Source organism: Leclercia sp. 29361 (genome assembly GCF_011290365.1).
GTDB classification, from domain to species: Bacteria; Pseudomonadota; Gammaproteobacteria; order Enterobacterales; family Enterobacteriaceae; genus Enterobacter; species Enterobacter tamurae.
The window spans coordinates 4298779-4354633 of sequence record NZ_CP049786.1 but is presented as its reverse complement, the minus strand read 5'-3'; the positions used below and the strand labels follow the sequence as shown (position 1 = coordinate 4354633).

General features: G+C 55.8%; 57 protein-coding genes, 2 tRNA genes and 1 pseudogene (1 of these 60 cut by a window edge). 36 read left to right on the top strand and 24 right to left on the bottom strand.

Annotation, left to right across the window (positions count from 1 at the left end; all coding sequences use genetic code 11):
* From mlaD to murA, 5 genes are all read left to right on the top strand, one after another.
* On the top strand, positions 1-458 hold the 3' portion of the coding sequence (gene mlaD / locus G7090_RS20795) for an outer membrane lipid asymmetry maintenance protein MlaD (protein ID WP_106994830.1). Its footprint begins 103 nt before the window's first position; 458 of the gene's 561 nt are visible here — the last part of the coding sequence; its start codon lies off the left edge, out of view; the stop codon is at positions 456-458.
* A 3-nt stretch (positions 459-461) separates the two neighbouring features.
* A complete protein-coding gene (mlaC, locus tag G7090_RS20790; RefSeq protein WP_166184231.1) occupies positions 462-1097 on the top strand; it encodes a phospholipid-binding protein MlaC in 636 nt (211 codons plus the stop codon).
* Positions 1097-1390: a lipid asymmetry maintenance protein MlaB gene (mlaB, locus tag G7090_RS20785; RefSeq protein WP_166184228.1), complete on the top strand. Its 294-nt coding sequence runs from the start codon at positions 1097-1099 to the stop codon at positions 1388-1390. Before mlaC ends, mlaB begins: the two co-directional genes overlap by 1 nt.
* Before the next feature lie 125 nt (positions 1391-1515).
* Complete coding sequence (ibaG, locus tag G7090_RS20780) at positions 1516-1770, top strand: BolA family iron metabolism protein IbaG (protein ID WP_032614457.1); 255 nt, start codon at positions 1516-1518, stop codon at positions 1768-1770.
* A gap of 52 nt (positions 1771-1822) precedes the next feature.
* Complete coding sequence (gene murA / locus G7090_RS20775) at positions 1823-3082, top strand: UDP-N-acetylglucosamine 1-carboxyvinyltransferase (protein WP_106994827.1); 1260 nt, start codon at positions 1823-1825, stop codon at positions 3080-3082.
* A gap of 60 nt (positions 3083-3142) precedes the next feature.
* On the opposite strand, the gene sfsB is transcribed toward murA, so the two are convergent.
* On the bottom strand, positions 3143-3430 hold the full coding sequence (sfsB, locus tag G7090_RS20770; RefSeq protein WP_106994826.1) for a DNA-binding transcriptional regulator SfsB: 288 nt from the start codon (positions 3428-3430) through the stop codon (positions 3143-3145).
* A gap of 230 nt (positions 3431-3660) precedes the next feature.
* Positions 3661-4632, bottom strand: coding sequence for an octaprenyl diphosphate synthase (gene ispB, locus G7090_RS20765; RefSeq protein WP_166184226.1), 972 nt, complete (start codon positions 4630-4632; stop codon positions 3661-3663).
* Between the two features lie 256 nt (positions 4633-4888).
* Here ispB and rplU point away from each other — a divergent pair, with 256 nt between their 5' ends.
* From rplU to cgtA, 4 genes are all read left to right on the top strand, one after another.
* Positions 4889-5200 (top strand): 50S ribosomal protein L21, encoded by a 312-nt coding sequence (rplU, locus tag G7090_RS20760; RefSeq protein ID WP_106994824.1) that lies wholly within the window; start codon positions 4889-4891, stop codon positions 5198-5200.
* A gap of 19 nt (positions 5201-5219) precedes the next feature.
* A complete protein-coding gene (gene rpmA, locus G7090_RS20755; RefSeq protein WP_007673187.1) occupies positions 5220-5477 on the top strand; it encodes a 50S ribosomal protein L27 in 258 nt (85 codons plus the stop codon).
* A 96-nt stretch (positions 5478-5573) separates the two neighbouring features.
* Positions 5574-6539, top strand: a complete 966-nt coding sequence (locus G7090_RS20750; RefSeq protein ID WP_106994823.1) for a DMT family transporter — start codon at positions 5574-5576, stop codon at positions 6537-6539.
* Between the two features lie 15 nt (positions 6540-6554).
* The gene (gene cgtA, locus G7090_RS20745; protein ID WP_106994822.1) at positions 6555-7730 is read left to right on the top strand and encodes an Obg family GTPase CgtA; all 1176 of its coding nucleotides are present in this window, start codon (positions 6555-6557) and stop codon (positions 7728-7730) included.
* 37 nt (positions 7731-7767) lie between these two features.
* Here the strand turns inward: cgtA and pmrB are convergent, their stop codons facing one another.
* Genes pmrB through dacB form a run of 3 tightly spaced genes read right to left on the bottom strand, consistent with a single transcriptional unit; the run spans position 7768 to position 10906 of the window.
* Complete coding sequence (gene pmrB, locus G7090_RS20740) at positions 7768-8811, bottom strand: two-component system sensor histidine kinase PmrB (protein ID WP_106994821.1); 1044 nt, start codon at positions 8809-8811, stop codon at positions 7768-7770.
* On the bottom strand, positions 8808-9470 hold the full coding sequence (gene pmrA / locus G7090_RS20735) for a two-component system response regulator PmrA (RefSeq protein WP_106994820.1): 663 nt from the start codon (positions 9468-9470) through the stop codon (positions 8808-8810). Before pmrA ends, pmrB begins: the two co-directional genes overlap by 4 nt.
* A 2-nt stretch (positions 9471-9472) precedes the next feature.
* Positions 9473-10906 (bottom strand): serine-type D-Ala-D-Ala carboxypeptidase, encoded by a 1434-nt coding sequence (gene dacB, locus G7090_RS20730; protein WP_166184223.1) that lies wholly within the window; start codon positions 10904-10906, stop codon positions 9473-9475.
* A 246-nt stretch (positions 10907-11152) separates the two neighbouring features.
* On the opposite strand from dacB, the gene greA reads away from it, so the two are divergent.
* Positions 11153-11629: a transcription elongation factor GreA gene (gene greA, locus G7090_RS20725; protein ID WP_142487242.1), complete on the top strand. Its 477-nt coding sequence runs from the start codon at positions 11153-11155 to the stop codon at positions 11627-11629.
* 152 nt (positions 11630-11781) lie between these two features.
* On the opposite strand, the gene yhbY is transcribed toward greA, so the two are convergent.
* A complete protein-coding gene (gene yhbY / locus G7090_RS20720) occupies positions 11782-12075 on the bottom strand; it encodes a ribosome assembly RNA-binding protein YhbY (protein WP_095099897.1) in 294 nt (97 codons plus the stop codon).
* Between the two features lie 122 nt (positions 12076-12197).
* On the opposite strand from yhbY, the gene rlmE reads away from it, so the two are divergent.
* The 6 genes from rlmE to G7090_RS20690 all read left to right on the top strand — a co-directional run bounded on the left by rlmE (position 12198) and on the right by G7090_RS20690 (position 17787).
* On the top strand, positions 12198-12824 hold the full coding sequence (rlmE, locus tag G7090_RS20715; protein ID WP_106994817.1) for a 23S rRNA (uridine(2552)-2'-O)-methyltransferase RlmE: 627 nt from the start codon (positions 12198-12200) through the stop codon (positions 12822-12824).
* A 102-nt stretch (positions 12825-12926) separates the two neighbouring features.
* Positions 12927-14861: an ATP-dependent zinc metalloprotease FtsH gene (gene ftsH / locus G7090_RS20710; protein WP_106994816.1), complete on the top strand. Its 1935-nt coding sequence runs from the start codon at positions 12927-12929 to the stop codon at positions 14859-14861.
* A gap of 92 nt (positions 14862-14953) precedes the next feature.
* Positions 14954-15802 (top strand): dihydropteroate synthase, encoded by an 849-nt coding sequence (gene folP, locus G7090_RS20705; RefSeq protein WP_166184221.1) that lies wholly within the window; start codon positions 14954-14956, stop codon positions 15800-15802.
* A complete protein-coding gene (gene glmM, locus G7090_RS20700; protein WP_166184219.1) occupies positions 15795-17132 on the top strand; it encodes a phosphoglucosamine mutase in 1338 nt (445 codons plus the stop codon). The genes folP and glmM overlap by 8 nt, the downstream gene beginning before the upstream one ends.
* Positions 17133-17354: 222 nt before the next feature.
* Positions 17355-17687 carry a preprotein translocase subunit SecG gene (gene secG / locus G7090_RS20695; RefSeq protein ID WP_032614427.1) on the top strand — a complete coding sequence of 111 codons (333 nt, stop codon included), beginning with the start codon at positions 17355-17357 and terminating at the stop codon, positions 17685-17687.
* A 13-nt stretch (positions 17688-17700) separates the two neighbouring features.
* Positions 17701-17787: transfer RNA gene (locus G7090_RS20690), tRNA-Leu, on the top strand.
* A 180-nt stretch (positions 17788-17967) separates the two neighbouring features.
* Here the strand turns inward: G7090_RS20690 and argG are convergent.
* Positions 17968-19314, bottom strand: a complete 1347-nt coding sequence (argG, locus tag G7090_RS20685) for an argininosuccinate synthase (protein WP_166184217.1) — start codon at positions 19312-19314, stop codon at positions 17968-17970.
* A gap of 286 nt (positions 19315-19600) precedes the next feature.
* Here argG and G7090_RS20680 point away from each other — a divergent pair.
* From G7090_RS20680 to mtr, 12 genes are all read left to right on the top strand, one after another.
* Positions 19601-19677: transfer RNA gene (locus G7090_RS20680), tRNA-Met, on the top strand.
* Positions 19678-19884: 207 nt separating this feature from the next.
* Entirely contained in the window at positions 19885-20337 is a 453-nt protein-coding gene (rimP, locus tag G7090_RS20675) for a ribosome maturation factor RimP (protein ID WP_142487237.1), read from the top strand.
* Positions 20338-20364: 27 nt separating this feature from the next.
* Positions 20365-21852, top strand: coding sequence for a transcription termination factor NusA (gene nusA / locus G7090_RS20670; protein ID WP_106994811.1), 1488 nt, complete (start codon positions 20365-20367; stop codon positions 21850-21852).
* A gap of 24 nt (positions 21853-21876) precedes the next feature.
* The gene (gene infB / locus G7090_RS20665; protein ID WP_106994810.1) at positions 21877-24567 is read left to right on the top strand and encodes a translation initiation factor IF-2; all 2691 of its coding nucleotides are present in this window, start codon (positions 21877-21879) and stop codon (positions 24565-24567) included.
* A gap of 93 nt (positions 24568-24660) precedes the next feature.
* The gene (rbfA, locus tag G7090_RS20660) at positions 24661-25062 is read left to right on the top strand and encodes a 30S ribosome-binding factor RbfA (RefSeq protein WP_059307112.1); all 402 of its coding nucleotides are present in this window, start codon (positions 24661-24663) and stop codon (positions 25060-25062) included.
* Positions 25062-26006: a tRNA pseudouridine(55) synthase TruB gene (truB, locus tag G7090_RS20655; protein ID WP_166184215.1), complete on the top strand. Its 945-nt coding sequence runs from the start codon at positions 25062-25064 to the stop codon at positions 26004-26006. The genes rbfA and truB overlap by 1 nt, the downstream gene beginning before the upstream one ends.
* 152 nt (positions 26007-26158) lie before the next feature.
* Positions 26159-26428 carry a 30S ribosomal protein S15 gene (rpsO, locus tag G7090_RS20650; RefSeq protein WP_106994808.1) on the top strand — a complete coding sequence of 90 codons (270 nt, stop codon included), beginning with the start codon at positions 26159-26161 and terminating at the stop codon, positions 26426-26428.
* A gap of 241 nt (positions 26429-26669) precedes the next feature.
* Positions 26670-28802, top strand: a complete 2133-nt coding sequence (gene pnp, locus G7090_RS20645; protein WP_166184213.1) for a polyribonucleotide nucleotidyltransferase — start codon at positions 26670-26672, stop codon at positions 28800-28802.
* 110 nt (positions 28803-28912) lie between these two features.
* The gene (nlpI, locus tag G7090_RS20640; RefSeq protein ID WP_059307114.1) at positions 28913-29797 is read left to right on the top strand and encodes a lipoprotein NlpI; all 885 of its coding nucleotides are present in this window, start codon (positions 28913-28915) and stop codon (positions 29795-29797) included.
* A gap of 108 nt (positions 29798-29905) precedes the next feature.
* The gene (gene yrbN, locus G7090_RS20635) at positions 29906-29986 is read left to right on the top strand and encodes a protein YrbN (protein WP_098946273.1); all 81 of its coding nucleotides are present in this window, start codon (positions 29906-29908) and stop codon (positions 29984-29986) included.
* Positions 29979-31904 (top strand): DEAD/DEAH family ATP-dependent RNA helicase, encoded by a 1926-nt coding sequence (locus tag G7090_RS20630; protein ID WP_166184211.1) that lies wholly within the window; start codon positions 29979-29981, stop codon positions 31902-31904. The genes yrbN and G7090_RS20630 overlap by 8 nt, the downstream gene beginning before the upstream one ends.
* Positions 31905-32046: 142 nt before the next feature.
* Entirely contained in the window at positions 32047-33291 is a 1245-nt protein-coding gene (gene mtr / locus G7090_RS20625) for a tryptophan permease (protein WP_166184209.1), read from the top strand.
* Between the two features lie 93 nt (positions 33292-33384).
* On the opposite strand, the gene G7090_RS20620 is transcribed toward mtr, so the two are convergent.
* From G7090_RS20620 to G7090_RS20610, 3 genes are all read right to left on the bottom strand, one after another.
* Positions 33385-34392 (bottom strand): luciferase-like monooxygenase, encoded by a 1008-nt coding sequence (locus tag G7090_RS20620; RefSeq protein WP_106994804.1) that lies wholly within the window; start codon positions 34390-34392, stop codon positions 33385-33387.
* Positions 34393-34470: 78 nt separating this feature from the next.
* Positions 34471-35349: a U32 family peptidase gene (locus G7090_RS20615; RefSeq protein ID WP_166184207.1), complete on the bottom strand. Its 879-nt coding sequence runs from the start codon at positions 35347-35349 to the stop codon at positions 34471-34473.
* Positions 35350-35357: 8 nt separating this feature from the next.
* Positions 35358-36353 (bottom strand): peptidase U32 family protein, encoded by a 996-nt coding sequence (locus G7090_RS20610; RefSeq protein WP_106994802.1) that lies wholly within the window; start codon positions 36351-36353, stop codon positions 35358-35360.
* A gap of 221 nt (positions 36354-36574) precedes the next feature.
* Between G7090_RS20610 and G7090_RS20605 the strand changes: the two genes are divergently transcribed.
* Positions 36575-37099: an SCP2 domain-containing protein gene (locus G7090_RS20605; protein WP_106994801.1), complete on the top strand. Its 525-nt coding sequence runs from the start codon at positions 36575-36577 to the stop codon at positions 37097-37099.
* Entirely contained in the window at positions 37093-37596 is a 504-nt protein-coding gene (locus G7090_RS20600; RefSeq protein WP_106994800.1) for a GNAT family N-acetyltransferase, read from the top strand. The genes G7090_RS20605 and G7090_RS20600 overlap by 7 nt, the downstream gene beginning before the upstream one ends.
* Here the strand turns inward: G7090_RS20600 and G7090_RS20595 are convergent.
* Positions 37583-37923: pseudogene (locus G7090_RS20595) on the bottom strand (GIY-YIG nuclease family protein). The gene G7090_RS20600 and the pseudogene G7090_RS20595 sit on opposite strands and share 14 nt — an antisense overlap.
* Before the next feature lie 14 nt (positions 37924-37937).
* On the opposite strand from G7090_RS20595, the gene G7090_RS20590 reads away from it, so the two are divergent.
* Entirely contained in the window at positions 37938-38366 is a 429-nt protein-coding gene (locus G7090_RS20590; RefSeq protein WP_166184203.1) for a YhbP family protein, read from the top strand.
* Here the strand turns inward: G7090_RS20590 and G7090_RS20585 are convergent.
* A complete protein-coding gene (locus G7090_RS20585) occupies positions 38352-38870 on the bottom strand; it encodes a type 1 glutamine amidotransferase domain-containing protein (protein WP_166184201.1) in 519 nt (172 codons plus the stop codon). The genes G7090_RS20590 and G7090_RS20585 overlap by 15 nt on opposite strands.
* 126 nt (positions 38871-38996) lie before the next feature.
* Between G7090_RS20585 and G7090_RS20580 the strand changes: the two genes are divergently transcribed.
* Positions 38997-39641 (top strand): NAD(P)H-binding protein, encoded by a 645-nt coding sequence (locus G7090_RS20580; RefSeq protein WP_166184199.1) that lies wholly within the window; start codon positions 38997-38999, stop codon positions 39639-39641.
* 33 nt (positions 39642-39674) lie between these two features.
* On the opposite strand, the gene dolP is transcribed toward G7090_RS20580, so the two are convergent.
* Genes dolP through G7090_RS20560 form a run of 4 tightly spaced genes read right to left on the bottom strand, consistent with a single transcriptional unit; the run spans position 39675 to position 43315 of the window.
* A complete protein-coding gene (dolP, locus tag G7090_RS20575) occupies positions 39675-40250 on the bottom strand; it encodes a division/outer membrane stress-associated lipid-binding lipoprotein (protein ID WP_106994795.1) in 576 nt (191 codons plus the stop codon).
* Positions 40251-40259: 9 nt separating this feature from the next.
* Positions 40260-40850, bottom strand: coding sequence for a DnaA initiator-associating protein DiaA (gene diaA, locus G7090_RS20570; protein WP_032614385.1), 591 nt, complete (start codon positions 40848-40850; stop codon positions 40260-40262).
* A 21-nt stretch (positions 40851-40871) separates the two neighbouring features.
* Positions 40872-41267, bottom strand: coding sequence for a YraN family protein (locus tag G7090_RS20565; protein ID WP_166184197.1), 396 nt, complete (start codon positions 41265-41267; stop codon positions 40872-40874).
* Positions 41225-43315, bottom strand: coding sequence for a penicillin-binding protein activator (locus tag G7090_RS20560; RefSeq protein ID WP_166184194.1), 2091 nt, complete (start codon positions 43313-43315; stop codon positions 41225-41227). Before G7090_RS20560 ends, G7090_RS20565 begins: the two co-directional genes overlap by 43 nt.
* A 62-nt stretch (positions 43316-43377) precedes the next feature.
* On the opposite strand from G7090_RS20560, the gene rsmI reads away from it, so the two are divergent.
* Complete coding sequence (gene rsmI / locus G7090_RS20555; protein ID WP_106994792.1) at positions 43378-44241, top strand: 16S rRNA (cytidine(1402)-2'-O)-methyltransferase; 864 nt, start codon at positions 43378-43380, stop codon at positions 44239-44241.
* A 113-nt stretch (positions 44242-44354) separates the two neighbouring features.
* Here the strand turns inward: rsmI and G7090_RS20550 are convergent, their stop codons facing one another.
* From G7090_RS20550 to garD, 8 genes are all read right to left on the bottom strand, one after another.
* Complete coding sequence (locus G7090_RS20550) at positions 44355-45128, bottom strand: DeoR/GlpR family DNA-binding transcription regulator (protein ID WP_166184191.1); 774 nt, start codon at positions 45126-45128, stop codon at positions 44355-44357.
* Positions 45129-45238: 110 nt separating this feature from the next.
* Positions 45239-46282 carry a galactitol-1-phosphate 5-dehydrogenase gene (gatD, locus tag G7090_RS20545; RefSeq protein WP_166184189.1) on the bottom strand — a complete coding sequence of 348 codons (1044 nt, stop codon included), beginning with the start codon at positions 46280-46282 and terminating at the stop codon, positions 45239-45241.
* A gap of 42 nt (positions 46283-46324) precedes the next feature.
* Positions 46325-47698 carry a galactitol-specific PTS transporter subunit IIC gene (locus tag G7090_RS20540; protein WP_166184187.1) on the bottom strand — a complete coding sequence of 458 codons (1374 nt, stop codon included), beginning with the start codon at positions 47696-47698 and terminating at the stop codon, positions 46325-46327.
* Between the two features lie 4 nt (positions 47699-47702).
* A complete protein-coding gene (gatB, locus tag G7090_RS20535; protein ID WP_106994788.1) occupies positions 47703-47987 on the bottom strand; it encodes a PTS galactitol transporter subunit IIB in 285 nt (94 codons plus the stop codon).
* Between the two features lie 27 nt (positions 47988-48014).
* Positions 48015-48482 carry a PTS galactitol transporter subunit IIA gene (gene gatA / locus G7090_RS20530; protein WP_166184185.1) on the bottom strand — a complete coding sequence of 156 codons (468 nt, stop codon included), beginning with the start codon at positions 48480-48482 and terminating at the stop codon, positions 48015-48017.
* Between the two features lie 14 nt (positions 48483-48496).
* Positions 48497-49768 carry a tagatose-bisphosphate aldolase subunit GatZ gene (gene gatZ, locus G7090_RS20525; RefSeq protein WP_166184183.1) on the bottom strand — a complete coding sequence of 424 codons (1272 nt, stop codon included), beginning with the start codon at positions 49766-49768 and terminating at the stop codon, positions 48497-48499.
* A 22-nt stretch (positions 49769-49790) separates the two neighbouring features.
* The gene (locus tag G7090_RS20520) at positions 49791-50645 is read right to left on the bottom strand and encodes a tagatose bisphosphate family class II aldolase (protein WP_166184181.1); all 855 of its coding nucleotides are present in this window, start codon (positions 50643-50645) and stop codon (positions 49791-49793) included.
* A 177-nt stretch (positions 50646-50822) separates the two neighbouring features.
* Positions 50823-52394, bottom strand: coding sequence for a galactarate dehydratase (garD, locus tag G7090_RS20515; RefSeq protein ID WP_166184179.1), 1572 nt, complete (start codon positions 52392-52394; stop codon positions 50823-50825).
* Positions 52395-52809: 415 nt separating this feature from the next.
* On the opposite strand from garD, the gene garP reads away from it, so the two are divergent.
* The 3 genes from garP to garR are packed head-to-tail and all read left to right on the top strand — an operon-like array spanning position 52810 to position 55845.
* Complete coding sequence (garP, locus tag G7090_RS20510) at positions 52810-54144, top strand: galactarate/glucarate/glycerate transporter GarP (RefSeq protein ID WP_166184177.1); 1335 nt, start codon at positions 52810-52812, stop codon at positions 54142-54144.
* A 15-nt stretch (positions 54145-54159) separates the two neighbouring features.
* The gene (gene garL / locus G7090_RS20505; protein ID WP_166184175.1) at positions 54160-54930 is read left to right on the top strand and encodes a 2-dehydro-3-deoxyglucarate aldolase; all 771 of its coding nucleotides are present in this window, start codon (positions 54160-54162) and stop codon (positions 54928-54930) included.
* A 24-nt stretch (positions 54931-54954) separates the two neighbouring features.
* The gene (gene garR / locus G7090_RS20500; RefSeq protein WP_106994781.1) at positions 54955-55845 is read left to right on the top strand and encodes a 2-hydroxy-3-oxopropionate reductase; all 891 of its coding nucleotides are present in this window, start codon (positions 54955-54957) and stop codon (positions 55843-55845) included.
* Positions 55846-55855: the final 10 nt, after the last annotated feature.

The window sequence follows — 55855 nt, the reverse complement described above, 5'->3', positions numbered from 1 at the left end:
GTACCGAGCCGACATACCGCATTTATGCCACCTTCGATAATATCGGTGGCCTGAAAAGCCGTTCTCCGGTGCGTATTGGCGGGGTCGTGGTCGGGCGTGTGGCCGACATCACTCTCGACGAGAAAACCTATCTGCCGCGCGTTGCGCTGGATATTGAAGAGCGCTACAACCACATCCCGGATACCAGCTCCCTGTCTATCCGTACCTCCGGCCTGTTAGGTGAACAATACCTGGCGCTGAACATCGGTTTTGAAGATCCCGAACTGGGAACGACTATCCTTAAAGACGGTGGCGTGATTCAGGATACGAAGTCAGCCATGGTGCTGGAAGATATGATTGGTCAGTTCCTTTACAACAGCAACAGTAAAGGGGGTGACGAGAATCAAGCTGCTCAGACACCTGCGCAGAGTGACATTACGCCGCCTGTTGGCACGACGAATTCATCTCAGGAGAAGTAATTCATGATTAAACGACTGTTAATGGTTGCCATGCTGATGATTGCCCCTTTGACTGCCGCTAACGCAGCCGATCAGAGCAATCCCTATCAACAGATGAATGAGGCGGCCAAGAAAACCTTCGATCGCCTTAAAAATGAGCAACCGAAAATTCGGTCCAATCCCGATTATCTGCGCGATGTGGTTGATCAGGAGCTGCTGCCGTATGTACAGGTAAAATATGCCGGGGCCCTGGTGCTGGGTCGTTACTACAAAGACGCAACGCCAGCCCAGCGTGATGCCTATTTTGCTGCGTTCCGTGAGTACCTGAAGCAGGCTTACGGTCAGGCGCTGGCGATGTACCACGGCCAGACGTATCAGATTGCGCCGGAACAGCCGCTGGGTTCTGCCACCATCCTGCCTATTCGCGTGACCATCGTCGATCCGAACGGTCGTCCGCCAGTGCGTCTGGACTTCCAGTGGCGTAAGAACAGCCAGAACGGTAACTGGCAGGCATACGACATGATTGCCGAAGGCGTCAGCATGATTACCACCAAGCAGAACGAATGGAGTGACCTGCTGCGCACCAAGGGCATTGATGGCCTGACTGCCCAGCTGAACAGCATCTCGCGCCAGAAAATCACCCTGGACCAGAGCAAATAATGATGTCGCAGCTCAGCTGGACCCGTGAGGGTGAGACGCTATTACTCACTGGCGAGCTGGATCAGGATTATCTGAATCCTCTGTGGGATGCGCGTCATGAAGCCATGCAGGGAATCTCCTGTATCGACCTTGGCGGCATTTCTCGCGTGGATACAGCAGGCGTCGCGCTGCTGGTTCATCTGGTGGCAGCAGGCAAAGGGCAGGGCAGGCAGGTGACGCTGGCGGGCGCCAGCGATAACGTCATCACCCTGGCTCAGCTCTATAATTTGCCGGAAGACGTATTGCCTCGCTAATTTTTTCAGTACGTTACTATCAAAAGCCCCGACTGTTTCATCGTCGGGGCTTTTTGCTTGTTTAAGACCGCGCCACTTTGCTCTAAGATGTTGGGCTTGTTTTCACACCAGATGATAGAGATCCCATGGAAAATCATGAAATCCAGACCGTGCTGATGAACGCACTTGCCCTCCAGGAAGCCCACGTCTCCGGCGACGGCAGCCACTTTCAGGTTATTGCTGTGGGAGAGATCTTTGACGGCATGAGCCGCGTGAAAAAACAGCAGGCTGTTTATGCGCCGCTGATGGAATATATCGCGGATAATCGTATCCATGCCCTGTCGATCAAGGCGTTCACCCCGACTGAGTGGGCACGCGATCGCAAACTAAACGGTTTTTGAGCTGAGGGTGAGTTGCCCGCAGCACGGTTGAATTCATACAGAGAGTAATCACATGGACAAATTTCGTGTTCAGGGACCTACGCGTCTCCAGGGCGAAGTCACAATTTCCGGTGCCAAAAACGCCGCGCTGCCGATCCTCTTTGCCGCACTGCTTGCGGAAGAGCCGGTAGAGATCCAGAACGTCCCGAAACTGAAAGACATTGATACCACCATGAAGCTGCTCGGCCAGCTGGGTACCAAGGTAGAACGTAACGGCTCCGTGTGGATCGACGCCAGTAACGTGAACAACTTCTCCGCGCCGTACGACCTAGTGAAAACGATGCGCGCTTCCATCTGGGCGCTGGGTCCGCTGGTGGCCCGTTTTGGTCAGGGCCAGGTCTCGCTGCCGGGCGGCTGTGCCATTGGCGCGCGTCCGGTCGATCTGCATATTTTCGGCCTCGAGAAGCTGGGCGCCGAAATAAAGCTGGAAGAGGGTTACGTCAAAGCCTCCGTCAATGGCCGCCTGCAGGGCGCGCATATCGTGATGGATAAGGTGAGCGTTGGCGCAACCGTCACCATTATGTCTGCAGCAACGCTGGCTGAAGGTACCACCATTATCGAGAACGCCGCGCGTGAGCCAGAGATTGTGGACACCGCGAACTTCCTGAATACGCTGGGGGCGAAGATCACCGGCCAGGGTACCGACCGTATCACCATTGAAGGCGTTGAGCGCCTGGGCGGCGGCGTGTATCGCGTTCTGCCTGACCGTATTGAAACCGGGACCTTCCTGGTCGCAGCGGCCATCTCCGGCGGTAAGATCGTTTGTCGTAACGCACAGCCTGATACGCTGGATGCGGTACTGGCTAAGCTGCGTGATGCCGGTGCGGACATCGAAATCGGTGAAGACTGGATCAGCCTGGATATGCACGGTAAGCGTCCTAAGGCCGTGAACGTGCGTACAGCTCCGCATCCGGCGTTCCCGACCGATATGCAGGCGCAGTTCACTCTGTTGAACCTTGTGGCAGAAGGGACTGGCTTCATTACCGAAACCATCTTCGAAAACCGCTTTATGCACGTACCGGAACTGATCCGTATGGGTGGCCATGCTGAGATCGAAAGCAACACCGTGATCTGTCATGGTGTGGAAAAATTATCCGGGGCGCAGGTGATGGCGACGGATTTGCGTGCGTCTGCAAGCCTGGTGCTGGCGGGCTGTATTGCGGAAGGTACAACGCTGGTGGACCGTATTTATCACATCGATCGCGGCTATGAGCGCATCGAAGATAAACTGCGTGCCCTGGGTGCAAATATTGAGCGTGTGAAAGGCGAGTAATCGTTAAGGCAGCCCCCTGCCATTTCGACCGGGGGGTTGCTGGTCCCGTTTAAAGGAGCGTCATTGTTGGCGCTCTTTTTGTTTTCTGCTCTGGCGCATCATGCGCGTTCTGTCGACAAATTCGTGGGTTAGCGGGTCATGGTAGCGTGATGGCCAAATGACCCAGGGATCGGTATCTAACGCCGTTGCAATGATCAGTTCTCCCTTCGGCCAGGGGCGCGTCAGCGCGTTTGCCAGGGTGGATGAACTGAGGCCATTACGACGGGATTCTGCCGCCAGTGATGTTCCCTTTTTACGCAGCGCGGCAATAATATCGGCCGAGTGCCAGTCGATAAATTTCTTATCCATTCAGCGGTCCCTCTGTTCTGGTACGTTTACGTCATTTCAATTAAATGACGTTTTTACTATACCTTCTTCGAACAGCGGTTCTAAAAAGTTCGCGTTACTGGAAGCAACATTCAGATTTTGCCAGGGCTTTAATCATGCGGCCTGTAAGCGGATTCTTTAACAACGTTATGGATATTATTTGGAACTTATCGGAACTCTCTTTTCATGAAAAAGAGAGTTCCTGGAACTGCTTATCGATCGCGTTGGACAGCAATATGGGCGAGACCGATCAGGGCATCACGCCATGGACTGTCAGGGATCACCTGAAGTGCGATGATGGCTTTATCCGCTTCTTCCTCGGCACGCTGACGCGTCCATTCCAGTGAACCACAGGTTGCCATTGCTTCCAGTACAGGTTCCAGAAGGTGTCGGCCGTTTCCTTGTTCAATGGCTTCGCGGATCAGGTTTGCCTGTTCAGGGGTACCGTTACGCATGGCATGCAGCAGCGGGAGCGTCGGTTTGCCCTCATTGAGGTCGTCCCCGACGTTTTTGCCCAGCGTCTCGCCATCGGCGCTGTAATCGAGCAGATCGTCGATCAGCTGGAAGGCGGTGCCAAGATAGCGCCCGTAATCCTGCAGGCCACGTTCCTGCTCCTCGCTACAGCCAGCAAGAATACCGGAGCACTGGGCCGCCGCCTCAAACAGACGTGCGGTTTTGCTGTAGATCACCCGCATGTAGTTCTCTTCGGTGATGTCCGGGTCGTTGACGTTCATCAGCTGCAGAACTTCGCCTTCCGCGATCACGTTCACCGCTTTGGACATCACTTCCAGCACCTTCAGCGAGCCGAGGCTGGTCATCATCTGGAAGGCGCGCGTATAGATAAAATCACCGACCAGCACGCTGGCAGCATTGCCAAATGCCGCGTTGGCGGTGGCTTTGCCACGACGCATGTCGGACTCATCGACAACGTCATCATGCAGCAACGTAGCGGTATGAATAAATTCGATCAGCGCCGCAATAGTGACGTGCGCATTCCCCTGATAGCCTACCGCGCGAGCGGCCAGCACAGCGATCATTGGACGGATGCGTTTGCCCCCACCGCTGACGATGTAGTAACCCAACTGATTGATTAGGGAAACGTCAGAGTCGAGCTGTTCCAGGATCGCTGCATTTACACCCGCCATATCTTGCGCGGTTAACTCATTGATTTTTTCTAAATTCATCGCAAAAGCCGGGCTTGTAGTCCTGTTTTCCACATTTCAAATGGGTTAACGTAGGGTTCGGTTTATCAATAGTAGCGCTGATTGTACTGAAAAAACGCCTCAGATAAACGTTACCGTACGTGTTGTGTTTTTTTTCTTCATGTATTGACGGTAGCACTTGTCAAAGGCTCGCGTTTTGCGTAATATTCGCGCCCTATTGTGAATATTTATAGCGCACTCTGAATCACACGAGGATGTGCGCGGAAGCGGAGTTTATATGTACGCGGTTTTCCAAAGTGGTGGTAAACAACACCGAGTAAGCGAAGGTCAGACCGTTCGCCTGGAAAAGCTGGACATCGCAACTGGCGAAGCTGTTGAGTTCGCTGAAGTTCTGATGATCGCAAACGGTGAAGAAGTCAAAATCGGCGTTCCTTTCGTTGATGGCGGCGTTATCAAAGCTGAAGTTGTTGCTCATGGTCGTGGCGAGAAAATTAAGATCGTTAAGTTTCGTCGTCGTAAACACTACCGTAAGCAGCAGGGCCACCGTCAGTGGTTCACTGATGTGAAAATTACTGGCATCAGCGCCTAAGACCTGAGGAGAGATTTAAATGGCACATAAAAAGGCTGGCGGCTCCACACGTAACGGTCGCGATTCAGAAGCTAAACGCCTTGGCGTTAAGCGTTTCGGTGGCGAAACTGTTCTGGCGGGTAGCATCATCGTTCGTCAGCGTGGCACTAAGTTCCACGCGGGTAACAACGTAGGTTGCGGTCGTGACCACACTCTGTTTGCTAAAGCAGACGGTAAAGTGAAATTTGAAGTTAAAGGCCCGAACAACCGTAAATACATCAGCATTGTTGCTGAGTAAGGTTTTCTCGGTCCGGTAACGGATTAAAGCCCCGCAACGTGTTGCGGGGCTTTTTACATTGGAAACCCGGTAATTTTTTCTGTAGGGAAAACGGGCATGAAGCAGCAAGCCGGCATTGGTATTCTCCTGGCACTCATCACCGCGATGTGCTGGGGCGCATTGCCCATTGCAATGAAGCAGGTTCTTGAAGTGATGGAACCACCAACGGTGGTGTTTTATCGCTTCCTGATGGCCGGTGTTGGTCTGGGGACTATCCTGGCAATCAAGGGTAAGCTTCCGCCGATGCGCATTTTTCGCAAGCCGCGCTGGATTATTGTACTGGCGATTGCGACAGGTGGTCTGTTCGGCAACTTCATCTTGTTCAGTTCTTCCCTGCAGTATCTTAGCCCTACCGCCTCGCAAGTTATAGGTCAGCTGTCACCGGTTGGCATGATGATCGCCAGTGTCGTTATCCTCAAAGAGAAGATGCGCGGCACGCAGGTGATTGGGGCAATGATGCTGCTTTGTGGTCTGGTGTTGTTCTTCAATACCAGTCTGATAGAGATCTTTACCCGCCTGACGGATTACACCTGGGGTGTGATTTTCGGCGTGAGTGCGGCGGCGGTGTGGGTAAGTTATGGCGTCGCGCAAAAGGTGTTATTGCGTCGTCTGGCGTCACAGCAGATCCTGTTTTTGCTGTACACTTTATGTACTATTGCACTGTTGCCGCTGGCGAAGCCGGGAGTCATTACCCAGTTAAGCGACTGGCAGCTGGCGTGTCTGATCTTTTGTGGTCTGAACACGTTAGTCGGTTATGGCGCGCTGGCGGAAGCGATGGCGCGCTGGCAGGCAGCACAGGTGAGCGCACTGATTACGCTTACCCCGCTGTTTACGCTGTTATTTTCAGATTTATTATCAATGGCCTGGCCCGATTTCTTCGTCAAACCGATGTTAAACCTGTTGGCTTATATCGGTGCGTTTGTCGTGGTTGCGGGCGCGATGTATTCCGCCATTGGTCATCGTCTTTGGGGACGTTGGCGCAAAAGTGAAGCGGTTGTAGTTGTCCCCCGCTCAGGCGAATGATTTACGGAGAGTAAAATGAAGTTTGTTGATGAAGCAACGATCCTGGTCGTGGCAGGTGATGGCGGTAATGGTTGCGTAAGCTTCCGCCGTGAAAAATACATTCCGCGTGGCGGCCCTGACGGCGGCGACGGCGGTGACGGCGGGGACGTATGGCTTGAAGCCGACGAGAACCTTAACACCCTGATCGACTACCGTTTCGAGAAAGCTTTCCGCGCAGAGCGTGGCCAGAATGGCCAGAGCCGTGACTGTACCGGCAAGCGCGGGAAAGATGTCAGCGTGAAAGTGCCGGTCGGGACGCGCGTTATCGATCAGGGCACGGGCGAAACCATGGGTGATATGACCAAACACGGTCAGCGCCTGATGGTAGCGAAAGGCGGCTGGCACGGTCTGGGTAACACCCGTTTCAAATCCTCAGTTAACCGTTCCCCACGTCAAAAAACGATGGGTACGCCGGGTGACAAGCGCGATCTGCAGCTGGAGCTGATGCTGCTGGCAGACGTCGGGATGCTGGGGATGCCGAATGCCGGTAAATCTACCTTCATCCGTGCAGTCTCTGCGGCCAAGCCGAAAGTGGCGGACTATCCGTTTACCACCCTGGTGCCAAGCCTCGGCGTGGTGCGTATGGACACCGAGAAGAGCTTCGTGGTTGCGGATATCCCGGGCCTGATCGAAGGCGCTGCAGAAGGCGCTGGTTTAGGGATCCGCTTCCTGAAACACCTTGAGCGCTGCCGCGTTCTGCTGCACCTCATCGATATCGATCCGATCGACGGTTCCGATCCGGTAGAGAACGCCCGCATCATTATTGGCGAGCTGGAAAAGTACAGCGATAAGCTGGCTGCGAAACCGCGCTGGCTGGTCTTCAACAAGATCGACCTGATGGACAAAGCAGAAGCCGAAGCGAAGGCGAAAGCCATTGCTGAAGCGATGGGCTGGGAAGATAAGTACTATCTTATCTCCGCGGCAAGCCAGATGGGCGTGAAAGATCTGTGCTGGGACGTGATGACCTTTATCATCGAGAACCCGGTAACGCAGGCAGAAGAAGCGAAGCAGCCTGAGAAAGTCGAATTCATGTGGGATGACTACCACCGTCAGCAGCTTGAAGAGCAGACGGAAGAAGAAGACGACGAAGACTGGGATGACGACTGGGACGAAGACGACGAAGAAGGCGTCGAATTCATCTACAAGCGTTAAGACCATCAATGGCCCCCTTACCAAGGGGGCTTTTTTTTTAATTCAATTTTGCCGGTAGCCAGCAGCTGACCGTCAGCCCACCTTCGGGACGGTTTTCCAGCGTCAGCTTGCCGCGATGCAACTGCACGATACGCTGGACGATGCTTAACCCCAGCCCGCTGCCGCCGTAGCGTTGATCGATACGGCGAAACGGCTCGGTAATGGACTGGCGATGTGCCTCATCAATGCCAGGCCCCTGATCGGAAACACTCACCAGCGTACCATCGTCGACATCCTGCATGCTGACTTCAATGGTGGTTCCCGCCGGGCTGTAACGTACCGCGTTTTCCAGCAAATTGCGCAGCATCAGCCGCAACAGGATGGCGTCTCCCTGTACGCTCAGGGAGCCCGTCTGCGGCCAGATCAGAGTGTGATCTTTGGTCTCATTCTCCAGCGCCAGCGGCGCAAAGATGGATTCGCTCCAGTTAACCGTATCGTAATGACCGCTGGCCAGAGCCTGGCCCGCCCGGGCCAGCATCAGAAGTTGCTCCACGGTATGCATCAGTTGATCGATACGGGCAATCAGCGTAGAGGCCTGCGGCGAGCCTGACTGCGCCATCAGCTCCAGATGCAGGCGGATGCCCGCAAGGGGCGTACGCAGCTCGTGTGCGGCGTCAGCAGTGAACAGACGCTCCTGCTGAATGGTTTGATCCAGCCGGGCAAGGAGTTGATTCAGAGAGGTGGTCACGGCGCCAACTTCTTCCATATCGGAATACATCGGTAGCGGGGTGAGATTGTCGGCAGAGCGGTTTGCCAGGCTGGAGCGGAGCTGATTGAGGGGGCGGGTGATCCAGCTGACGGCCCAGAAGGAGAACAGCAGCGTAAAACCGACCATCACCAGGGAAGGCACCAGCAACGAGGCGATCGCCTCCCGGATCTCTTTCTCAACATGCTGGTTGCGCGATTTGGCAGAAAGCGTCTCGCTGACAAGGAAGCCGATTTGCTCCCGGCTTTCATGCCAGAGCCAGATAACGCTGATGAGTTGAAAGAACAGCAGAATGACTGCTAACAGCACCATCAGACGACGGCGCATGCTGTTCATTTTTGGCTCTCCAGACGATAGCCCACGCCGCGCACGGTTTTGATGCGGTCTTTACCCAGCTTGCGCCGCAGGTTATGGATATGAACCTCAAGGGTGTTCGAGCCGGGATCGTCCTGCCAGGAGTAGATATCCTGCTGTAAGGTCTCACGATGGACGGTCTGCCCGGTGCGCATGATCAGCCGCGTTAGCAGGGCGAACTCTTTCGGGGTGACCTCAACCGGCTGGGACTGCTGTAATACCTGCTGCGTTTGCAGGTTTAGCGTCAGATCCCCGTCGCTGAGCAGGTTATCACTGTGCCCCTGATAACGCCGGATTAAGGCCCGTGCCCGCGCCTGTAGTTCCGCCAGGGCAAAAGGTTTCACCAGATAGTCGTCGGCGCCGGAGTCGAGGCCGTTGATCCTGTCTTCCAGCGCATCGCGCGCCGTCAGGATCAGCACCGGATTATCCACCCCACGACGACGCCACTGGCTGAGTAGAGTAGCTCCGTCTTTATCCGGCAGGCCAAGATCGAGGATCACCAGGCTGTACTCGCCGCTCTGGATAAGGCCATCAGCCTCGGCGGCAGTGCCAGCGCAATCGAGCGTATAGCCCTCCGCAGAGAGCGCCAGAGCCAGTCCTTCCTGCAGCAGCAGATCGTCTTCGACAATGAGTAATTTCATCGCTAGTTATTCTGATAAATATCCTTGTAAAGCCGGCTCTCAAAGCGCACCAGCGGGATACGGCGATTGCGTTGGTCTGCAGGTTCAACCGCGTAGCCAGAAAGATACTGCACAAAAGCCATCCGTTGCCCGCTGGCGGTAGTGATAAACCCGGCCAGGTTATAGACGCCCTGGAGCGAGCCCGTCTTCGCGGAGACTTTGCCATCCACGCCCGCGGCGTGCAGGCCAGCCCGATACTGCAGGGAGCCGTCATAACCGGCGAGCGGCAGCATCGAGATAAAGTTTAGTTCAGTGTCGTGCTGAGCAATGTACTGAAGGACCTGCATCATGGTGGCAGGGGAGATCAGGTTATGGCGCGACAGACCTGAGCCATCAACCGCGATGGTATTCCCGAGCTCAATACCGGCCTGCTGACGCAGGATCTGCCGGACCGCATCCGACCCGGCACGCCAGGTGCCAGGAACGCCGAAGCGGGCGTGGCCGATCATGCGAAACACGGTGTCGGCAATCATGTTGTCCGATTTTTTCAGCATGATCTTGAGCAGGTCGTGCAGCGGCGCCGATTGCTTACTGGCAATCACGGTGCCCGGCTCGTTGCTCTGGGTCTGACGTAACAGCGTGCCGCTATAGGTGATGTTGGCCTGCTTCAGTTCGTCTTTGAGGATCGCCCCGGCATAGCCTGCGCCATCCTGAATGGCGAAGGCCAGTGGCAGCGGATCGGCGCGCTGCGTCAGGCATCCGGTCAACGTAAAGCGGTTAAGATCTCCCGGTACCACGTCCAGTTCGCAGTACTGCGCTTCCGGCGACCCTTTCGCCAGGGTACGTACCTGACTGAACATAGTGACCGGATAGTAGGACGCCACCCGGATAAAAGCTAAATCATTGGGTTTTGGTGCACTGTACAGCGAGACGGAGAAGCAGTTGCGATCGACAATCGCGGCCGCAGGCGGCGCGCTAAAGCACTGGGTCATGTCGTTCCACGGCCAGCCCGGGGCTTTATCATGGCTGGCGAAGATAGACGTGTCGATAAGCACATTGCCTTCAATGCGCTGCACGCCCGACTTCTTTAGCACGGCGACCATATTGCGAATATCCTGACGCTTAAAGGTCGGATCCCCGCCAAAACGGGCGATAAGATCGCCTTTCAGCACACCGCCCTCAACGTTGCCTTTGCTCTCCAGCGTGGTGGTGAAGCGAAAGTCGGGCCCCAGCTGCAGCAGGGCGGCCAGGCCCGTGATCACTTTTTGCGTACTGGCGGGCAGGGCCATCTGCTGGCTGTGATAATCAATCTCAGGGGCCTGGGCACCTATCTTTTGCACCATCAGGGCAAGATTGGCACCATCGGGCAGCTGATTAATATACTCGTCAACGTTCGCTGCCTGGACAGTGAACGCAAATGTGGTGGTCAATCCGATGATAAATCTGGAAAATCGCATAATCTCGCGCTAACAACCCGGAAACAAACCGCCATACTACGGCCCAACGCCCTGTAAAGTAAACGATGACCCATACTGAACTTCGCGTTAAAATGCGTATCAAATTGAAAAATTGCTGCTGTCCTGGAACTTTGCTTCCGGGTCAGTTTTCTTTTGCTTCTGACCTGTGCCAGGCTGTGATGCCTGCGGGGCCAGTCGTCGGGTCAGTTACCCGTACCTAACAGGAATGTCAAAGAGGTATAACAAATGCAAGCTATTCCGATGACCTTACGTGGGGCTGAAAAACTTCGCGAAGAGCTGGATTTTCTGAAATCTGTTCGCCGCCCTGAGATCATTGCAGCCATCGCCGATGCGCGTGAGCATGGCGATTTGAAAGAGAACGCCGAGTACCACGCTGCGCGTGAGCAGCAGGGTTTCTGCGAAGGGCGTATTAAAGATATCGAAGCCAAGCTGTCGAATGCGCAGGTGATTGATATCACCAAGATGCCAAACAACGGGCGAGTCATTTTTGGTTGCACCGTTACCGTGATCAATCTGGATAACGATGAAGAAGTTTCTTACCGAATCGTAGGTGATGACGAGGCCGATTTTAAGCAGAATCTGATCTCGGTAAACTCACCGATTGCCCGCGGCCTGATTGGCAAAGAGCAGGACGATGTGGTCACCATCCGTACCCCGGGTGGGGAAGTGGAGTTCGAAATTATCAAGGTTGATTACCTGTAATTCGCATCTCCTGCCAGATGTTGATACATTGTAAAGATAGGAAAAAGGCCGCATAGCGGCCTTTTATCAACTCAAGGAGCATGGCATTTTGCTCACCTGCTTAAGAAAAACCCCTCGTTTTACACAGTAAATGTGTTCAATTCAGGATAATCTTAGCGTGGCAGCGAGATTTTACGCTCTTTAGATGGACGGTAGAGCACCAGCGTTTTACCGATGACCTGTACATTACAGGCGCCGGTTTCGCGCACGATTGCTTCCACGATCAAAGTCTTGGTCTCTCTGTCTTCAGAGGCGATTTTCACTTTGATTAATTCGTGGTGCTCCAGCGCTTGTTCAATCTCGGCCAGTACCCCTTCGGTCAAACCATTGTTGCCAAGCATAACTACAGGCTTGAGCGGATGTGCCAGACCTTTAAGGTGCTGTTTTTGTTTAGTACTCAGATTCATCGTATATTTTTGCTTACGTTGGGATTGAAAACGGTTCATTCTACCGCCATCTCCCTAATATCGCCAAATTGCTGAGTGGAAATTTACACCACAGGCTACGATGAACCAGGACGGAAAGTTAAATGACAGGTAAAAAGCGTTCTGCAAGCTCGAGCCGCTGGCTCCAGGAACACTTTAGCGATAAATATGTTCTACAGGCACAGAAAAAGGGGTTACGTTCCCGTGCCTGGTTTAAACTTGATGAAATACAGCAAAGTGACAAACTCTTTAAGCCGGGGATGACGGTAGTCGACCTCGGTGCAGCGCCCGGCGGATGGTCGCAATATGCGGTGACACAAATCGGCGGAACTGGCCGAATCATCGCCTGCGATCTTTTGCCTATGGATCCCATCGTTGGTGTGGACTTCCTTCAGGGCGATTTTCGTGATGAATTAGTACTGAAAGCGTTACTTGAACGTGTAGGTGACAGTAAAGTTCAGGTTGTCATGTCCGATATGGCGCCAAATATGTGCGGAACACCGGCGGTGGATATCCCTCGCTCCATGTATCTGGTAGAACTGGCGTTAGAGATGTCCCGTGATGTCTTAGCGCCGGGTGGTAGTTTTTTAGTGAAGGTGTTCCAGGGCGAAGGTTTCGAGGAGTATCTGAAGGAAATTCGCTCCCTGTTTGCGAAGGTCAAAGTTCGTAAGCCGGACTCTTCTCGTGCTCGTTCACGTGAAGTGTATATTGTAGCGACCGGGCGAAAATGATAGCCGGTAAGTTTCAGGCGAAAGTTTGAAATGAATCGGATACTGAGTATCCTGACGCTGTTTTTAACACAGTTGTAATAAGAGGTTAATCCCTTGAGTGACATGGCGAAAAACCTAATACTCTGGCTGGTCATTGCCGTTGTGCTGATGTCAGTATTCCAGAGCTTTGGGCCCAGCGAGTCTAATGGCCGTAAGGTGGACTACTCTACCTTCCTGCAAGAGGTCAACCAGGATCAGGTTCGCGAAGCGCGTATCAACGGACGTGAGATCAACGTTACCAAGAAAGATAGTAACCGTTACACGACTTACATTCCGGTGAACGATCCTAAGCTGCTTGATAACCTTCTGACTAAAAACGTCAAGGTGGTAGGTGAGCCGCCGGAAGAGCCAAGCCTGCTGGCTTCTATCTTCATCTCCTGGTTCCCGATGCTGCTGCTTATCGGCGTCTGGATCTTCTTTATGCGTCAAATGCAGGGCGGCGGTGGCAAAGGTGCCATGTCGTTCGGCAAGAGTAAGGCGCGTATGTTGACGGAAGACCAGATCAAAACCACTTTTGCTGACGTAGCAGGTTGCGACGAAGCAAAAGAAGAGGTGGGTGAGCTGGTTGAATACCTACGTGAACCGAGCCGCTTCCAGAAACTGGGCGGTAAGATCCCGAAAGGCGTCCTGATGGTCGGCCCTCCGGGTACCGGTAAAACCCTGCTGGCGAAAGCCATCGCCGGTGAAGCGAAGGTCCCGTTCTTTACCATTTCCGGTTCTGACTTCGTGGAAATGTTCGTTGGTGTCGGTGCATCCCGTGTGCGTGACATGTTCGAACAGGCCAAGAAAGCGGCACCGTGCATCATCTTCATCGATGAAATCGACGCCGTAGGCCGCCAGCGTGGCGCAGGTCTGGGCGGTGGTCACGATGAACGTGAGCAGACGCTGAACCAGATGCTGGTTGAGATGGACGGTTTCGAAGGTAACGAAGGTATCATCGTTATCGCGGCAACTAACCGTCCGGACGTTCTTGACCCTGCGCTGCTGCGTCCAGGCCGTTTTGACCGTCAGGTTGTGGTCGGTCTGCCAGACGTTCGTGGTCGTGAGCAGATCCTGAAAGTGCATATGCGTCGCGTACCGCTGTCTCCGGACATCGATGCGGCAATCATTGCGCGCGGCACCCCAGGCTTCTCCGGTGCGGATCTGGCTAACCTCGTGAACGAAGCTGCACTGTTTGCTGCTCGCGGCAACAAGCGTGTGGTCTCGATGGTGGAGTTCGAGAAAGCGAAAGACAAAATCATGATGGGTGCGGAACGCCGCTCCATGGTGATGACGGAAGCGCAGAAAGAGTCCACGGCTTACCACGAAGCAGGTCATGCGATTATCGGTCGCCTGGTACCGGAACACGATCCGGTGCATAAAGTGACGATTATTCCGCGCGGTCGTGCGCTTGGCGTGACGTTCTTCCTGCCGGAAGGCGATGCCATCAGCGCCAGCCGCCAGAAACTGGAAAGCCAGATTTCAACCCTGTACGGCGGTCGTCTGGCGGAAGAGATTATCTACGGTGTGGAACATGTTTCGACCGGTGCGTCTAACGACATCAAAGTCGCGACCAACCTGGCACGTAACATGGTGACCCAATGGGGCTTCTCCGACAAACTCGGTCCGCTGCTGTATGCGGAAGAAGAGGGCGAAGTGTTCCTGGGCCGTTCTGTGGCGAAAGCGAAGCATATGTCCGATGAGACAGCACGTATCATCGATCAGGAAGTAAAATCTCTGGTTGAGCGTAACTATGCACGTGCTCGCCAGATCCTGAACGACAATATGGACATCCTGCATTCGATGAAAGATGCGCTCATGAAATATGAGACCATCGATGCACCGCAGATCGACGACCTGATGGCGCGCCGCGAAGTGCGTCCGCCAGCAGGCTGGGAAGACCCAGGCGCTTCCAATAATTCTGACAACAATGGCACCCCGCGTGCGCCGCGTCCGGTCGATGAACCGCGTACGCCAAACCCGGGCAACACCATGTCAGAACAGTTGGGCGATAAATAAGTCACCGCTGTAGATGTTCGCTTTACCTGAAACCCTGGGGCTTGCCCCGGGGTTTTTCTTGTTTGCTTAACTAAAAAAATCAGGGAATTGCCATGAAACTCTTCGCCCAGGATTCTTATCTCGATCTGACTCATCCGCATGTGATGGGGATCCTGAACGTTACGCCAGACTCGTTCTCCGATGGCGGGACGCATAACACGCTGATTGAGGCGGTCAGGCATGCGAATCTGATGATCAATGCCGGGGCGACCATCATTGATGTTGGTGGAGAATCGACGCGACCGGGCGCGGCAGATGTCAGCGTTGACGAAGAGTTGTCCCGGGTGATCCCGGTGGTCGAAGCCCTTGCGCAGCGTTTCGAAGTGTGGATTTCGGTGGATACCTCTAAGCCAGAGGTGATTCGCGAGTCAGCGAGAGTGGGCGCTCACATTATTAATGACATTCGCTCCCTCACCGAACCGGGAGCGCTTGAGGCCGCGGCAGAAACCGGGTTGCCGGTCTGTCTGATGCACATGCAGGGCCAGCCGAAAACCATGCAGGATGCCCCGAAGTATGATGACGTGTATGCTGATGTGAACCGCTACTTTGTTGAGCATATTGCGCGTTGTGAGCGTGCCGGTATCGCAAAAGAGAAATTGCTGCTCGACCCGGGATTCGGTTTCGGTAAAAATCTCTCTCATAACTTCGAGCTTCTTGCGCGCTTATCTGAATTTCACCATTTTGGCCTGCCGCTGCTGGTCGGGATGTCACGAAAATCTATGATAGGCCAGTTGCTTAACGTCGGGCCATCAGACCGCCTGAACGGAAGCCTGGCCTGCGCGGTTATTGCAGCGATGCAGGGAGCGCATATTATTCGCGTCCATGACGTAAAAGAGACAGCAGAAGCCATGCGAGTGGTGGAAGCCACACTGGCAGCTAAGGAAAACAACCGCTATGAGTAATCGTAAATATTTTGGTACCGACGGCATTCGTGGACGCGTGGGCGATGCGCCAATCACTCCTGAGTTTGTACTGAAGTTAGGCTGGGCTGCAGGTAAGGTGCTGGCCAGTCACGGCTCGCGCAAAATCATCATTGGTAAAGATACGCGCATCTCTGGCTATATGCTTGAATCGGCGCTGGAAGCCGGTCTTTCTGCCGCCGGGCTCTCTGCCTCCTTTACCGGACCAATGCCAACACCTGCTGTCGCCTATCTCACCCGCGCATTCCGCGCAGAAGCGGGGATTGTGATCTCCGCCTCGCATAACCCGTTCTACGATAACGGCATCAAATTCTTCTCTATCGATGGCACCAAGCTGCCGGATGAAGTTGAAGAAGCCATCGAAGCGGAAATGGAAAAAGAGCTGACCTGCGTGGACTCCGCTGAGCTGGGTAAAGCCAGTCGTATCGTCGATGCGGCTGGGCGCTACATTGAATTCTGTAAAGGTACCTTCCCGAACGAGTTGAGCCTCAGCCATCTTAAAATCGTGGTGGACTGCGCGAACGGGGCAACCTACCACATCGCTCCAAACGTGTTCCGCGAACTGGGTGCGCAGGTGGTGGCTATTGGCTGTGAACCTAACGGGCTGAACATTAATGCTGAAGTGGGGGCAACGGACGTTCGCGCTCTGCAGGCGCGCGTGCTGGCAGAGAAGGCCGATCTGGGTATCGCCTATGACGGCGACGGCGACCGCGTCATCATGGTTGATCATGAAGGCAATAAGGTCGATGGGGATCAGATCCTCTATATCATTGCTCGTGAAGGCCTGCGTCAGGGCCAGCTGCGCGGCGGTGCCGTCGGTACGCTGATGAGCAACATGGGTCTGGAGCTGGCACTTAAGCAGCTGGGGATCCCGTTTGTGCGCGCAAAAGTGGGCGATCGCTACGTTCTGGAAAAACTGCAGGAGAAAGGCTGGCGCATTGGCGCGGAAAACTCCGGCCACGTGATCCTGCTCGACAAAACCACCACCGGTGACGGCATTGTGGCGAGTCTGCAGGTGGTTGCGGCGATGGTGCGTAACCATATGTCCCTGCACGATCTGTGCAGCGGCATGAAAATGTTCCCGCAGATCCTGGTTAACGTCCGCTTTACCGCCGGGAAAGGCGATCCGCTGGAAAACGACAATGTGAAAGCGGTGATGGCTGAGGTTGAAGCGGCGCTGGGCTCCCGTGGCCGCGTTCTGCTGCGTAAGTCAGGCACCGAACCACTGATCCGGGTGATGGTGGAAGGTGAAGACGAAGCGCAGGTCACCGAGTTTGCCCATCGCATCGCGGATGCCGTGAAAGCGGCGTAACATTTTTGGTAAGTGTTTAAAAAGGCGGCGTCTGCCGCCTTTGTTTTGTACAGTTGCGGGTCTTTTGCTGTTTTTTTCCGCACTTGATACAATGCGCTGAAATTGCCCTTGCGAAGGTCATTCGCTTTGGTTAGTATTCACACCCGCTTCAGTGGGAAAGCAAATTCCTGCTTATTGGTCGAAGCATTGGTATGCGGCAAATCCGCAAGGAACAGGTTGATTATGTACGAAGCTCTTTTAGTAGTTTTCCTTATTGTAGCCATCGCTCTGGTAGCGTTGATCATGCTGCAGCAAGGTAAAGGCGCTGATATGGGGGCCTCTTTTGGAGCAGGCGCTTCTGGTACGCTGTTCGGTTCAAGTGGTTCTGGTAACTTCATGACCCGCGCAACGGCGATTCTGGCAACGCTGTTTTTCATCATCAGTCTGGCGCTTGGCAATATCAACAGCAACAAGACCAGTAAAGGAAGCGAGTGGGAAAATCTGAGCGCGCCGGCGAAATCCGAGCAGACTCAGCCAGCTGCACCGGCTAAGCCGACCAGCGATATCCCGCAGTAAGAGAAGTATCTGTGCTGAGGTGGTGGAATTGGTAGACACGCTACCTTGAGGTGGTAGTGCCCTAACGGGCTTGTGGGTTCGAGTCCCATCCTCAGTACCAATATTCCGAAGAAAAGACGTCGCAAGACGTCTTTTTTTTCGTCTGTAGTCTTATCTTTTCGTAGGCCCGGCAAGCGCAGCGCCGCCGGGCGAAAAGACGGCGGGGGCGCTGCGCTTGCCCGCCCTACAAAAGAGGATAAAAAAGGCGCCCTCAGGCGCCTTTTGCATCTCTTATTCGCGATTATTGCTTATCGCTGCTTTCCAGATTCTCTACCTGCGGCAGGCCATTCCCCGTTGATACGGAGAGCAGACCGTTCTCGGTATAGGTGAACAGCTTGGCACGGGTATCGGTGATATCCAGATTGCGCATGGTCAGCTGACCGATACGATCGTCCGGCGAGAAGACCGAGTCACCTTTCTCCATGGTCAGACGCTCTGCCTGATAGGTCAGGTTGTCAGACACGGTGTTCAGAATGGAATAATCATTGCCACGACGCAGTTCCAGGGTCACTTCACCGGTAATTGCGCTTGCCACCCAACGCTGCAGAGCATCACGCAGCATCAGCGCCTGCGGATCGAACCAGCGACCCTGATACAGCAGTTTGCCCAGCTGGCGACCATGAGAGTGATACTGCTCAATGGTATCTTCGTTGTGAATACCGGTCAGCAGACGCTCATAAGCGATGTGCAGCAGCGCCATCCCCGGGGCTTCATAAATGCCACGGCTTTTCGCTTCGATGATACGGTTTTCGATCTGATCGCTCATCCCCAGACCGTGACGGCCGCCGATGCGGTTAGCTTCCAGCATCAGTTCTACATCATCAGAGAAAGTCTGGCCGTTCAGGGCAACCGGGTGACCGCGTTCAAAACGTACGGTCACTTCTTCTGCCTGGATTTTGACGTTTTCGTCCCAGAACTTCACGCCCATGATCGGGTTGACGATCTTCACGCTGGAGTTCAGGAATTCCAGGTCTTTTGCTTCGTGCGTGGCGCCCAGCATGTTGGAGTCGGTAGAGTAGGCTTTCTCGACGGACATTTTGTAGTCAAAACCACAGGCGATCATAAATTCGGACATTTCGTGACGGCCACCGAGTTCGTCGATGAAGTCAGTATCCAGCCACGGCTTGTAGATCTGCAGTTCGGCGTTGGTCAGCAGGCCATAACGGTAGAAACGCTCAATGTCGTTGCCTTTATAGGTGCTGCCATCACCCCAGATGTTGACGCCATCGTCTTTCATCGCGGCAACCAGCATGGTGCCGGTAACGGCACGGCCCAGCGGGGTGGTGTTAAAATAGGTCAGGCCGCCAGTGGTGTTATGGAAAGCGCCACACTGGATGGCAGCGATACCTTCGGCAACCAGCTGCTTACGGCAGTCAATCAGGCGTGCGTTCTCTGCACCGTACTCCATGGCACGACGAGGGATCGCATCATAATCGTCCTCATCTGGCTGACCCAGGTTCGCAGTATATGCATAAGGAACCGCTCCCTTCTGGCGCATCCACAGCAGTGCAGCGCTGGTATCCAGGCCGCCTGAAAAAGCGATGCCAATACGTTGTCCTTGCGGAAGATGCTTGAGAATCGTCGTCATAAAATAAAACCCTGCTTGATTGACTGATGAGTGATCGCTTTCACCCTAAATGCATTTTTATGCAGAATAAGTGAGTTTTCATTTAATCATCTTTTGGCAAGTACCGAAAGCAATTCGTGTATTTTTTGTAAAAATTTCCCGCCGGAATCGCTGCGGTTGGCAGGGTTGACAGAGGGCGTCCACTATCAATATACTGAACGCCGATTTTACGTCCCGTCCTCGGTACCAAATCCCAGCATTATTTGCATTTTTTACCCATAAAGAGTAGAATTTGCCACGTTTCAGGCGCGGGGTGGAGCAGCCTGGTAGCTCGTCGGGCTCATAACCCGAAGGTCGTCGGTTCAAATCCGGCCCCCGCAACCACTTTCCTATAAAGTCCTTTTTCAAATATACTGTGAAGACTTAGCGCCTTCGTAGCTGGATTTGAAAAAATTCTTTTTGAAAGTGCTCCAGGCCACTGTTGTGGCTATAGGGTTCAGTTATCTAAAGCCCCGATTTATCGGGGTTTTTTGTTATCTGACTACAGAATAACTGGGCTTTATGCCCTTTTTTTACGTCTTGGGGGTGGGCTTGTCCACATTAGACCAAAAATTAACAGAGATGATTAAGGCACCAGTCGAAGCACTGGGCTACGAACTGGTCGGCATCGAATTTATTCGCAGCCGTACATCCACGCTGCGCATCTATATTGATAGTGAAGATGGCATCAATGTTGATGATTGTGCTGATGTTAGCCACCAGGTGAGTGCGGTTCTTGATGTTGAAGATCCTATTACCGTCGCCTATAACCTGGAAGTTTCCTCGCCTGGCCTGCATCGCCCGCTGTTTACTGCTGAACACTACACGCACTACATTGGTGAAGAAGCGGCTCTCGTCCTGCGAATGGCTGTACAAAACCGCCGTAAATGGCAGGGCGTTATTAAGGCCGTTGACGGTGAGATGATCACAGTAACAGTCGAAGGCAAAGATGAAGTGTTCGCGCTGAGTAATATCCAGAAGGCGAACCTGGTTCCCCACTTTTAACAGTCTGGATGAGGTGAAAAGCCCGCGATGAACAAAGAAATTTTGGCTGTTGTTGAAGCCGTCTCCAACGAAAAATCACTGCCGCGCGAGAAGATTTTTGAAGCGCTGGAAAGTGCACTGGCTACGGCAACCAAGAAAAAATACGAACAAGAGATCGATGTTCGCGTAGAAATCGATCGTAAGAGCGGCGACTTCGATACCTTCCGTCGTTGGGTTATCGTTGAAGAAGTGACCCAGCCAACGAAAGAGATCACTCTGGAAGCGGCGCGTTATGAAGATGAGAGTCTGAACGTTGACGATTACGTTGAAGATCAGATCGAATCCGTCACCTTCGACCGTATCACCACCCAGACTGCTAAACAGGTTATCGTACAGAAAGTTCGTGAAGCTGAGCGCGCCATGGTCGTTGACCAGTTCCGCGAACACGAAGGTGAGATCATCACCGGCGTAGTGAAGAAAGTTAACCGCGACAATATCTCCCTGGATCTGGGTAGCAACGCTGAAGCTGTCATTCTGCGTGAAGATATGCTGCCACGTGAAAACTTCCGTCCGGGTGACCGTATTCGCGGCGTACTCTATTCCGTGCGTCCAGAAGCGCGTGGCGCACAGCTGTTCGTGACCCGTTCTAAACCTGAAATGCTGATCGAACTGTTCCGCATTGAAGTGCCAGAAATTGGCGAAGAAGTGATCGAGATTAAAGCCGCTGCCCGCGATCCGGGTTCCCGTGCGAAAATCGCGGTGAAAACCAACGACAAGCGTATTGACCCGGTAGGGGCTTGTGTCGGTATGCGTGGCGCACGTGTTCAGGCTGTTTCGACTGAACTGGGTGGCGAGCGTATTGATATCGTCCTGTGGGACGACAACCCGGCGCAGTTCGTGATTAACGCGATGGCACCGGCTGATGTTGCGTCTATCGTGGTAGACGAAGATAAGCACACCATGGATATCGCCGTTGAAGCTGGCAATCTGGCGCAGGCGATCGGCCGTAACGGTCAGAACGTGCGTCTGGCTTCACAGCTGAGCGGCTGGGAACTCAACGTGATGACCGTTGATGACCTGCAGGCTAAGCATCAGGCTGAAGCCCATGCAGCTATTGATACCTTTACCAAGTACCTGGACATTGACGAAGATTTCGCCACCGTTCTGGTTGAAGAAGGTTTCTCCACGCTGGAAGAACTGGCCTATGTGCCAATGAAAGAACTGCTGGAAATTGACGGCCTGGATGAAGCCACCGTTGAAGCCCTGCGTGACCGCGCTAAAAACGCACTGACCACCCTGGCACTGGCTCAGGAAGAAAGCCTTGGTGATAACAAGCCGGCTGATGACCTGCTGAATCTGGAAGGTCTTGATCGTGCGATTGCGTTCAAGCTGGCTGCCCGTGGTGTTTGTACGCTGGAAGATCTCGCTGAACAAGGCGTTGATGACCTGGCTGATATCGAAGGTTTAACCGACGAGAAAGCCGGCGAGCTCATCATGGCCGCACGTAATATTTGCTGGTTCGGCGACGAAGCGTAATAAACTGTAGCAGGAAGGAACAGCATGACTGATGTAACTGTAAAAACGCTGGCTGCTGAGATTCAGACTTCCGTGGACCGCCTGGTACAGCAATTTGCTGATGCAGGGATCCCGAAGTCTGCTGATGACTCAGTGACCGCGCAAGAGAAACAAACCTTATTATCGCACCTGAACCGTGAACACGGCTCGGCGCCTGATAAACTGACGTTACAGCGTAAAACACGCAGTACGTTAAATGTTCCAGGTACCGGTGGAAAAAGCAAATCGGTACAAATCGAAGTCCGCAAGACACGCACCTTTGTAAAACGTGATCCGCAAGAGGCTGAACGCCTTGCCGCGGAAGAGCAGGCGCAGCGTGAAGCGGAAGAACAAGCTCAGCGTGAGGCGGAAGCAACCGCCAAACGTGAGGCAGAATTAAAAGCTGAACGTGAGGCCGCAGAAAAAGCGAAGCGCGATGCCAGTGATAAAGCGAAGCGTGACGCGGCGGAAAAAGACAAAGTGAGCAATCAACAGACTGACGAAATGACCAAAACTGCCCAGACGGAAAAAGCCCGTCGTGAAAATGAAGCTGCCGAGCTGAAGCGTAAAGCGGAAGAAGAAGCTCGCCGTAAGCTGGAAGAAGACGCACGTCGTGTTGCTGAAGAAGCGCGCCGTATGGCAGAAGAGAACGAGAAGAACGGTGTGAATCCTGTTGAGCAGACAGAAGACACCAGTGATTATCACGTGACTACTTCTCAGCATGCGCGCCAGGCAGAAGACGAAAACGACCGTGAAGTTGAAGGTGGTCGTAGCCGTACCCGTACCGCATCAAAAACTGCCCGTCCTCAGAAGAAGGGCAACAAGCACGCTGAATCCAAAGCCGATCGCGAAGAAGCGCGTGCAGCGGGTCGCGGTGGTAAAGGTGGTAAGCGTAAAGGTTCCGCTCTGCAGCAAGGCTTCCAGAAGCCAGCTCAGGCTGTTAACCGTGACGTTATCATCGGCGAAACCATCACCGTTGGCGAGCTGGCGAACAAGATGGCCGTTAAAGGCTCTCAGGTCATCAAAGCGATGATGAAGCTGGGTGCAATGGCGACCATCAATCAGGTTATCGACCAGGAAACCGCACAGCTGGTTGCCGAAGAGATGGGCCACAAAGTTATCCTGCGTCGTGAAAACGAGCTGGAAGAAGCGGTAATGAGCGACCGTGACACTGGCGCAGCGGCTGAACCGCGTGCACCGGTTGTAACCATCATGGGTCACGTTGACCACGGTAAAACCTCTCTGCTGGACTACATTCGTTCTACGAAAGTGGCCTCCGGCGAAGCAGGCGGCATTACCCAGCACATCGGTGCCTACCACGTAGAAACCGATAACGGGATGATCACCTTCCTGGATACCCCGGGTCACGCCGCGTTTACCTCCATGCGTGCTCGTGGTGCTCAGGCGACGGATATCGTTGTTCTGGTGGTTGCAGCAGACGATGGCGTGATGCCGCAGACTATCGAAGCAATCCAGCACGCGAAAGCGGCGCAGGTGCCTCTGGTCGTTGCAGTGAACAAAATCGATAAGCCAGAAGCGGACATGGATCGCGTTAAAAATGAACTGTCCCAGTACGGTGTTATGCCAGAAGAGTGGGGCGGTGAGTCTCAGTTCATCCCGGTTTCTGCAAAAGTGGGTACCGGTATCGATGACCTGCTGAACGCTATCCTGCTGCAGGCTGAAGTTCTGGAGCTGAAAGCGGTTCGCAATGGTATGGCGAGCGGTGCGGTGATCGAATCCTTCCTGGATAAAGGTCGTGGCCCGGTTGCTACCGTTCTGGTACGTGAAGGTACCCTGAACAAAGGCGACATCGTGCTGTGTGGCTTCGAATATGGCCGTGTTCGTGCAATGCGTGACGAACTGGGTCGTGAAGTGCTGGAAGCAGGTCCATCCATTCCGGTGGAAATCCTCGGTCTGTCCGGTGTTCCGGCTGCCGGTGATGAAGTGACCGTTGTTCGTGACGAGAAGAAAGCGCGTGAAGTTGCGCTGTATCGTCAGGGCAAATTCCGTGAAGTTAAACTGGCTCGCCAGCAGAAATCTAAACTCGAGAACATGTTTGCCAACATGACCGAAGGCGAAGTTCACGAAGTGAACGTCGTTCTGAAGGCCGACGTTCAGGGTTCTGTGGAAGCGATCTCCGACTCTTTACTGAAACTGTCTACCGACGAAGTGAAAGTGAAGATCATCGGTTCTGGCGTAGGTGGTATCACCGAAACCGACGCAACCCTGGCTGCAGCGTCCAACGCAATTCTGGTTGGCTTCAACGTCCGTGCCGATGCTTCTGCGCGTCGCGTGATCGAAGCGGAAAGCCTGGATCTGCGTTACTACTCCGTCATCTATCACCTGATCGACGAAGTGAAAGCGGCAATGAGCGGTATGCTGTCTCCGGAACTGAAACAGCAGATCATCGGTCTGGCTGAAGTACGTGACGTGTTCAAATCACCGAAATTTGGTGCGATCGCGGGCTGTATGGTTACCGAAGGCAACATCAAGCGTCACAACCCAATCCGCGTTCTGCGTGACAACGTGGTTATCTATGAAGGCGAGCTGGAATCCCTGCGCCGCTTCAAAGATGACGTTAACGAAGTCCGTAACGGCATGGAATGTGGTATCGGCGTGAAGAACTACAACGACGTTCGCGTTGGCGACATGATCGAAGTGTTCGAGATCATCGAGATCCAGCGTACCATCGCTTAATCTGCGTAGAATGTAGGCCGGGATCGCCTCGCGCCACCCGGCAAGAATTAACAAAAGGGGCTTAGAGCCCCTTTTTTGTCTGGAGAATTTATTATGGCGAAAGAATTTGGTCGCCCGCAGCGCGTTGCTCAAGAGATGCAAAAAGAGATCGCAATCATCCTGCAGCGCGAAATTAAAGACCCACGCCTGGGCATGATGACAACGGTATCCGGGGTTGAAGTATCCCGCGATCTGGCCTATGCCAAAGTATTTGTGACTTTCCTGAATGACCAGGATGAAGCGGCAGTTAAGCTGGGCATCAAAGCCCTGCAGGATGCCTCTGGTTTTATCCGCTCTCTGCTGGGCAAAGCTATGCGCCTGCGTATCGTGCCGGAACTGACCTTCTTCTACGATAACTCACTGGTTGAAGGGATGCGCATGTCCAACCTGGTCACCAGCGTGGTGAAGCAGGATGATGAGCGTCGTGTGAACCCGGACGATAACAAGGAGGACTAATGAGTCGTCCTCGTCGTCGCGGTCGCGACGTGCACGGCGTGCTGCTGCTGGATAAGCACCAGGGTGCCTCCAGCAACGACGTGCTGCAAAAAGTAAAGCGTCTCTATAATGCCAACCGCGCCGGTCATACCGGTGCGCTGGATCCGCTGGCGACCGGCATGCTGCCGGTTTGCCTGGGCGAAGCGACGAAGTTTTCCCAGTATCTGCTGGATTCCGATAAACGTTACCGCGTGATTGCGAAGCTGGGTCAGCGCACGGATACCTCCGATGCGGACGGTCAGGTGGTCGAAGAGCGTCCGGTGACGTTCAGCGGCGATCAGCTTGAGGCGGCGCTGGAAAGTTTCCGCGGCGACACCGAGCAGGTGCCGTCGATGTATTCCGCACTGAAATACCAGGGCAAAAAACTCTATGAGTATGCACGCCAGGGTATCGAGGTGCCGCGTGAAGCCCGTCCGATTACGGTGTATGAACTGCTGTTCATTCGTCATGAAGGCGATGAGCTGGAGCTGGAAGTCCACTGCTCAAAAGGCACGTACATCCGAACCATCATTGACGATCTGGGTGAAAAGCTGGGCTGTGGCGCGCACGTGATCTATCTGCGCCGTCTGGCCGTCAGTAAGTATCCTGCAGAACGGATGGTGACGCTGGAGCAGCTGCAGGCGCTGGTTGAGCAGGCTCAGGAGCAGGGTATTGATGCTGCCGAGTTGCTGGACCCACTGTTGATGCCGATGGACAGTCCAGCTTCGGACTACCCGGTCGTCAATCTGCCGCTGACCTCGTCCGTTTACTTCAAAAACGGTAACCCGGTGCGCACCACCGACGTCCCTTATCAAGGGCTGGTTCGCGTTACGGAAGGCGACGACAACACCTTTATCGGTATGGGTGAAATTGACGACGAAGGTCGTGTTGCACCGCGCCGTCTGGTGGTCGAATATCCGGCATAAGCTGACGCCTTACCTTGCGATAACCAGGGGAGGCGGGTAGAATATTGCCGCTTAACGTCTGTTGAATTGTTTAACAATTGGCAAGCGTTATACATGGGATAGCTGAATTAGAGATCGGCATCCTTTCATTCTTTATACTTTGGAGTTTTAAAATGTCTCTAAGCGTTGAAGCTAAAGCTAAAATCGTTTCTGAGTTTGGTCGTGATGCTAACGACAGCGGTTCTACCGAAGTTCAGGTTGCACTGCTGACTGCACAGATTAACCACCTGCAGGGTCACTTTGCAGAGCACAAAAAAGATCACCACAGCCGTCGTGGTCTGCTGCGTATGGTTTCTCAGCGTCGTAAACTGCTCGACTACCTGAAACGTAAAGATGTTGCACGCTACACCTCGCTGATCGAGCGTCTGGGTCTGCGTCGCTAAGTCTTGCGAGTTTCAGAAAAGGGGGCCTTATGGCCCCTTTTTTCAACCAGACCGCAGCAATTCACTGGAAACTAATGTATTGTTGCTATAAATGATCTTCATTGCAGAGGTTCGCGCGGCTAATGAGAGGCTTCACCCATGGGGGTGTCGGTTGTCATTAGTCGCGAGGATGCGAAGAAGGTCCGGTTAAACGTCAGCACGCCTCTGGTGTGCTGTCATTCATTTAAGAAAGGACAGAATCTTGCTGAATCCGATCGTTCGTAAATTCCAGTATGGTCAACACACCGTCACGCTGGAAACCGGCATGATGGCGCGTCAGGCTACTGCTGCTGTTATGGTAAGCATGGATGACACCGCGGTATTCGTAACCGTGGTTGGCCAGAAAAAAGCAAAACCAGGTCAGGACTTCTTCCCGCTGACCGTTAACTACCAGGAGCGTACCTACGCTGCCGGTAAAATCCCGGGTGGTTTCTTCCGTCGTGAAGGCCGTCCAAGCGAAGGCGAAACCCTGATCGCGCGTCTGATTGACCGCCCGGTTCGCCCGCTGTTCCCGGAAGGCTTCGTAAACGAAGTTCAGGTTATCGCGACCGTTGTTTCCGTTAACCCACAGGTTAACCCGGACATCGTGGCGATGATCGGCGCATCTGCAGCCCTGTCCCTGTCTGGTATTCCATTCAATGGTCCAATCGGTTCTGCACGCGTGGGTTACATCAACGACCAGTACGTTCTGAACCCAACTCAGGACGAGCTGAAAGAGAGCAAGCTGGACCTGGTTGTTGCCGGTACCGAAGCGGCAGTACTGATGGTTGAATCCGAAGCAGAACTGCTTAGCGAAGACCAGATGCTGGGCGCGGTGGTCTTTGGCCACGTGCAGCAGCAGATCGTTATCCAGAACATCAACGACCTGGTGAAAGAAGCCGGTAAACCACGTTGGGACTGGCAGCCAGAAGCAGTGAACGAAGCGCTGAACGCGCGCGTTGCTGCGCAGGCTGAAGCCCGTCTGAGCGATGCTTACCGCATCACCGACAAGCAGGAGCGTTATGCTCAGGTTGACGTCATCAAATCTGAAACCATCGCTACGCTGGTTGCAGAAGATGAGTCCCTGGATGCGAACGAGCTGAGCGAAATTCTGCATGCGATCGAGAAAAACGTTGTTCGTAGCCGCGTTCTGGCTGGCGAGCCGCGTATCGATGGCCGTGAAAAAGACATGATCCGTGGTCTGGATGTGCGTACTGGCGTGCTGCCACGTACTCACGGTTCCGCACTGTTCACCCGTGGTGAAACTCAGGCGCTGGTAACTGCGACCCTGGGTACTGCCCGTGACGCACAGAACATCGACGAACTGATGGGCGAGCGCACTGACAGCTTCCTGTTCCACTACAACTTCCCTCCGTACTCCGTCGGTGAGACCGGTATGGTAGGCTCGCCTAAGCGTCGTGAAATTGGTCACGGTCGTCTGGCGAAGCGCGGCGTGCTGGCAGTGATGCCAGATGCTGACAAATTCCCGTACACCGTTCGCGTGGTTTCTGAAATCACCGAATCTAACGGTTCTTCTTCTATGGCTTCCGTGTGTGGTGCTTCTCTGGCACTGATGGACGCGGGTGTTCCGGTGAAAGCGGCCGTTGCGGGTATCGCAATGGGTCTGGTGAAAGAAGGCGACAACTACGTTGTTCTGTCTGACATCCTGGGCGACGAAGATCACCTGGGTGATATGGACTTCAAAGTTGCGGGTTCCCGCGAAGGTATCTCTGCTCTGCAGATGGATATCAAAATTGAAGGCATCACCAAAGAGATCATGCATGCTGCGCTGAACCAGGCGAAAGGTGCACGTCTGCACATCCTGAGCGTGATGGAACAGGCGATTAACGCGCCACGTGGCGACATTTCTCAGTTCGCACCGCGTATCCACACCATCAAGATCAGCCCGGACAAGATCAAAGACGTTATCGGTAAAGGCGGTTCTGTTATCCGTGCTCTGACCGAAGAGACCGGCACCACCATCGAAATCGAAGATGACGGTACTGTGAAGATCGCAGCGACCGACGGCGAGAAAGCGAAATTCGCTATTCGTCGTATCGAAGAGATCACTGCAGAGATCGAAGTGGGCCGTATCTACAGCGGTAAAGTGACCCGTATCGTTGACTTTGGCGCATTCGTTGCCATCGGTGGCGGTAAAGAAGGTCTGGTTCACATCTCTCAGATCGCTGACAAGCGCGTTGAGAAAGTGACCGATTACCTGCAGATGGGTCAGGAAGTTCCGGTTAAAGTTCTGGAAGTTGACCGTCAGGGCCGTATCCGTCTGAGCATTAAAGAAGCGACTGAGCAGTCATCTGCCGCTGCACCGGAAGCTCCGGCAGCAGAACAGGGCGAGTAAGGTTGCTGTTTGCCCTCCGCGCAAGCGGGGGGCTTGTTATCAGGCAGGACGCCTTGTTGAGCCGCCGGGGGACAGGACGTTCATCCAATAGTTGTCTTCGGGAGTGGGAAATGAAGCCTTTTCTGCGCTGGTGTTTCGTTGCGACAGCTTTGACGCTGGCAGGATGCAGCAACTCTGCCTGGCGTAAAAGTGAAGTCCTCGCAGTGCCACTGCAACCGACTTTGCAGCAGGAAGTGATTCTGGCACGCATGGAACAAATTCTTGCCAGTCGGGCTTTAACCGATGACGAACGCGCACAGCTTTTATATGAGCGCGGAGTGTTGTATGATAGTCTCGGTCTGAGGGCACTAGCGCGAAATGATTTTTCACAAGCGTTGGCGATCCGACCGGATATGCCTGAAGTATTCAATTACTTAGGCATTTATTTAACGCAGGCAGGCAATTTTGATGCTGCCTATGAAGCGTTTGATTCTGTACTTGAGCTTGATCCAACTTACAACTACGCGCACTTGAATCGCGGGATCGCCCTGTATTACGGTGGTCGTGACAAGTTAGCGCAAGATGATCTGCTAGCGTTTTATCAAGACGATCCTAACGACCCTTTCCGTAGCCTGTGGCTTTACATTGTTGAGCAGAAGCTCGATGCAAAGCAGGCCAAAGACGCGTTAAACCAACGCTTCGAAAAATCGGACAAGGAACAGTGGGGATGGAATATTGTCGAGTTCTACCTGGGCAACATCAGCGAAGCAACGCTGATGGAAAAGCTCAAGGCAGACGCAACGGATAACACCTCGCTCGCTGAGCATCTCAGTGAAACCAACTTCTATTTAGGTAAGTACTACCTAAGTCTGGGGGATATGGACAGCGCCACGGCACTGTTCAAATTAGCGGTTGCTAACAACGTACACAACTATGTTGAGCACCGTTATGCATTGTTGGAATTATCGCTCTTGGGCCAGGAGCACGACGACCTGGCAGAATCGGACCAGCAATAGCTGACGTCAACACATCAGCCCATAATCATTTTTTGATTGTCATCATCTTAACGGGTGAGGGCGTTGTTGTTCGTCAATACACCTACTTTGAGCCGGTTCACACTTTCAATGAAAATTACCGAAAATTTTCACGATGAGTTATGTAGACTGGCCGCCATTAATATCGAGGCACTTGTACTACATGGCTGAATTCGAAACCACTTTTGCAGATCTGGGCCTGAAGGCTCCTATCCTTGAATCCCTTAACGATCTGGGTTACGAAAAACCATCTCCGATCCAGGCAGAATGCATCCCGCATTTACTCGCCGGTCGTGACGTGCTGGGCATGGCCCAGACTGGTAGCGGAAAAACCGCAGCGTTCTCGCTGCCGCTGCTGAACAACATCGATCCGGACCTGCGTGCACCGCAGATCCTCGTACTCGCTCCGACCCGTGAACTGGCTGTTCAGGTTGCGGAAGCGATGACTGAATTCTCTAAACATATGCGCGGCGTAAACGTGGTTGCCCTGTACGGCGGCCAGCGTTATGACGTGCAGTTACGCGCCCTGCGTCAGGGTCCACAGATCGTCGTCGGTACCCCGGGTCGTCTGCTGGATCACCTGAAACGCGGTACGCTGGATCTCTCTAAACTGAGCGGTCTGGTACTGGATGAAGCTGACGAAATGCTCCGCATGGGCTTCATCGAAGACGTAGAAACTATCATGGCGCAGATCCCGGAAGGTCATCAGACCGCTCTGTTCTCTGCAACTATGCCGGAAGCGATCCGTCGCATTACCCGTCGCTTCATGAAGGATCCGCAGGAAGTGCGTATCCAGTCCAGCGTCACCACTCGCCCGGACATCAGCCAGAGCTACTGGTCTGTATACGGTATGCGTAAAAACGAAGCGCTGGTGCGTTTCCTGGAAGCAGAAGATTTTGATGCGGCGATCATCTTCGTTCGTACCAAAAATGCAACCCTGGAAGTGGCTGAAGCCCTGGAGCGTAGCGGCTACAACAGCGCCGCGCTGAACGGCGACATGAACCAGGCCCTGCGTGAGCAGACTCTGGAGCGTCTGAAAGACGGTCGTCTGGATATCCTGATTGCAACCGACGTGGCAGCACGTGGTCTGGACGTTGAGCGTATCAGCCTGGTTGTGAACTACGACATCCCGATGGACTCCGAGTCTTACGTTCACCGTATCGGCCGTACCGGTCGTGCAGGTCGTGCGGGCCGTGCGCTGCTGTTCGTTGAGAACCGCGAGCGTCGTCTGCTGCGTAACATCGAACGCACCATGAAGCTGACCATTCCAGAAGCTGACCTGCCTAACGCAGATCTGCTGGGCAAACGCCGTCTGGAAAAATTCGCCGCGAAAGTACAGCAGCAGCTGGAAAGCAGCGATCTGGATCAGTACCGTGCGCTGCTGGCGCAGATCCAGCCAACCGCTGAAGGCGAAGAGCTGGATATGGAAACGCTGGCTGCCGCTCTGCTGAAGATGGCACAGGGTGAACGTTCCCTGATCGTGCCACCAGATGCGCCGATGCGTCCTAAGCGTGAATTCCGTGACCGTGACGATCGTTTCGAACGTCGTGGCGACCGTAATGACCGCAACGATCGTGGCCCACGTGGCGACCGTCCAGAGCGTGGTGGTGAAGACCGTCCACGTCGCGAACGTCGTGACGCTGGCGAGATGGAACTGTACCGCATTGAAGTAGGCCGTGATGACGGTGTTGAAGTTCGTCATATCGTTGGCGCGATCGCTAACGAAGGCGACATCAGCAGCCGTTACATCGGTAACATCAAGCTGTTCGGTACCCACTCCACCATCGAGCTGCCAAAAGGTATGCCGGGCGACGTGCTGCAGCACTTCACTCGTACCCGCATTCTGAACAAGCCGATGAACATGCAGCTGATGGGTGATGCCCAGCCGCGTCCGGACCGTGGTCCGCGTCGTGAAGGCGATCGTCCTGCTGGCCGTGGCTTCGGTGGCGGTGAGCGTCGTGAAGGCGGTCGTGGTCCTCGTCGTGAAGGCGCTGCACCAGGTGCAGGTCGTTTCAGCGGTGAGCGTCGTGAAAACCGCGGCCCACGTCGTGAAGATGGCGGTGCACCTACCCGTCGTCGTGACGCGTAAGCCTTACGCTTCAGTCGTAAAGTAATATATACAGCCCCGATAGCGATATCGGGGCTTTTTTTATTCCCTTTGTACTATTGTACTGGTACAGTGCAGCACATTAAGATGCAGGTCCCAAATTTTTGACTGGAGAATAGGCTGTATGGCGACACTAACCACCACCCAAACGTCACCCTCGCTGCTCGGCGGTGTGGTGATCATCGGCGGTACCATCATTGGCGCAGGGATGTTCTCTCTGCCGGTGGTGATGTCCGGGGCGTGGTTCTTCTGGTCGCTGGCGGCACTGGTCTTCACCTGGTTCTGTATGCTGCACTCCGGCCTGATGATCCTTGAAGCTAACCTGAACTACCGCATTGGGTCGAGCTTCGACACCATCACCCGCGACCTGCTCGGCAAACGCTGGAACATCGTCAACGGTATCTCCATTGCCTTTGTGCTCTATATCCTGACTTACGCCTATATCTCGGCGAGTGGTTCGATTCTGCACCACACCTTCGCTGAGATGTCGCTGGATGTTCCGGCGCGGCTGGCGGGTCTCTGCTTTGCTCTGGCTGTGGCATTTATCGTCTGGATGAGCACCAAAGCGGTAAGTCGGATGACGGCCATTGTGCTGGGCGCGAAGGTCATCACCTTTTTCCTGACCTTCGGCAGCCTGCTGGGGCATGTCACCCCGGCCACGTTGTTTAATGTGGCGGAGAGCAATACCTCCTATTCGCCGTATCTGCTGATGACCCTGCCGTTCTGTCTGGCGTCGTTTGGCTATCACGGCAACGTCCCGAGCCTGATGAAGTACTACGGTAAAGATCCGCGCACCATCACTCGCTGTCTGGTCTACGGCACGCTGCTGGCGCTGGGGTTATATGTCATCTGGCTGCTGGGGACGATGGGTAATATCCCGCGTCCGGAATTCATCGGCATCGCGCAGAAGGGCGGTAACATTGATGTGCTGGTGCAGGCGTTGAGCGGAGTGTTGAACAGCCGCAGTCTGGATCTGCTGCTGGTGATCTTCTCTAACTTTGCCGTGGCAAGTTCGTTCCTCGGCGTGACCCTGGGCCTGTTTGACTATCTGGCCGATCTTTGTGGCTTTGATGATTCGGCGATGGGCCGTCTGAAAACCGCGCTGCTGACCTTCCTGCCGCCGGTGATCGGTGGCCTGCTGTGGCCGAACGGTTTCCTGTATGCCATTGGCTATGCGGGGCTGGCGGCAACTATCTGGGCGGCGATTGTGCCAGCGCTGCTTGCGCGCAAATCACGTAAACGCTTCGGCAGCCCAAAATTCCGCGTCTGGGGCGGCAAACCGATGATTGCGCTGATTCTGGTGTTCGGGATTGGTAACGCGCTGGTGCACCTGCTGTCGAGCTTTAATCTGCTGCCGGTGTATCAGTAAATCGTGCGGCCTGGTCCCCTCACCCCGACCCTCTCCCGAAGGGAGAGGGCGAAAACCGTAGGCCGGGCAAGCGCAGCGCCGCCCGGCAAAAAACTACCCTAGAAGTTCCTCTTTCACCTGCATCGCCAGATCGAACGAATGCAGCCGCGCCTGATGATCGAAAATCTGCCCGTTCACCATGATCTCGTCGGCCTGGGTTTCGCGCAGCACCGCTTCCAGCCCGTGGCGCACTTTCGCTTTATCACCCACCAGCGACATGCTTAACGCCTGCTGCACACCATACTGTTCTGACGCCGACCACAGCTGATGCATATTTTCTACCGGCGGCGGGAGTTGGCCTGTTTCGCCGCGGCGCAGCTTCATAAACGCCTGCTGCATGGAGGTAAACAGGAATTCTGCATCGCGGTTGCTGTCGGCGGCAATGATGTTGATACAGACCATCGCGTACGGTTTTTCCAGTCGCGCCGAGGGTTTAAAGTTCGTGCGATAGAGATGCAGCGCCTGGTGCAGCATATCCGGCGCAAAGTGTGAGGCGAACGCAAACGGCAGGCCCAGCTGGGCAGCCAGTTGGGCGCTGTACAGGCTCGAACCCAGTAGCCAGACCGGGATCTGCTCGCCGTAGCCCGGCACCGGGCGGACATGCGGGTTCGGGTCCTGCGCGTCGAACCAGTCCACCAGCTCCGCCACGTCGCGCGGGAAGTTATCGATATCGCCACTCATATGACGGCGCAGCGCGCGCATGGTTGGCTGATCGCTGCCCGGCGCACGGCCCAGCCCCAGATCGATGCGGCCAGGGTAGAGGGTGTTCAACGTGCCAAACTGTTCGGCAATCACCAGCGGGGCGTGGTTCGGCAGCATCACGCCGCCCGAGCCTAAATGCAGGGTAGTGGTATTGGCCGCCAGATAGCCGAGCAGCACCGAGGTGGCCGCACTGGCGATCCCGACCATATTGTGGTGCTCCGCCAGCCAGTAGCGACGATAACCGCGCTGTTCAGCCAGGCGGGCGAGATCCAGAGAGTGGGTAAAGGCTTCTCTTGCTGAGGAGCCTTCAGGGATCGGCGCCAGGTCCAGCACCGAAAACGGAATGGATTTATCAGTCATAACAGCTCACTTTGTCGACGGTGAATCTTCAATATTGCATTAAAGTTTACTCATCATTGTTAACAAAGTGAGCCTTTTTCAGGCCTGAAGCTCCAGCCCGGCCAGACGTCGCCAGTAGCCGTTGCACTCGCTGTTAGCGGTTAACGGCAGCGGGGCCGCGCCATTCTCGTTGGCGCGGAAAGCGTCAATCATGGCGAAGGTGTCCGGGCCTAATGGCGACAGACGCACCATATCCACCAGGCCGTGCATCGAGGCCAGCTCGTTGCCGAGGTTGTACACGTAGCCGCTCATGGTCTGAATACCGTTCAGGACAAACACCTGCTGATTCTCCTGCGACAGCACGCTGCGCCCGTTCGGGTACTTGATGCAGCAGGTTTCGCATTCGTCTTTCGGCAGGTTCTCTGAGCGCGCGGTAAAGCAGCGGGCGGAATAGGCCAGAGGCAGATGGCCATAGCTCAGTACCTCCACCTCGAACTGATTGCGGATCCCCAGCTCGTCGCACTGGGCCAGCACGTTGACCAGCCAGTCACGGGAAAGCTCCACCGGCATACACCAGCGGGTCATACCCTGTTTAAGCAGCAGACGCAGGGTGACGGCGTTATAGCAGTTCAGCGCATGCCCGGCGACAAACGGCAGCGTGCGCTCGGCGCACAGGTTCACCACGCCGAGATCGCTCGCTTCCAGCAGAAAGTCGCCGTTATCCACGTAGCGTTTCAGTTCGTTCAGTTCCGATGAGGCCTGTACCAGCGCCAGGGTGGAGAGCACCACCTGCTTGCCGCTGTCGGCCAGACTTTTCGCCATCTCCAGCCAGTCACCGACTTTGGTGGCGCGACGCTTGCTGCACACCGCCTCACCGAGATAAATCACATCGGCCTGGCTGGTTGCCGCCTGCTGGTAAAAATCTTCCAGCGTCTCTTTTGACCAGTAGTAGAGCACCGGTCCTAATGAATATTTCATGCGTTATCTCACTGCCATTTACGGTGATACGCGCCCAGCGTGGTCTGGGTACCTTCGGACATGGCGCCGAGGGTCTCCATCCATGCGGGCTGCGGGGCATACTGCTTTGGATCCGCCATGCAGCGATCGATCGCCTGACGCCACACTTTTGCCACCTGGCTGACGTACGCCGGGCTGCGCTGACGGCCTTCGATTTTCACCGATGCAATATTGGCCGCCAGCAGCTCCGGCAGCAGCTCCAGGGTATTGAGGCTGGTGGGCTCTTCCAGGGCATGATAGCGTTCGCCATCCACCAGATAGCGGCCTTTGCACAGCGTTGGATAACCGGCGTTTTCATCGTCCTGATAGCGGTCGATCAGCACCTCGTTCAGACGCGACTCCAGCCCCTGCGGAGTCTGCTGCCAGCGCACAAAGCGGGCCGGCGAGCAGGCGCCCACGGTGTTAGGGGATTCACCGGTCAGGTAGGAGGAGAGATAGCAGCGCCCTTCAGCCATAATGCACAGGCTGCCAAAGGCAAAAACTTCCAGCGGCACTGGCGTGACGCGTGCCAGTTGCTTAACCTGATGAATAGACAGCACTCGCGGCAGCACCACGCGCGCCACGTCGAAGTGACGATGGTAAAAACGAATGGCCTCTTCGTTGGTGGCCGATGCCTGAACCGAGACATGGCGCTCAATATGAGGGTAGCGTTCGGCGGCATACTCCAGCATGGCGAGGTCGGCAAGGATCAGCGCGTCGGCCCCCAGTTGCGCCGCCATATCCACTGCGCGCTGCCAGCGGTTATAGCCGTCGGGGTGGGCAAAGGTATTAATGGCGATATGCAGCTTGCGGCGATGCTGGTGCACGAAGCTCACCGCTTCCTGCAGCTTTTTCTCGGTAAAATTGAGACCAGCGAAGTGACGGGCATTGGTATCGTCCTTCAGCCCGATATAAACCGCATCGGCGCCGTTTTCGATGGCCGCCTTAAGCGCCGGTAGATTTCCAGCAGGGCAGAGCAGCTCCATAATTTATCCTGACGTTCGCAGCCCCAGAGGGATGCAAAATTGTTATCGAACAGCGATTTTAATTAACCATCAGGCGACAAATTTTGATTTAAGGCAGCTAATGGCGTATTGATGGCACCAATAATGGATTACGCCGGACGTCAGTTTGTTGATTTACGCCGCTATACCAACGACTGGATATGGCAAAATATCAGGACTATAGATATCAGGGAGTATTGCTCGTGCTGGATAAACTGCGTTCACGTCTCGTACAATTTGGTCCATCGCTGCTGAGCGTGCCGGTGAAGCTGGCACCCTTTGCGCTAAAGCGCCAGGTGCTGCAACAGGTACTCAGCTGGCAGTTCCGTCAGGCGCTGGCGGAGGGCGAGCTGGAGTTTCTGCAAGGGCGCTGGTTAAGTATCGAAGTGCGGGATATCGGCCTGCGCTGGTACACCTCCGTTGAGAATGAACAGCTGGTGGTCCGCGAATCCGCAGAAGCGGATGTCAGCTTCAGCGCTGATGCCAGCGATCTGCTGATGATCGCGGCGCGTAAGCAGGATCCTGATACGCTCTTTTTCCAGCGCCGTCTGGTGATTGAAGGCGATACCGAGTTAGGTCTGTATGTCAAAAACCTGATGGATGCCATTGAACTGGAACAGATGCCAAAGCCGCTGCGCGTGGCGCTGCTGCAACTGGCCGATTTTGTCGAGGCGGGTTTGAAAACGCCGCCGGAAAGTAAACACACTTCTGTAGGTGAGCCATGTTGATTCGAGTAGAGATTGGTATCGATGCCCCGGGTATCGATGCCTTATTACGCCGGACCTTTGAAGGGGACGGTGAAGCGCAACTGGTTCAGGACCTTCGTGAGGATGGCCTGATTACGCTGGGCCTGGTGGCTACCGACGATGAGGGGCAGGTGGTCGGCTATGTCGCCTTTAGTCCGGTCACCGTGCAGGGCGAAGAGCTGCAGTGGGTCGGCATGGCGCCGCTGGCGGTAGATGAAAACTACCGTGGACAAGGCCTGGCGCGTCAGCTGGTCTACGAGGGGCTGGATTCGCTCAATGAGTTTGGCTATGCCGCGGTGGTCACGCTGGGCGATCCGGCGTTCTACAGCCGTTTAGGCTTCGAGAAAGCGGCCCATTACGACCTGCGTTGCCGCTGGCCGGGCACCGAGTCGGCATTCCAGCTGCACCCGCTGGCGGATGATGCGCTTAACGGCGTCAGCGGCCTGGTGGAATACCACGACCACTTCAATCGCTTTTAATCAGCGGCGTTTGCAGGCTCTCGCGTAGCGCCTCAAACGACCCGTCGCCACTGACGAGGCGCTCTTTCTGGCGCTTCGTCAGCTGTTTGATCCGATACTCCAGCCGCAGCGCCAGCGAACGATCCCCTACGACGGCGGAAAACGCCAGCGTCAGTTCCCCTTTGCCGCGTAATGCCTTCGCCCCTTTTCCCGTCTGATGTTGCAGGAAGCGGCGCGGCACATCGGTAGTAATGCCCGTATAGAGCGCATTATCAGCGGTTCGAACAAGATAGAGAAACCAGCTCACGGCAACAGATTCAGTATGTTAAGGTGAACGCACCTTAGCACGAGAGAGAAGCGAAATGGAAACTCTGGCCGCCATCAACCGCTGGCTGGCGAAGCAGCACGTTGTCACCTGGTGCGTTCACCATGATGATGAGCTGTGGTGCGCAAATGCCTTTTACTATTACGATCCGCAGCGCGTGGCGTTTTACGTTCTGAGCGAAGATAAAACCCGTCATGCGCAGATGAGCGGCAGGCTGGCGAAAGTGGCGGGCACCGTCAACGGGCAGCCGAAAACGGTGGCATTGATCCGCGGGGTGCAGTTCAAAGGGGAAATTCGACGTCTGGAGGGGGAGGAAAGCGACGCGATGCGTAAGCACTATCTTCGTCGCTTTCCGGTTGCCGCCGCCATGCCAGCTCCCGTGTGGGAGATCCGCGTGGATGAACTCAAGTTCACTGACAACACGTTAGGCTTTGGCAAAAAACATCACTGGCTACGCGCCGAGTAAGCGCAGCGCCTCACGGTTAAAGGCGATCAGATCCTCTGGCGTCCGGCTGGTAACCAGCTGATCCTTATCGACGACCACCTCTTGATCATAAAAATCCGCTCCGGCGTTTTTCAGATCGATGGCGATCGATTTCACGCCTGTCAGTTTGCGACCACGCACCACTTCGGCGCTGATCAGCAGCTGCGGGCCGTGGCAGATGGCAAACACCGGTTTACCGGCGGCGACAAAATCACGGGTAAAGGTTACGAAGCGCGAGTCGCTGCGCAGTGAGTCCGGGGAGTGGCCGCCGGGCAGCAGCAGGGCATCAAAGTCCGCAGGCCGCACCTCGTCGATAGCCTTATCAATGGAAACGCTGGCTTCACCTTTATGGCCTTTCACCGTTTTTCCCGTCTGTTTTTCGATTGTAATCACCTCATGTCCCGCTTTGCGAAACGCCTCGGCAGGCGAGGTGAATTCTGAATCTTCAAACTCGTCGGTGATCAAGACTGCAATTTTCTTGCTCATGCTTCCTCCGTTGTTTTGGCTTCAGACAGCTTTTTCTTCGCTTGTGGTAAATACTTAGCAATGAGACTACTAAGTGTGGTTGAGGAGCATGAAATCGCATACGGACTAATCTGCAAAGGAGGAATAATGAGTCAGGTTTTAATTACCGGCGCGACCGGCCTTGTAGGTGGGCATCTGCTGCGTATGCTGATTCAGGAGCGGAAGGTCAACTATATTGCCGCCCCAACACGTCGCCCGCTGGGCGATATCGAGGGCGTGTTTAACCCGCACGATCCGCAGCTGACCGACGCGCTGGCGCAGGTTCAGGATCCGGTGGACACCGTCTTTTGCTGTCTGGGTACCACGCGGCGTGAGGCGGGCAGCAAAGAGGCCTTTATCCATGCCGACTACACCCTGGTGGTGGATACGGCCCTGACCGGCAAACGGCTCGGGGCGAAGCATCTGCTGGTGGTCAGTTCGATGGGGGCCAACGCGCACTCGCCGTTCTTCTACAACAAGGTGAAAGGCAAAATGGAAGAGGCGCTGATTGCCCAGAAGTGGGAGCGGTTGACCATCGTGCGGCCGTCAATGCTGCTGGGCGATCGGGAAAAACACCGCTTCAGCGAATCATTGTTTGCACCGTTATTTAGCCTGTTGCCTGGCAATCTCAAGTCGATAGACGCGCGCGATGTGGCGCAGGTGATGCTGCAGGAGGCGCTGAGCGCGTCCACGACGGGCGTCAATATCATTCCGTCAGCGAAGATCAGGGAGAGGGCGCAGGGGGAGGGCTAATGGCCCTCTGCCGATGGCAGAGGGCAGGGAAGGTTACTTGATGTAGGTAAAAGCGGTGGTGACGTGCTTCACGCCGCTCACCCGGCTGGCGATATCCGCCGCCGCTTTGCCTTCACGGTCAGTCACCAGGCCGAGCAGGAACACTTCGCCGTTCTCGGTGGTCACCTTCACGTTAGAAGATTTAACCTGATCGCTACCTAACAGCTGGGAGCGCACTTTGGTGGTGATCCAGGTGTCGTTGGAGGCATCGCCCAGGCCAATCGGCTGACCCTGGCGCACTTCGTTAAACACTTCGGTGGTGCCTTCTACACCCATAGCGATCTGCTTAGCACGGGCGGCGAGTTCGGTATTGGGTGCCTGGCCTGCCAGCAGAACTTTGCCCTGGTATGCCGTCACGTTGATGCGCGCTTCTTTCTTAATCTGTTGGTCTTTGGACAGGGCGCTGTTCACGCGCAGCTCCAGAGTGCTGTCATCCACCTGTGTGCCCACGGAACGCGGGTCAGTTGCGGCTTTGGTGCTCACTGCCGCGGTACCCACTACCGCTGCAGCGACACATCCCTGAAGCAGCAGCGCAGAAATAAGGACTGCGAGGGGCGAAAGTGCCTTCATGTAAACTCCTTAATCATCCTGGTGAGGGAAAAGCGTGTTATCAATCAGATCGCATAAACAGTTCACCGTCAGCATGTGCATCTCCTGAATGCGCGCGCTGCGGTGGGAAGGAATACGGATCTCAACATCATGAGGACCTAACAGCCCCGCCAGCTCGCCGCCATCGTAGCCGGTCAGCGCGACGATGGTCATGTCGCGTGTGACGGCGGCTTCAACGGCTTTGACGATGTCGCGGCTGTTGCCGCGCGTAGAGATAGCCAGCAGCACATCACCGGCATGCCCTAACGCACGTACCTGTTTGGCATAGATCTCATCATGAAGACGATCGTTAGCAATCGCCGTTAAGACCACGTTATCGGTATTAAGTGCAATGGCAGGTAAGCTGGGACGCTCTGTCTCAAAACGATTAATCATACTGGCAGCAAAATGCTGTGCGTTGGCGGCCGATGTGCCGTTGCCACAACAGAGGATTTTGTTGCCGTTGAGCAGGGACTGTACCAGCGTCATCGCCGCGCGGGAGATGGCGTCCGGCAGCGCTTCTGCCGCTGCGATCTGAGTCTGAATGCTTTCGGTGAAGCACACCTTAATTCTTTCGAGCACGGTATCCCTTAACGATCTGATTTACGCGTCTGCGCCGAAGGCGTTTTTGAACCATTCGATGGCGTTTCCGGTGAAGGCTACCACATCGAACCGGCAATCCACAGTATCAAAGCTGCCATTATGCCGGACAAGCCACAACTGGGCGGTGAGTAATAATTTTTGTTGCTTGGCCCGGGTCACGCTGGCGGCGGCCCCGCCATAGCGGGATGACTGGCGGTAGCGCACCTCGACGAACACGATGGTCGGGCCGTCCTGCATGATAAGGTCAATTTCACCGCCGCGTGCGCGAACGTTGGCGGCGATAAAGCGCAGTCCGTTGCGCTCAAGCCAGCGACGCGCCTGAAGCTCGCGCGCGTCGCCGGTCTGTTTGCGGGTTAGCTGGCCGGAACGATCTGTCCTTGCTGGTATTTGAGCCATGATAACTTCCTGTTAATCACGCAGTCCTGAGTGGCGGTGAGATCGCCGGTATTGCCGCTAATTTCAAAGCCTGGCACCTGGCGCATCTGGGTGAAATGGTTTGCCAGCGTCCAGGCGTCCACACCCATGGCATACAGACGCGCCAGGGAGTAGTCGTTGCGTACGCTGCTCAGCGCCTGTTGCATCAGCGCCGGGTTGCTGCCTGCCAGCATCGGGATCTCGCTGTACTGCAGGCCATCCATCTCGAGACGGAAGTCCGGGCCAGCGGTGCCCTGCGCGCTACGCGAGCTGGCATACAGCGACACGCCAGCCTGGCTGCCGTTACGCATGGCGATCATCGGCTTGATAAAGGCGATCTCTTCCGGGGTGGCGACGATGTAAGCCGCATCGACACTGCCGCCGCCGCTAATCTGCGCGTCCGTAGGCGGGGCCGGGATAGTCAGACCGCCAATGGTCACGCCCTGCTGCTGCGGCAGGCTGGAGGTGACCGGGCTGCCGGTCAGAGCAATGCCTGAGCCGCCGTTAACGCCCGCGCGCAGTTCGGAGCTTGAACCAAATTTCTGCTGCAGAACAATGCCGCCGCCGAGCTGTTGCCACTCCTCGGCAAAGGCGGTGGCGACGCGGTCACCCAGTTGGCTGCGCGGGATCAGCAGCAGGGGAGCCTGCTTACCTTGTTCGTGGATATGACGCGCGGCATCACGGGCTTCGTCTTCTGGCGACAGAGCGAAATAGCAGACGTTCGGGCGATTCTGCACCTGCTCCGGCTGGTTAAGGGCCAGCACGTTCAGCGGGGTGTTGCTCTTCATCAGCTCTTCGACGTTGTTTTTCAGCAGCGGGCCGACCACGATGCTGGCACCATCCTGCTGGACCTGATTCAGTACCTGGTCGAGCGGCTGGGTGCTGGTGTCATACACCTTCACCTCGGCGGCCGGGTTGGCGATAGCCGTGGCCTGAGGGGCTTGTGCGGTGGCAGGTGCCTGCATGGGGTCCTGCACGCTGTTATCCGGCGCGGTGGCGGGTTGGGTAGTCTCAGGGGCCTGGACCGGGTCCTGCATCGTCCCTTCCTGCACGGCGACAGGTTGGGCCGTGGTCAGGTCATTGGTTTCGGCACTGGACGGGCTCACCACATCACCAGCATTGGCCGCCTGGGCGACCTGGGCAGGAACGGCGTTACCCGCGACGGCTGCGGTGCCATTTCTCGCCGCGTCAAAACCCTGCTGGATCGTGCGACCAAACACCGCGGCCTGGCCACCCAGCGGCAGCAGCAGGGCGATTTTGCTGGTGGAGGCAGGCTTGAAGTTCTGCACATTAACCAGCTGCGTTGGCAGCATGGTTGCCCCCGGGTTGTTCGGGTAGCGGGTTTGCCAGTCTTTAATCCCGGCTTTCAGCATATCCGGATCGTTGCGGTTATCGAACCAGACGCGCTGCAGATCCAGCCAGCCCTGCAGGACATTTTCGTCGGCGTTAATCACCAGTGCATTGGCTTGATCCGGGTTCATGGCGGAGAGCGTCTGCCAGGTGGCATCGATATTTTTCTGTTTTTCAGCGGCAGGGAGCAACGGCTCCTGGGCAATCAGCGCCCGCAGCAGCGTCAGGGAAGGGCGACCCTGCTCAGCGGCAATAGCGGCCTGCCAGAAACGGGCCTGCTGGTTTTTATCCAGCACGCTGATGTCGATATTCCCGAGGATCTTCTTCGCCCCGGCAACGTCGTTCTGTGCAATTTTTAGTTCAGCGGCCAGCAGGAACTGCTCATAGCGCTGGCGGTCATTTAAGGTTTGCGGCAGTTGCTTAAACAGTTCGGCGGCACGCTGGGTTTTACCCTCTTTCAGCAGTGCACGAATGGCGAGTAATTGCCAGTTGATCCGGGTATCATCGGAGCTCTGCTCCATCTGGTGCAGATAGAAGCCGGAGTCAGCCTGGGCTGTACCCTCCATATGGGCCGCACTTTGATCGGGCGCCTGTGTGCCACAGCCAGCAAAGATCAGGGCTGCCAGCACCAGCGGAAGGCTGCGCGTGACTTTATTATGAAGAAACGTTAAGGGTACCATACTGTATCCAGTGATATTTTTTACGCAATGCTCAATATTAAATCGGCAATACGGATGAAACAATGAAACAACACGAAACGGCAGATAATTCTCAGGGTCAGCTTTATATTGTACCTACTCCTATCGGGAATTTATCTGATATTACCCAACGTGCGCTCACCGTGTTGCAAAGCGTTGATCTTATTGCGGCTGAAGATACCCGTCACACCGGCCTGCTGCTGCAGCATTTTGCGATTAATGCCCGCCTGTTTGCCCTGCACGATCATAACGAGCAGCAAAAAGCGGCCATGCTGGTGGCCAAACTGAAAGAGGGGCAGAACATTGCCCTGGTGTCCGATGCCGGTACGCCGCTGATCAACGACCCGGGCTATCACCTGGTCCGTACCTGCCGCGAGGCGGGTATTCGCGTGGTACCGCTGCCGGGGCCGTGCGCCGCTATTGCCGCCCTGAGCGCGGCGGGCCTGCCGTCAGATCGTTTCTGCTATGAGGGTTTCCTGCCCGCCAAATCCAAAGGCCGTCGCGACGTGCTGAAGGCGCTGGAAGCCGAACCCCGCACCCTGATCTTCTACGAATCTACCCACCGTCTGCTGGAGAGCCTGGAGGACATGGTGACCGTCTGGGGCGAAGCCCGTTACGTGGTGCTGGCGCGCGAGCTGACCAAAACCTGGGAGACCATTCACGGCCTGCCGGTTGGCGAGCTGCTGGCATGGGTGAAAGAGGACGAAAACCGCCGCAAGGGCGAGATGGTGCTGATTGTCGAAGGGCACAAAGCGGAAGAGGACGCGCTGCCTGCGGAAGCGCTGCGTACCCTTGCCCTGCTGCAGGCCGAACTGCCGCTGAAGAAAGCGGCCGCGCTGGCGGCGGAGATCCACGGCGTGAAAAAGAACGCGCTGTATAAGTATGCCCTGGAGCAGCAAGGGGAGTAAGACCTGGGCTTCTGCCGGGTGGCGCTGCGCTTACCCGGCCTACGGAATTGCACTGACCCGGTTGTTGTAGGCCCGATAAGCGAAGCGCCATCGGGCATTTTCACCGCGCGCAGTTACACCACAATAAGCTCTACTGACGTTTGTTTCAGGCTCTTCAGTTCTTTCTCACCGATCCCTTCGTCCGTAATCACACAGTCAATCTCCGCCATCGGCAGCACCTGGTTGAACCCACGACGGTTGAACTTACTCGCGTCCAGCACGGCAATCACCTTATGCGCTGCCGCCGCCATCACGCTGCTGATGGAGTAGCCTTCGTTGAAGGTGGTGATGCCATTGGTGGTGTCGATCCCGTCGGCCCCGACAAACATTAAATCCGCGCTGATACCCGCCAGCGAGCGCTCGGCGATGGTGCCATGCATGGAGTGAGTCTTATGGCGCACCGTACCGCCGCAGACCACCAGGGTGATGTCTTTGTTGTCCGACAAGGCGAAAGCCGCGGGCAGGCTGTTGGTAATCACCGTGATATTGGCTTTCTTTGCCAGCGCTTCAGCGATCAGCATGGTGGTGCTGCCGCTGTCCAGAATCACCGTCATCCCCTCTTCAATCATCGCCACCGCCGCCAGGGCGATGCGTTTTTTCGGATCGCTGGCGAGGCTGTAGCGATCTTCCAGCAGCACTTCCTGGCTTTCATTTTCGCTCAGATTGCTGCCTGGCCTGGCAGCCCCGCCGTGAAAACGGGTCACCAGCCCTTTCTCTTCCAGTAGCCGCAGATCGGCGCGAATGGTCACTTCGGAGATGCCAAAAGAATTCGAAAGGTCGAGCACTAACACGCTGCCGTTGGCATTCACCAGATCGACGATTTTGTTCCTTCGCTCAAATGAGTTCATTTTGTTTTGCCTGATAATTAACTTACTCCAGTTTAATCGAAGGGATGCGAAAGGTGAACGCTAACGTTCGAAAGTAACTGTGAGCCAGCTCCGGTTGCTGGCTCCTTTGCTTAGTCCAGACGCAGCAGGATTTTGCCCTGCATCGGTGAGCCATTGAGTGCCTGAATGGCACGGGCGAAACTATCGCAGTCGCAGGTATGAGCGATCAGCGGCGCCAGCTGCAATTTTTTCTCTTTGAGAAGCCGGGCGGCAGTCTCCCACTCTTCGCCTGGCCAGGGCGCAGAGTAGTTCATCCAGCTGCCCAGCAGGGTCAGCTCTTTACGCAGGATCTTGCCAAAGGTCGCGGCGGACAAATTCAGGTCGTGATGCAGGGTCCCCACCAGCGCCAGCTGGGCGCGGGGCCCGGCGATGTCGATGGCGAGGGCAACAGTTTGCGGCGTGCCAGCCGTCTCCAGTACCAGCTGATCGAAACGTGTTTCGTGCAGGGCGGCCTGCATCGCCTCTGCGCTCAGCGTTTTGCTGTTGAATACCCGGTTTGCCCCCAGCGAGGTCGCCAGCGCCAGCTTGTCGTCATTAATATCAATGGCGGTGACGCTGGCCGCACCCAGCGCCAGCGCGCACTGCATGGCCAGCAGACCGATAGTGCCCGCCCCCACGATGATCACATTTTTGCCCTCGCAGCCCCGGGCAAGATGGAACGCGTGCAGCCCCACGGTAATCGGCTCGATAAAGGCCCCGTCTTCAATGGACATCGCTGCAGGCAGGCGGAACAGGTTGGCGCGCTTCACCACGATGTACTCCGCATTACCCCCTTCGCTGCGGGAGCCGACGAACTGGTACTGCTTACACAGTGAGAAGTAACCTTTTTCACACTCGGGGCAGGAGAAGCAGGGCAGCAGCGGCACGCAGGCCACCGCATCGCCCGCTTTCAGGTCGTCGATGCCAGAGCCGCAGGCATCAACGTAGCCGCTGAATTCGTGCCCCAGGGTGATGGGGTAGTAGTGGGCTCCGTTGGCGAAAATACGCGGGATATCCGAACCGCATAATCCCGAGCAGACCACGCGCACGCGCACCTCATCCGCAGCCTGAATGTCCGGGACAGGGCGCTCTTCAACACGCACCTGTCCCTCAGCATGAATTACCACTGATTTCATGATTCACTCCAGAAAAAAGAGGGGAGCAGCGCTCCCCGGGTATTAAGAAACCGTCTGGCTCTGTGGAGCCTCAGCGCGTTTTTCTGCTGCGCTAAAGGCCCGGGCACGACGCCAGGTGAGCAGCACGCCGGTGATATAGATGGCACCAATCACCACAAATCCCACCACGTTTTGCCAGGTAAAGAGCTGGATCAGCAGCCAGGTGACGGGCGATCCGCCCTGGTCCATCGACGCCACCATCCCGCCCGCTTTCAGCGCGCCGGCATTCTCGGCCAGCCGGGTGTGCAGGCCGATGGTCTGGGTGGCGATCCACAGGGTGATGCCCATGATAATGACGCCGGAGATCAGGGTGCGGAACAGGTTGCCCTGATGCACCGCCACCGCCATGGCGACAAAGAAGCCGATGGTGGCGAGGTCGCCAAACGGCAGGACCTGGTTACCCGGCACCAGCACTGCAATCAGGATAGTCAGCGGGATAAAGATCAGGCTGGCGGAGACCACCGAGGTGTGGCCCAGCAGCAGCGCCGGATCGAGGCCGATTAAGAACTCCTGCCCGCCAAACTTCGCCTGCAGACGCTTACGCGCATGTTTGGCAATCGGGGTGAGGCCATCCATGATCGGCTTGATGACGCGCGGCATCAGCAGCATCACCGCGGCGGTTTTCACCGCCAGTTGCAGGACATTTTTGGCGTCATAACCGGCCAGCAGACCGATGACCAGCCCCATCACGAAACCGACGGTGACGGGTTCGCCAAATGGACCAAAGCGTTTCTGCACGTCGTCGGCGCTGAAGTGGATGCGGTTAAGGCCCGGGATCTTCTCGATGAGCGTATCGACCAACACCGCAATCGGCCCCAGGTAAGCAGACGAGCCGTGCGGGATGGCAATCCCTTCGAGGCCGAAGAACTCCCGCGTATCTCTGGCAAACCAGTCCCCCAGCTTGTAGACAAAGGCCGCGTGGAGCACCACGCCGAGGATCCCGAGCCAGTAAGAGCCGGTCGCCAGGTGCAGCATCGCGCCGGTAAAGGTCATGTGCCAGATGTTCCAGATATCGACGTTGACCACGCGGGTCATGCGAGTGACCAGCATCAGCACGTTGACGCCAATCGCCACCGGGATCGCCACCAGCGCAATCTGTGAGGCCCAGGTCATGGGCGATGAGCCCGGCCAGCCGACGTCCACCACGTGAAGGTTAATCTGGAACTGTTCCGCCATCGCTTTGGCCGCCGGGCCGATGGAGTCGAGCATCAGGCCGATTACCAGCCCAATTCCGACAAAGCCAATCCCGATATGCAGACCGGATTTAAAGCAGTCGCCCAGCTTCATCCCCAGCAGCTTCGAGAAGATGATGATGACGATGGGCAGCATGACCGTCGGCCCCAGATCGAGGATATACCGCATGATTTCGGTAAACATGATCTTACCCCTTGAGGATGGTCAGGATTTTTTGCTGCAGGGCTTCAATGCCGACGCCCGACACAAATGGCATGCCGTGAACCACCGGGATGTCGCCAAAGGTACGGTCGACTTTCGCGGTGGTGCAGATCAGATCTGCGCCATCCATATAGGTTTCAATTTCAGTCACCCGACACTGGACCAGATCCAGGGTGATGTTGTGGGCATCACACAGCTCTTTGATCTCTTCGGCGGCCATGGTGGAGGTAGCAACGGCGCCGCCACAGGCAACGATAACTTTGCGTTTCATAGGGTACTCCTTCTTATTATCAGTCTGTTATGAGGCACGCTTGCAGGGTTCTGCCATCAAAATGGCTTCCTCAAACAGGGCCTTTAGCTGGTGGTCCGGCGCGGTCAGCAGCGCCTCCAGCAGGGTCGGGTTTTGCAGCTCACTAAATAACCGGCGAAGCAGGGTGAGCTGCGCCGCAGGGTTTTCCACGATCAGGGCGATAATCAGCGACACGGCAATCTCCGTATCGTCATCCGCCTGTTGAAAATGCACCGGTCTGTCCGGGCGAATCAGGTAAAGTGCCGGCTCTTTGGCGTGGACCGCCTCACAGTGCGGGATCGCCACGGCATGTTTTTCCAGGGCGATACCGGTGGGGAACACCGCCTCCCTTTCCAGCAGTGCGGCAGGGTAAGTGGCATGAACCACCCCCTTCGCCAGCATCTCCTCGCCGATATGAGCCAGCGCCTGCTGGCAGGTGGCAAAATCAATGCCGGTACGGACAAACAGTTTGCTCATGGATCCTCCGGGGTTCAGGCGGCGTCAGGGGCGCAGCCGTAGCGATATGCGCGTAGCACGTCCTCTATTTTGTCGATGACCAGCGCCTGCGGTGTTGGGGCGAGGGCCTGGGCGGTAACGCGTTCAAACTGCACCGGCAGGTACTGGCTGATCAGCCCCAGCGGCAGGGCCAGGGTGTCCAGGTTGGCGAGCAGCTTGTCCACGCTCTGACGGATCCGCGGGTGCGGCCAGTAGTAGCGGATGCGGTCCGACAGGCTAAAGTGAATATCCACCATCGCCTGGCTCCAGGTCGGGCGATAGTACTTTTTCCAGTAATCCGGCTCGTTGAGCATCACCTCGTCGATCACCTCCAGCACGCGGCTGCGGTTTTCGGGGGCGATCAGCGCCGCTTCCATCTGCGCCAGGGCGAAAATCGCCTCGCGCAGGGCGAAGGTGAGGGCCGGGCCAACCTTCAGGATTGCAAAGTGATCCCGCACCAGCGCCCGGTACGCCTGTCTGGACTGGTAATCGGTGGAGTGGGCTTCATAGACCATCGGCGTCTGACGGATCCAGCCCGACAGCGCTTCGGCGGCGTGCGGCTGATAGTGGATGATCTGGGTGTGGTCGAACTCCACGCCGGGCTGCACCACGATGGCAATCACCCGGCTCATCGCCGCATCCAGCCCCAGCGCGTGAAACGCCGCCTGATGCGTTTCAAGGGTGCGGGCGGCATCCTCCACCCGGGTGACATGCACGCTGTCGATGCTGCTGGCTTCGCCGCCCGGCACCGGCACTTCGGTGCCAATCACATAGGTCAGCGCCGCCTTCTGCGCGTCGGTGGCGGTCTCTTCTGCCGCCTGGCACAGCCGCGCCGCCCGCTGAGCGACGACCACTGGATCCAGGGGCACGGGATCGTCGGCGCAGGACATCGATGCATCAAGATGGATCTTGCTGAAGCCCGCAGCCACGTAAGCCTGAATCAGAGCGACAGCTTTCTCCATCGCCGTCTCTGCGGGCTCGTTCTGCCAGCAGTTGGGCCCCAGATGATCGCCGCCGAGGATCAGTCGCTCCTGCGGGAAGCCCACCTTTTCGGCGATATTCAGTACAAAATCGCGGAAGTCCTCCGGCTTCATGCCGGTGTAACCACCATATTGATTCACCTGATTGGACGTGGCTTCGATCAGCACGCTATTGTCGCTCGCCAGGTCAAAGCGCAGGGCGGCTTCAATCACCAGCGGGTGCGCTGAACAGACGGAGCAGATGCCGAGATGCTCTCCCGCCTTATGGCGGGCAATAATATTTTTCACCGTTTCCTCCGGGTCGTGTGGGTCAGAGTTTGCCTTCGCAGCCGCAGTCATGAATGACTTTGCGGACCACCTCTTTCATGGCGGCTTTAGCGGGGATCATGTAGTGACGGGGATCGCTGGCCTCGGGGTGATCGGCCAGGTAGCTTTTCAGGGCGTCGGAAAATGCAATCTTCAGCTCGGTAGCGACATTCACCTTGCAGATGCCCAGATCTATTGCCCGGCGAATGTCGGCGGCAGAAAGACCCGAGGCACCGTGTAGCACCAGCGGCACTTCTACCTGATGGCGGATCTCCGCCAGACGTTCAAAATCAAGCTTTGGCGTGGCGGTGTAGAGGCCGTGGGCGGTGCCGATGGCGACGGCAAGGGAGTCGATCCCGGTCAGCGCTACGAACTCACGGGCCTGCTGCGGATGGGTATAAAGGGCGTCCTTGCTGTCGACCACCAGGTCATCTTCCTGGCCGCCGAGTCTGCCCAACTCTGCCTCGACGCTGACGTCATAGCGGTGGCAGTAGTCAGTCACCTTTTTCACCAGCGCCACGTTATCGGCAAACGGCAGGTGCGAGCCGTCGATCATTGCCGAGCGCACCCCCGCCTGCACTTTCTGCGCGATGTCGTCGAAATCTTCGTGATGATCGAGATGGATCGCCAGCGGCTGGTTCCAGGTTTTTGACAGATCGCCCGCGATAGCCACGATGTTGCCGATCCCGGCATAGCTGAAGGTGCCCGGTGTCCCGGCGACAATCAGCGGCGATCTCAGCTCGGCGGCCGTCTCGACAACCACCTGCAGCGTTTCGAGATTATGAATATTGAATGCCGGAACCGCGTAACCTTCCCGCTGGGCCTTGCTGAGCATCGCTTTGGTCGAAATGATGGTCATTCTTCCTCCGAAACCTTTCGTTTGTTTTCTTCGAAAGAAGATATAGTGTTTCGGAATGCTTTTTTGTGATTGAACTCGTAAAAACGAAAGAAGCGAAAGTGAAAGGAAGATTGCGAAAGAACGAAAGGCAAAAAAAAAGCATGGCCGGAGCCATGCTAAAAGAGGTTTACTGCAAACTCAGGTCACAGGCGCCGGGTTAAACACCGCCAGCTGGTTATGTAATCCCCATTGATCGGAGAAGGTTTTCTTCCGGCCGCTGGCCACGTCGAGAATGAAGTGGAACAGCTTCCAGCCCACGTCCTCAATGCTCTCTTCGCCGGTGGCGATGGTGCCCGCGTTGATATCCATCAGGTCAAACCAACGGTTCGCCAGCTCGGTGCGGGTCGCCATTTTAATGACGGGTACCGCCATCAGACCGTACGGGGTGCCGCGCCCGGTAGTGAACACCTGGACGGTGATCCCGGAGGCCACCTGCTGGGTGCCGCAGACGAAATCGCTGGCTGGCGTGGCGGCATAGATCAGGCCGCGTTTGGTTGGACGCTGGCCCGGGGAGAGCACCTCGACGATGGCGCTCTGGCCCGATTTGGCGATAGAGCCGAGGGCTTTTTCCACCACGTTCGCCAGGCCGCCTTTCTTGTTGCCCGGAGACGGGTTGGCGCTGCGGTCGGTTTTGCCCATGTCGAGATAGTTATCGTACCAGGCCATCTCTTCCAGCAGGCGTTTGCCCACCTCTTCGTTGATGGCGCGCGGCGTGAGCAGGTGGATCGCATCGCGGACTTCGGTGACTTCGGAGAACATCACCGTGGCGCCGCAGCGCACCAGCAGATCTGAGGCATAGCCTACCGCCGGATTGGCGGTCACGCCGGAGAAGGCGTCGCTGCCGCCGCACTGCATCCCTACTACCAGCTCAGAGGCCGGACAGGTTTCACGCTTGCGCTGGTTCAGCTTCGCCAGATGGCGTTCGGCGACCTGCAGAATGTCATCCACCATGGAACGGAAACCGACGTGCTGCTCATCCTGCAGACGCACGATGCTGGCGCTGTCCACCGGAATGGCCTGGGTATCTTCGGTGCCCTGCAGCAGTTTTTCTGGCACCAGTTTTTCGCAGCCGAGGCCGACGACCATCACTTCACCGCCGAAGTTCGGGTTCAGCGCAATATTGTGGATGGTACGGATTGGCACAATCGCCGCCGGGGCGTTGATCGCCACGCCGCAGCCGTACAGGTGGTTCAGACCCACCACGCCGTCGACGTTCGGGTATTTTGGCAGCAGGTCGCGTTCAATGATTTTCACCACGTAATCGACCACCCCCGCCACGCAGTGGACGCTGGTGCTGATGCCTAGCAGGTTTTTGGTGCCGACGCTGCCGTCCGGATTGCGGAAACCTTCGAAGGTATAGCCTTCAAGAGCTGGCATTGGCTCCGGTACGCGGGTCGCCAGCGGTAGGGTGTTCAGCGGCGGTGCTTCCGGCAGAGCCACCAGCGATTCATCAATCCAGCTACCCTGCGGGATCGCCCGTACGGCATAGCCGATGACTTCGCCGTAACGCACAATTTCGCCCTGCGCCGGGATATCGACCAGCGCCACTTTATGACCCTGAGGAATATGCTCGATCAGTTCGAGCCCGTCCGGGAAACGCGTTCCGGCTTTTAATCCCTGATCGTTAACAATAATCGCCACGTTATCGGTGTCGTGCACCTTAATATAAAACGCGCCCGGCGACGTTTGTCGAATTTCGATGTCGGCCATTGTCCAGTATTCTCCAGCGAGTGGGGGATAATTAATTGGTCAAAGAGTACGTGTATTTTCTTGTTATCGGAAATAAAGACTCTGCTCAGTGGAATAAAGAATGTCAGGCGCGGACAATTAAAAACGTGATGGCGATCACTCATTTTTGACATTAACCTGCGCATAAGGGAGGCAATCGCCAAATCTGTGCATCAGCGCCCAGGGGGTTGTGCATATGCTCAAAATAATATTCAAAAAACCTTCCACTATTAAGCAATGCAACAATGCGCGATACCGGGATGGTTGATTATACTCATTAACGATTTCATGGTATCGGATTAATTATCCGTATTGACCTGCCATTACTGAAATAATCAGGAATGCCTCTTTCTTAAATAATAAAAATAATTTCGCTGATGTGCCAGAGGAAATAAAAATGTTGCTGGATACGACTGTTGAAACAAAAAAGGGTGCTCCTACCCGCTATTTAATATTGCTCATTATATTTATTGTTACCGCGGTCAATTACGCTGACCGCGCCACGCTCTCTATTGCCGGAACGGAAGTCGCTAAAGAGCTGCAGTTAAGCGCCGTGTCGATGGGCTACATCTTCTCCGCCTTCGGCTGGGCCTACCTGCTGATGCAGATCCCCGGTGGCTGGCTGCTGGACAAGTTCGGCTCGAAAAAAGTTTATACGTACAGCCTGTTCTTCTGGTCGCTGTTCACCTTCCTGCAGGGCTTTGTCGATCTTTTCCCGCTGGCGTGGGCTGGCATCTCAATGTTCTTTATGCGCTTTATGCTCGGCTTCTCCGAAGCGCCGTCCTTCCCGGCCAACGCCCGAATCGTGGCGGCCTGGTTCCCGACCAAAGAGCGCGGTACGGCCTCGGCCATTTTTAACTCGGCACAATATTTCTCGCTGGCGCTGTTCTCCCCGCTGCTCGGCTGGCTGACCTTCGCCTGGGGCTGGGAACATGTCTTTACCGTGATGGGGGTTATCGGCTTCGTGCTGACCGGCCTGTGGGTGAAGTTGATTCATAACCCAACCGATCATCCACGCATGTCTGCCGACGAGCTGCAGTTCATTAAGGACGGCGGGGCGGTAGTCGACATGGACCATAAAAAGCCGGGCGACAAAGCGGCCAGCGGTCCGAAGCTGCATTACATCAAACAGTTATTGTCCAACCGCATGATGCTGGGTGTGTTTTTCGGGCAATACTTTATCAACACCATCACCTGGTTCTTCCTCACCTGGTTCCCGATTTATCTGGTGCAGGAGAAGGGGATGTCGATTCTGAAGGTGGGACTGGTGGCGTCCATTCCGGCACTGTGCGGTTTTGCCGGTGGCGTGCTGGGCGGGGTGTTCTCGGATCATCTGATTAAGAAAGGCAACTCGATTACCCTGGCGCGTAAGCTGCCGATTGTGCTGGGTATGCTGCTGGCCTCCTCAATCATTCTGTGCAACTACACCAACAACACCACACTGGTGGTGGCCCTGATGGCGCTGGCCTTCTTCGGTAAAGGATTTGGTGCCCTGGGCTGGCCAGTGATTTCCGATACCGCACCGAAAGAGATTGTCGGTCTGTGCGGGGGGGGGTTTAACGTCTTTGGCAACGTAGCGTCAATCGTCACTCCGCTGGTGATTGGCTATCTGGTCAGTGAACTGCATTCGTTCAACGCGGCACTGGTATTTGTAGGCTGTTCCGCGCTGATGGCGATGTTCTGCTACCTGTTCGTAGTGGGTGACATCAAACGTATGGAATTGCAGAAATAAGCAAAGGTATAAGCGATGAGTAACGATATTTTCCCGAACAAATTTAAAGCGGCCCTCGCGGCACATCAGATTCAGATCGGCTGCTGGTCCGCGCTGGCAAGCCCAATCAGTACCGAGGTGCTGGGGTTAGCAGGTTTTGACTGGCTGGTACTGGACGGTGAACATGCTCCGAACGACGTCACCACGTTTATCCCGCAGCTGATGGCGCTGAAAGGCAGTTCCAGCGCGGCAGTAGTGCGAGTTCCGACCAATGAGCCGGTGATCATTAAGCGTCTGCTGGATATTGGTTTCTACAACTTCCTGATCCCGTTTGTGGAAAACGTCGAAGAGGCGGTGCAGGCGGTGGCCTCTACCCGCTATCCGCCAGAAGGCATTCGCGGCGTGTCGGTCTCCCATCGCGCCAACATGTTTGGCACCGTACCGGACTACCTCGTCCAGTCGAACAAGAACATCACCATCCTGGTGCAGATCGAGAGCCAGCAGGGCGTGGATAACGTCGATGCCATCGCCGCCACTGACGGCGTGGACGGCATCTTCGTCGGCCCAAGCGACCTCGCGGCGGCCTTCGGCCATCTCGGCAACGCGAATCACCCGGAAGTGCAGCGCGCTATTCAGCATATCTTTGCTCGCGCCAAAGTCCACGGTAAGCCGTGCGGCATCCTGGCTCCGGTTGAGGCTGATGCGCGCCGTTACCTGGAGTGGGGCGCGACCTTTGTTGCCGTCGGCAGCGACCTCGGCGTGTTCCGTTCCGCAACGCAGAAATTAGCCGATTCCTTTAAGAAATAACCACCCCTGATAGAGAGAAACGTTATGACACTGAAAGTTGGTTTTATTGGCCTGGGTATCATGGGTAAACCAATGAGTAAAAACCTCATCAAAGCAGGTTACTCACTGGTGGTTGCAGACCGTAACCCGGAAGCCATTGCCGAAGTGATTGCCGCAGGCGCAGAAACCGCCGCCACGGCAAAGGCGATTGCTGAGCAGTGCGATGTGATCATCACCATGCTGCCAAACTCCCCGCACGTGAAAGAGGTGGCGCTGGGTGAAGGCGGCATTATTGAAGGCGCCAAACCGGGCACCGTGCTGATCGACATGAGCTCCATCGCCCCCCTGGCGAGCCGCGAAATTAGCGAAGCGTTAAAAGCGAAAGGCGTAGAGATGCTGGATGCGCCGGTCAGCGGCGGCGAGCCGAAAGCCATCGACGGCACCCTGTCAGTGATGGTGGGCGGCGACAAGGCGATTTTCGACAAATACTACGACCTGCTGAAAGCGATGGCCGGCTCCGTGGTGCATACCGGTGAAATCGGTGCGGGTAACGTCACCAAGCTGGCAAACCAGGTGATTGTGGCCCTCAACATCGCCGCGATGTCCGAAGCCCTGACCCTGGCGACCAAAGCAGGCGTTAACCCGGATCTGGTCTATCAGGCAATTCGTGGCGGCCTGGCGGGCAGTACCGTGCTGGATGCTAAAGCGCCGATGGTGATGGACCGTAACTTCAAGCCGGGCTTCCGCATCGATCTGCACATCAAAGATCTGGCCAACGCCCTCGATACCTCCCATGGCGTGGGTGCCCAGCTGCCGCTGACCGCGGCGGTAATGGAGATGATGCAGGCGCTGCGTGCCGATGGTCATGGTAACGACGACCACAGCGCCATTGCCTGCTATTACGAAAAACTGGCGAAAGTGGAAGTCTCTCGCTAACAAAGACGGG

What these genes read in the sequence shown, in the direction of transcription:
- mlaC (WP_166184231.1), top strand. Translation starts at nt 462, where the DNA reads ATGATTAAACGACTGTTAATGGTTGCCATGCTGATGATTGCCCCTTTG.
- mlaB (WP_166184228.1), top strand. Translation starts at nt 1,097, where the DNA reads ATGATGTCGCAGCTCAGCTGGACCCGTGAGGGTGAGACGCTATTACTC.
- ibaG (WP_032614457.1), top strand. Translation starts at nt 1,516, where the DNA reads ATGGAAAATCATGAAATCCAGACCGTGCTGATGAACGCACTTGCCCTC.
- murA (WP_106994827.1), top strand. Translation starts at nt 1,823, where the DNA reads ATGGACAAATTTCGTGTTCAGGGACCTACGCGTCTCCAGGGCGAAGTC.
- sfsB (WP_106994826.1), bottom strand. Translation starts at nt 3,430, where the DNA reads ATGGATAAGAAATTTATCGACTGGCACTCGGCCGATATTATTGCCGCG.
- ispB (WP_166184226.1), bottom strand. Translation starts at nt 4,632, where the DNA reads ATGAATTTAGAAAAAATCAATGAGTTAACCGCGCAAGATATGGCGGGT.
- rplU (WP_106994824.1), top strand. Translation starts at nt 4,889, where the DNA reads ATGTACGCGGTTTTCCAAAGTGGTGGTAAACAACACCGAGTAAGCGAA.
- rpmA (WP_007673187.1), top strand. Translation starts at nt 5,220, where the DNA reads ATGGCACATAAAAAGGCTGGCGGCTCCACACGTAACGGTCGCGATTCA.
- G7090_RS20750 (WP_106994823.1), top strand. Translation starts at nt 5,574, where the DNA reads ATGAAGCAGCAAGCCGGCATTGGTATTCTCCTGGCACTCATCACCGCG.
- cgtA (WP_106994822.1), top strand. Translation starts at nt 6,555, where the DNA reads ATGAAGTTTGTTGATGAAGCAACGATCCTGGTCGTGGCAGGTGATGGC.
- pmrB (WP_106994821.1), bottom strand. Translation starts at nt 8,811, where the DNA reads ATGAACAGCATGCGCCGTCGTCTGATGGTGCTGTTAGCAGTCATTCTG.
- pmrA (WP_106994820.1), bottom strand. Translation starts at nt 9,470, where the DNA reads ATGAAATTACTCATTGTCGAAGACGATCTGCTGCTGCAGGAAGGACTG.
- dacB (WP_166184223.1), bottom strand. Translation starts at nt 10,906, where the DNA reads ATGCGATTTTCCAGATTTATCATCGGATTGACCACCACATTTGCGTTC.
- greA (WP_142487242.1), top strand. Translation starts at nt 11,153, where the DNA reads ATGCAAGCTATTCCGATGACCTTACGTGGGGCTGAAAAACTTCGCGAA.
- yhbY (WP_095099897.1), bottom strand. Translation starts at nt 12,075, where the DNA reads ATGAATCTGAGTACTAAACAAAAACAGCACCTTAAAGGTCTGGCACAT.
- rlmE (WP_106994817.1), top strand. Translation starts at nt 12,198, where the DNA reads ATGACAGGTAAAAAGCGTTCTGCAAGCTCGAGCCGCTGGCTCCAGGAA.
- ftsH (WP_106994816.1), top strand. Translation starts at nt 12,927, where the DNA reads ATGGCGAAAAACCTAATACTCTGGCTGGTCATTGCCGTTGTGCTGATG.
- folP (WP_166184221.1), top strand. Translation starts at nt 14,954, where the DNA reads ATGAAACTCTTCGCCCAGGATTCTTATCTCGATCTGACTCATCCGCAT.
- glmM (WP_166184219.1), top strand. Translation starts at nt 15,795, where the DNA reads ATGAGTAATCGTAAATATTTTGGTACCGACGGCATTCGTGGACGCGTG.
- secG (WP_032614427.1), top strand. Translation starts at nt 17,355, where the DNA reads ATGTACGAAGCTCTTTTAGTAGTTTTCCTTATTGTAGCCATCGCTCTG.
- argG (WP_166184217.1), bottom strand. Translation starts at nt 19,314, where the DNA reads ATGACGACGATTCTCAAGCATCTTCCGCAAGGACAACGTATTGGCATC.
- nusA (WP_106994811.1), top strand. Translation starts at nt 20,365, where the DNA reads ATGAACAAAGAAATTTTGGCTGTTGTTGAAGCCGTCTCCAACGAAAAA.
- infB (WP_106994810.1), top strand. Translation starts at nt 21,877, where the DNA reads ATGACTGATGTAACTGTAAAAACGCTGGCTGCTGAGATTCAGACTTCC.
- rbfA (WP_059307112.1), top strand. Translation starts at nt 24,661, where the DNA reads ATGGCGAAAGAATTTGGTCGCCCGCAGCGCGTTGCTCAAGAGATGCAA.
- truB (WP_166184215.1), top strand. Translation starts at nt 25,062, where the DNA reads ATGAGTCGTCCTCGTCGTCGCGGTCGCGACGTGCACGGCGTGCTGCTG.
- rpsO (WP_106994808.1), top strand. Translation starts at nt 26,159, where the DNA reads ATGTCTCTAAGCGTTGAAGCTAAAGCTAAAATCGTTTCTGAGTTTGGT.
- nlpI (WP_059307114.1), top strand. Translation starts at nt 28,913, where the DNA reads ATGAAGCCTTTTCTGCGCTGGTGTTTCGTTGCGACAGCTTTGACGCTG.
- yrbN (WP_098946273.1), top strand. Translation starts at nt 29,906, where the DNA reads ATGAAAATTACCGAAAATTTTCACGATGAGTTATGTAGACTGGCCGCC.
- G7090_RS20630 (WP_166184211.1), top strand. Translation starts at nt 29,979, where the DNA reads ATGGCTGAATTCGAAACCACTTTTGCAGATCTGGGCCTGAAGGCTCCT.
- mtr (WP_166184209.1), top strand. Translation starts at nt 32,047, where the DNA reads ATGGCGACACTAACCACCACCCAAACGTCACCCTCGCTGCTCGGCGGT.
- G7090_RS20620 (WP_106994804.1), bottom strand. Translation starts at nt 34,392, where the DNA reads ATGACTGATAAATCCATTCCGTTTTCGGTGCTGGACCTGGCGCCGATC.
- G7090_RS20615 (WP_166184207.1), bottom strand. Translation starts at nt 35,349, where the DNA reads ATGAAATATTCATTAGGACCGGTGCTCTACTACTGGTCAAAAGAGACG.
- G7090_RS20610 (WP_106994802.1), bottom strand. Translation starts at nt 36,353, where the DNA reads ATGGAGCTGCTCTGCCCTGCTGGAAATCTACCGGCGCTTAAGGCGGCC.
- G7090_RS20600 (WP_106994800.1), top strand. Translation starts at nt 37,093, where the DNA reads ATGTTGATTCGAGTAGAGATTGGTATCGATGCCCCGGGTATCGATGCC.
- G7090_RS20590 (WP_166184203.1), top strand. Translation starts at nt 37,938, where the DNA reads ATGGAAACTCTGGCCGCCATCAACCGCTGGCTGGCGAAGCAGCACGTT.
- G7090_RS20585 (WP_166184201.1), bottom strand. Translation starts at nt 38,870, where the DNA reads ATGAGCAAGAAAATTGCAGTCTTGATCACCGACGAGTTTGAAGATTCA.
- G7090_RS20580 (WP_166184199.1), top strand. Translation starts at nt 38,997, where the DNA reads ATGAGTCAGGTTTTAATTACCGGCGCGACCGGCCTTGTAGGTGGGCAT.
- dolP (WP_106994795.1), bottom strand. Translation starts at nt 40,250, where the DNA reads ATGAAGGCACTTTCGCCCCTCGCAGTCCTTATTTCTGCGCTGCTGCTT.
- G7090_RS20565 (WP_166184197.1), bottom strand. Translation starts at nt 41,267, where the DNA reads ATGGCTCAAATACCAGCAAGGACAGATCGTTCCGGCCAGCTAACCCGC.
- G7090_RS20560 (WP_166184194.1), bottom strand. Translation starts at nt 43,315, where the DNA reads ATGGTACCCTTAACGTTTCTTCATAATAAAGTCACGCGCAGCCTTCCG.
- rsmI (WP_106994792.1), top strand. Translation starts at nt 43,378, where the DNA reads ATGAAACAACACGAAACGGCAGATAATTCTCAGGGTCAGCTTTATATT.
- G7090_RS20550 (WP_166184191.1), bottom strand. Translation starts at nt 45,128, where the DNA reads ATGAACTCATTTGAGCGAAGGAACAAAATCGTCGATCTGGTGAATGCC.
- gatD (WP_166184189.1), bottom strand. Translation starts at nt 46,282, where the DNA reads ATGAAATCAGTGGTAATTCATGCTGAGGGACAGGTGCGTGTTGAAGAG.
- G7090_RS20540 (WP_166184187.1), bottom strand. Translation starts at nt 47,698, where the DNA reads ATGTTTACCGAAATCATGCGGTATATCCTCGATCTGGGGCCGACGGTC.
- gatB (WP_106994788.1), bottom strand. Translation starts at nt 47,987, where the DNA reads ATGAAACGCAAAGTTATCGTTGCCTGTGGCGGCGCCGTTGCTACCTCC.
- gatA (WP_166184185.1), bottom strand. Translation starts at nt 48,482, where the DNA reads ATGAGCAAACTGTTTGTCCGTACCGGCATTGATTTTGCCACCTGCCAG.
- G7090_RS20520 (WP_166184181.1), bottom strand. Translation starts at nt 50,645, where the DNA reads ATGACCATCATTTCGACCAAAGCGATGCTCAGCAAGGCCCAGCGGGAA.
- garD (WP_166184179.1), bottom strand. Translation starts at nt 52,394, where the DNA reads ATGGCCGACATCGAAATTCGACAAACGTCGCCGGGCGCGTTTTATATT.
- garP (WP_166184177.1), top strand. Translation starts at nt 52,810, where the DNA reads ATGTTGCTGGATACGACTGTTGAAACAAAAAAGGGTGCTCCTACCCGC.
- garL (WP_166184175.1), top strand. Translation starts at nt 54,160, where the DNA reads ATGAGTAACGATATTTTCCCGAACAAATTTAAAGCGGCCCTCGCGGCA.
- garR (WP_106994781.1), top strand. Translation starts at nt 54,955, where the DNA reads ATGACACTGAAAGTTGGTTTTATTGGCCTGGGTATCATGGGTAAACCA.